Below are 55,324 nucleotides of genomic sequence, written 5' to 3' on the forward strand. Positions count from 1 at the left end.
GGGTCGGGTGAGGGCGTCGGACATGGCGGGGGCCTCCAGGGGACGGAAAGACAGATGAGTTGAGGCGCGCGCGGCGCGCCACATGGCGACGAGCGGCGGCAGAAGCCGGACGTCCGCCGTGCTCACGGCTCGAAGGTGACGACGACCTTCTCCGCGGCCCCCGGCGTCATGGCGAGTTCGAAGGCCCGCTCGACCTCGGAGAACGGCACGCGGTGGCTGATGAGCCTCGCGAAGCGCTCCTGGTGTTCGACGAGTTCTGGCGTCACCTCGAAGATCTCGGTGGGGTAGCCCTGGGAGGCGATCAAGGTCAACTCGCTGCGCAGCATGCCGCCGAGATCGACGGCGTCGGACTTCTTCTGCACGGCCACCATGACCAGCTTGGCGCCCCACTTGGCCGATTCGACGGTGGTGTTGAAGACGGCGGGGGCGCCGGCCGCGTCGATGTAGATGTCGGTGCCCGCCCGCGGCTGGCCGAGCGCGTTGGCCGCCGGGCCGTGCAGTTCGGTCAGACGGGCGGTGACGTCCTCGGCGGCGGAGTCGATGACGGCGTCGGCGCCGACGGCCAGCGCCGTACGGAGGCGCTCGGGAATGACGTCGGCGACCACCACGTGCTCGACGCCGCGCAGCTTCAGCCAGATGGTGGCGCCAAGACCGATGGGTCCGGCGCCGAACACGACGACCTTGTCGGCCGGCTTCGCCTCGGAGCGGTTGACGCAGTGGCGGGCCACCGCCATGGGCTCGTTGAGCGCGGCGACGTCGAAGGGCACGGTGTCGGGGAAGACGGTGACGCTCCTGCCGACGACGGCGTCCTCGATGAGCAGATACTCGCTCATGCCGCCCAGCGCGCCGCCGCAGCCGATGATCCCCGAGGGCGCGCCCTGCGGATTGACGACCACGCGGTCGCCCGCCTTCAGGCCCTTGACCTCGGCGCCGACCTCGACGACCTCACCCGCCGGCTCATGGCCGAGCGGCAGGGGGACCATCGACCCGCCGGGGCCGAAGGGGACTCCGCCCAGGTGGAGAAAGTGGGTGTCGGTGCCGCAGATGCCGCAGGCGCGGATCCGTACCAGGGCGTCCTTGGGGCCGGGGGAGGGCCGTTCGGCGTCGACGACGTCGATCTTGTTCTGCTCGCCGGTCCGGACGGACTTCATCGTGGTCATGGCGGGGCTCTCTCCTTCTGGCTGACTTGCTTGACTCAGGCAAGCATGAAGGAGTTACTTGAGTCAAGCAACCTTTTTGATGTTGCTTGACTCAGGCAATCATCTGTTACGGTGGTGCCATGTCCACACCGTCATCCCCAGCGGCACCCGACTCGACGGACCTGATCGAGATCGAGCGCGCCCTGACGCGCATCACCTACCTGGCCGGCCGGGCCCGGCAGCACGAGCGCCTGATGGCCCTGGCCGGACTGTCCCTGGACCGGGCCGCCGTGGCGATCCTGCGGCACATCGCCGAGAGCGAGCCGCTGCGCCCGGGGGTGCTGGCGGTCCGGCTGTCCGTGGAGGCCTCCCATGTCACCCGGCAGCTGGCGCAGTTGGAGAAGGCCGGCTACGTGATCCGCGTCCCGGACCCGGACGACCGCCGCGCCCAGCGCGTCCAGCTCACCGACGCCGGCCTGGCCGCGGTCGAGCGCATCCGGGAGGCCAGCCGCCGCGGCATGGCGATGGCCCTGGCCGACTGGTCGGCGGAGGACCTGGGCCGGCTCGCCGGGCTCTTCCACCGCCTGGCCGACGACTTCGTCACCCACGCCGAGGCGGATGTCGAGGTCCCGCGGCCGGCCTCATCCTGACAGGCCGCCCCAGCACGGGCGGCGCCGCTTCCTGCACCTGCCTGCGCAGCACCAGGACGTGATCGTCGCGGACGATGACCGCGGCCGCGATCCCCGGTTCCGGTTCGGCGGGCTGCTGTGCCATGCGCTCAGCGCCAACCGTCGAGGGTGACTTGCGGGCCGCCGCTGAGGTAGCGGGCGAGAACGTCGGCAGTTGCCGATGCGAACTCGAACTCGTCCGCGAGGGTGTCGGTCTCTACCCAGCGGACCTGGGCATGCTTTCCGGGCTCCGTGTTGACCGGTTCGCCGGTCCATTCGTGGGTGGCGAAGACGACCGTGAGGAAGCCGGTGGGGGCTTCGACGCCCCAGGCGCCATGGATGATGTGGGCGACGCGGAGCGACTTGGGGTCGACGACCAGGCCGGTTTCCTCGCGTAGCTCCCGGACGGCGGTTTCGGTGATGGGTTCGCCGGGGTCGCTCTTGCCCACGGGGAGGTCCCACAGCCCTTGGGCGAACTTGGCGTTGGGGCCGCGCTGGAGGAGGACGACGCGGCGGTTCTCCTCGTCATGGACGATCGCACCGGCTGCGAGGAGCGTCATCGACTCGGTGGCGGGCTTGAGCGCGCGAGGCTTGTTGCCGGTGTGCTGGTCAGCCACGGCTGTCCCTTCGTCGGCACGGTTGACCGCCACCAGCGCTACGGCCGGCAGGCCAGGATGCCGCCGAGGCAGGTGATCGTGAATGAGCCGTTGGCGGCGATGTCGGCGGTCACCAGATCACGGGCACGGGCCACGGTTTCCTGGAAGGGGACGCCACACTGCTCGGCCCAGGCCTCGTAGGAGGCCAGGTGGGCCACGACCGGAGCGGGGTCGGTGACCTCGATGGTCCCGGGCAGTTCCCGCACGCGGATGTCGCTGAAGGCGTCTCCGAGGAACTCGGGGGCCTTCTCCAGCGAGAAGCGGGAGCTGAGGGAGACCCGGGCCGGCCCCTCCGGGACGCCGAGGACATCACCGGCTGCGCGCTGCCACAGTTCGTCCAGTTCCCCCTTGTCGGTGGCGCTGTTGGTCGAGGCGACGCAGATGCCACCCGGTCGCAGCACCCGGGCCAGTTCCTGGACCGTGGCCGGGATGTCGGTCACGTGGTAGAGCATGTGCAGGGCCAGCACGGCGTCGGCGGTGTCGTCGGCGAAGGGCAGGACCTGGGCATCGGCTACGAGGACGGGTTTGTCGACGTCGGTGAGGATGCCGGCAGAGATGTCCGTGCCCACCGTGAGCAGGTCGGGGCGGTCCTTGTGGAGGCGGCTGACGAATTTGCCGTTGCCGCAGCCGATGTCGAGGACGGTTCCCTTGGTGTCGGTGAGCTCGTGCACGACGATTCCCGGCAGGTCGTACTGGGGCTGCTGCCAGTAGTAGATGGACTGCCGCGCGGTCAGGTGACGTCCATCCGAGTAGGCGCTGTGGGCGAGGATGTTCCGGTCGGCTACCGCCGCGTCCTGCTGTTCGGTGTTGGTCGTCACGTGGCCGACTCCGTGGGGTTGGTGAGTGAGGGACGAGTGCAGGCTTCCCTGACAGTCTCGCGAAGGCCCATAACCATCGGCGAGCGTGCGTAGACAGGTTCGGCCAGGCGGGCGCTCAGCGCGTGGAGCCGCTTGGAGATGCTGGCGGTACGACGGTCGGGTGTGACTCCGAGCACGACGGTCAGTGCGTCGTGGACGCCGTCGATGTCCCCGTTGACCAGGTGGGCGGTGGCGAGGTCCAGGCGGGCGGCTTGGAGGTCGCCAGAGGAGCGGTCCTCTTCTGGGGCCGACTCGTACAGGGTGATGGCGCGCGAGGACGCTTCGATGGCACGGCCCAGGTGGGGGAGGCTGTTGATGGCCAGCAGAGTGGTGCCGGCATAGGCCCACTGCTTGGCGTCGGGGAAGGTGAACACTCCCGGCAGTTCGGATTCCCCGGAGTGAGCGTGACGTGCGTCCGCTGCGGCTTCGACTGCTCGTAGCGCCCGCTCAGTGTCTCCGATCGCCGCCGCGGCGCGGGCTTCGAGGCTCAGTAGACGGGCTGCGATGGTGCCGACGATGGCGTAGGGCAATCCGGACCTGGCCAGATCAGCCGCCTGGCGGTAGTTCTGCTGCCAGTAGGCGATCAGAGACTGGACCGACCGGACCCACGCCCTCAGTCCGTTGTCGCCCGCTGACTCGGCGCATCGCCAGGCCGTGCGGGAATGGGTCGCGGCTGCGGCGTACTGGCCGAGGTCGAGGGCCACGTGGGTCGCCAGACCGCAAAGGCGTCCGGCTGCCAGGTATAGGTGGGCAGTCTGGTGCGGGCGCTGGCGTCCGCGCAGCAAATCGAACACTGCTCGCCGGAGCGTGCTGATGTCTTGGAAAACGTCTGTCAGGGGCTTGCTCACGTAGTCCTTGGCCAGGCGGACGATATCGGCATCGAGCTGTTCCAACAGAGTGCTGTCGACATTCGACGTACTGGCGAAGTGAAGGAACAGAGCTGATTCGCTCGAATCCGCCGCAACCGCTTCGACGATCAGGCCGGTATCGCGTACGCCCTGGGGCCGCCCCGCAGCAGGGGCGTGACCGCTCGATTGCGCGGGAACCGCTGGCTCCCCCTGCGGTGGCGACAGCAGCACGGCGAGCTGATCGAGAGACGTTCGTAGCGCCTTGGCGAGTTTGGGGCGCATCCACGGCTGCGGGGTGGCTCGGCCGCTTTCCCAGCGGCCGATGGTGGTGCGGTCGACCCCGAGGGCTTCGGCCAGTGACTCCTGGGTGTGCCGACTGCCTCCCTCCGCTGAGTGAACTCGTGCCTTCTGGATGCCATCAGCGTCCTTCCCCCGGTATCCAGCACTTTTACGTGGCTAACGAGCCAGGTCACGCCCAGGTTTGCGCCATGGATGCCTCAATGCCACGTCAATTCTTCTCTGGTTTCGGCCGATCGGAAGGGGTTCTGTGGAGATCTGGCCGGGCACGAGGGCTCGGCCTGACCTGGGCTGCTGAAAGGTCAACACACTCATCCTCGCGATCAGCCACGGCCACAACAGCTGGTGTCGCGTCTCCCACGAAGGAGCTGCACGTCGTGTTTGAGCACCGCGCTCTGAGAGGCCTCAGCGATCGCGTCCCGGTCCGGGTCACTATGGATGGCACTCTGAGGGTCAAGGTCATCGATGCCTGCGGCATGACCTGCACCTTCTGCCATAACGAGGGCACCCCCGTGGCCGCCGACAACCACGCGCAGTATGCCGGCGAATTCGGCGCCGCCGGCCGTTCGGGACACATTTCCATCTACCTCGCGACCAACGGAGCACGCTTCGTGGCCGCTCCAGTCTTCCCCGATGACACGTTCCGGGCGGCCTTGCGGGGGCTGCGTGACGCCCTGGGCTTCGAGGAGGTTCACCTCACGGGAGGTGAGCCGACCCTGCACCCCGAACTCGCCGCGATTGTGGGCCTGGCCAGGGAGGAGGGATATAACGTGGGAGTCACCTCCAACGGTGAGAACGGCGTCAGGATCCTTCCTGGCTGCGCGAAGGCAGGGCTGAACCGCGTCAACTTCTCGATCTTCGGCACGACGCCGGAGGAGCTGGCACAGGTGCAGAACGTCCGGTACCGGTCCGCCTCGCTGGCGACGCGCAAGATCCAAGCCTTGGAGCGATCGATCCAGGTGGCGACCGAGGAGGGGATCGACGCGAGCGCCAACGTGGTCGTGCCCGACCGCACCCATGTCGCGCGTGTGCACCGGCTGCTGGCTCGGTACTCCCCGCTGGTCTCGTTAAGGGTTCTGTCCTCGCTGGCGGACGGTGACAACTCTCTGGACGCCATCGACCAGCTTCTCAGCGATCTTGATGCGGAACCTCAGGAGGTTCACTTCATCGCCGGCACCTCTGGGTTCCGTATCTCGTACCGGCTGCCCAGCGGGCGCGTGATCAAGGTCAAGCACATCCGGCCGCTGCGCCTGCCGGAGACCTGCGCGAGCTGCCGCTTCAACAACCCGACCGACTGCCAGGAGGGCTACTACGGGGTTCGTCTCTACCGCGATCCCAAGGGGACCTTCCAAGTAGGGGTCTGCATCCAGCGCATGGACCTGTGTCTGCCCATGGACCAGTTCCTGGACAGCGCCGTGTGCGGCGAGATCAGCAAGATGCGCGAGCAGGAGTTCCACGACCTGAGCGCTTAGCCCGTCATATCCGAAGGAGAATCGTGGCGCAGAACGAGTACGAGGCCAAGTTCCTGAAGATCGACGTGGAGGCCACTATCGGCGCACTGCGTGCCGCCGGGGCCCAGCAGGTCTTCCCCAAGACCATGTTCACCCGCCTGATCTTCGAGAACGACACTGTGCAAGGTGAACAGTGGCTGCGGCTGAGGGACGAGGGCGGCAAGACGACGCTCACCCTGAAGCAGGTCACCGACGCCACACACATCAACGGGACCACCGAGATCGAGATCGAGGTCGACGACCTCACCATGACTGCGGAGCTGCTCACAGCGCTTGGTTTGAGGCAGGTCCGCTACCAGCAGAACTACCGTGAGGAATGGCAGCTGGACGGCGTCACCTATGACTTCGACACGTGGCCCGAGCTGCCCACCTTCCTGGAGATCGAGGGCGCTTCCGAGCGGGCTGTGAGGGACGCGGTGGCGTCCCTCGGTCTGGACTACGACCAGGCCCGTTTCGGCAGCATCGATCTGATCTACAAGAGCGAACTGGGACGTGACATCCTCTCGGAGCCGACGCTCCTCTTCGGATAATGGAGCCCCGGACACGGTGAAACACGCGTCAGGTCGTTGTCCGGATGGTCGACGGCCAGGGCCTCCCAGCGGGGCTCACCCATCGTGAATGTCCGCGTGCTGGAGGTCCACCACGGCTGATGTCATGCGTCCCAGTCAACCAACTGCGTGGTCGGACGCAGGGCTGTATCACGACCACAGACAGCCCTCACACCGCGCAGATGCCCTATTCCGGATCGGTGTCCTCGTTGAAATCGCCCAAATGTACAGGGGCTCGATCACGGTCGGCGGTTGCCAGCACCTCGGGCAGGAGAGAGGCCATCTTCTTCGGGCGGACGAACTCCGCGGTAGTGGCCAGTTCCGGTATCGACCACCAGCGGTGCCCGTAACGGGCCTCCTCCGTCCGAATGTTCATCCCGCGAGCCTCATCAGGAGTGACGCGAGCTAGACGGTATTCCTCGTACTGGTCGAAGACTTGGCCGTCGACACTGAAGATCGCCTGCCGGGTCCAGACGACGGGACTCAGCCGCCCCATGGGAAGAGGCAGTGCCGTCTCCTCCCAGACTTCACGCACGGCAGCCTGGAGATAGTTCTCGCCTTCCTCGACAGCACCGCCGACGGTGAACCACCATCGTGCCCCTGGCCTGCGCGGATCACGGCCGCACAGGAGGAGTAGGCGGTTGTCTCCGTCCAGCAGGAGAACGCGGGAAGTCCACCGCTTCGTCAGCGTCATGAACGCTCATGCTATCTGCGACGTTTTGCCGGCTCTTGGCATTCAGGTCGGCCAGGTAGCCGTCCAGGAGCTCGACCTGACGCTGAGGCGGGAACGCCGCCGGGTCGAACAGGGCCTGGACCACCAGGCCGAGAACGAAGGACTGGGCGCCGGCCGCGATGTGCGCGGGGTTGCCCGGGGGCAGCTCGCCGAGCTCCTGGGCCGCGGCGACCCGCTCGCTCAGCCTGTCGCGGCTCTGGGCGTACTTGCGGGCGTAGTCGGTGCTCAGGGCGGGGTCGGAGAGCGCGGCGTCCCAGGAGGAGACCCAGATCCGGTTGGAGTCGGTGGCCTCGGGGGTCAGCGGCAGGATGTCGAGCAGCGCGTCCCTGAGGGCGGCCAGACCCTGGCCCGACTGGCGGCGGGGGCGGGAGATGGTGCGCTGTTCGAGGAGGTCGAGGGCGTACTCCACCAAGGCGTGCTTGGTGGGGAAGTAGTGCGTCAGCAGGCCGGTGGTCGCGCTGAGTTCGGCGGCGACGGCGCGCAGGGTCAGGCCGGCGAAGCCGCGTGTGGCCATCACCTTCCAGACGGCTTCGGAGACATCGCGTCGGCGGGCCTCGTGATCTCCCTTGGTGCGTGGCATGCCGCCACGCTACATTGCCGTAACGCCTGTTATGTGATTGAGGAGGCCGCTCATGTTCTCGTTGTCGCTGTCCGACGGTGCTCGCCTCGGACCGCTGGAGGTCTGGCATGCCGAGGAGTTCGCCGACCATCTGGATCGGGCTCGCGAGCACATTCGCCCCTGGGTCGGACCCGCGTTCGTCACCGGCGATGTGGACGGTGCGCGGGCCACGCTCAAGCGGTACGCCGAACGCCAGGCCGGTGACGGTGCCCGCCTGTACGGCATCTGGCGGGGTGGAGTGCTGCTCGGCGGCGTGATGTTCACCGACTTCGACGCCGCATTCGGTTCATGTGAGATCGGCTGCTGGCTGGAGCCGTCCGCTGAGGGCCACGGTCTGATCACGCAGGCGTGCGGCGCGCTGTTGGACTGGGCGCTCACGTCCCGGGGGCTGCACCGGGCCGAGTGGCACTGCCGGGCCGACAACGACCGAAGCGCGGCGGTGGCCAAGCGGCTCGGTATGACGCTGGAGGGCGTGCGACGCGAGGCATGGCCGTACGAGGGCGTGCGCTACGACAAGCAGATCTGGGCGGTCCTCGCTCCCGAATGGCGAGCCCTGAGCCGGTGAAGCCGGCCGGTGGCGGGGCCGCCGCGGTCGCCACCGGCTGAACCCGGCAGCCCGTTTTTGCCGCACGAGGCGGCCGCTGGCTTGGGCAACGGCAAGGACTCCAGGACGAAGCTACGCCGTCGGCGGCTCGGGGATGCGCCAGGTGATGCGGAACCGCTGGTCCGGCGGAAGCCCGAATCTGCCCACTGGGCCGATCTCCTTGATGAGGTAGCCGAAGATCTGATGGTGGGCCTCCTCGGAGAGTTCATGCCAGGTCTCCGGGGTCGCGGTCATGACCTCCCGCATCAAGGACACGTCGGATTCGGCGCGCAGCATCTCGATGCGGTCCTCACGGTTCATCGTCTCGTCGGCATGCATGGCGCTGATCGACCGCTGAAGGAGGTTCGGCTCGACGGCCAGCCGCCGGAGAATCCGGTCGCAGCCGTGGCGGAAGGCCGTATGCATTTCGACAGCTTCCTGGTCCGGATAGCGGTAGCCGAAGGGGCTGCCCTCCTCGGCGCCCAGGTAGTCGCCCTTCAGGGTTCGCAGGAGAACACGCAGAGCAAACTCGGCACCGTTCTCCTCGATGAGGCGGACACCGACCTGCACCCAATCGTCCTCTGAGATCACAGGCTCGTGCGGCACCGCGAGCGAGGGGGCGATCTCAATGGCATTGAACGGGTTGATCATCACGGCGACGACCGCCTCAGCGGTCCACTGCCCGTCATCCGTGCCCCATCCCTGTGACAGCGCCAGTTCCCGGGCCGACTTCATGCCACCCGGTTCTCCCTCCCGCACTGCGCGCCACAAGGGCAGGAACCGCGCCACCTCGGCCGTCGGGTTCCGGGGCGGATCGACGCAGGCGGCGGCGAGTACCGCCACGATCGACTGCACGGTCTCCCAGCGCGGGACGTTCAGGCCCTTGAGGGTCGTACGGACGCCCTCATGGCTGACGACCGCCGGGTGGTCGCCTTCAGCGATCAGGGTGCTCACCTTTCGCATGCCGGGGCGGCCCGCCGCCCGGTGGAGTTCTTCCAGGGCGCGTACCAGCTCCTGGTGGGCTTCGTTCGGAAGAGAGACGGTGCCGGTGGTCACGAAACGACAGAACCCTTCGGCCCTTCAGGTGGCGGCCCGGATGGCCGTCAGATAGTGCCAAGAGCGTAGAAGTCGCAGGCAAAGTGCCACATGCCAGATTTCGCCAACTTCCCCGTCCCGGGCGTCAAACGATGACAAGCAATCGGAGAAGGCCCCGAGCATGGAGACAGCGTCGTGAGCGAACCGGCGCCGTTTCCCGAGGAGTTGCCCCCCGTGCACATCCCTAAATATGCCTATGCCGTGATCCGGTCCGCACTGCCGGCTGTCCCCACCTCCCGCCAGGTGGGGGCGCTGGATTGCTGCCTCTGCGACAAGCCCTTTGAGGATCGGCCGCCCGTACCACTCGGGCCGACTCCCGAGTCGGGACTGTTCGGCTGCCATCCCTGTCTGACCCGGTTGGTCGCCCGGGCGCGGCGGGCCCGTGACGCCGCGCTGACCCAGGACGCCGAGCGGGCCCGAACGGAGTCCGCGGCCTGGCTGCCGGTGCGTGAGCGGCATCTCGCCCGGCTCCACAGTGCGCGGCAGGCCGCGGAGGCCGTGGCCGGGCTGACCCGGGACGGTGACACCGAGCCGCTGCGGGTCGCCTGGCTGCTGGTCTCGCTGGAGTCGGCGTACGCCTGGGTCCAGGAGGCGCCGGAGCCACCAACCTCTGCGGAGCGCGAGGACCCAGAGCTGAGGGACGAGGCGTTCCGGCTCGACCTGGCGATGATCACAGCGCGGGAGGCGGTGGCGGAGCGGCTCGCCTATCACCTCATCAACGAGGCGCAGCCCGAAGAACCGGAGATGTGCGAGGAGCTCGAGTGCCTGGAAGGCTGCTCGGGACGCCATGACTCCTCACACATCGACTGCGGACCGGACGCCGTCTTCGAGGATCTGGCGAAGCACGGAATCACCGTGGAGCGGCCGGAGCCCGAACCCCTGTCGCCTCGGCTCGCGGCTCTCTTGGGAAGGGCCGAGGCCGAGGAGAAGCACTCGCTGCTCACGGGCATCGAGGAGCAGGCGCCCGTTGTCCTGGCGTATTTCGGCATCGACACCGACGACACGGATGCCCTGGTGAGCGCGGCGGCGGTCGGGCTGGTGGCCGACGCCTGGCGCGAGGGGCCGCTGGACGCGATCCACGCGGCCGACGACGGGCCGAGCGACGGGGAGATCTTCGCGCAGAGCGTCGATCTGTACCGCAGGGCCCGCGCCGCGCTGGTGGCCGCGCGGGACGACGGGCCTGAGGTGCTGCTCGCGTTCGTGGCCGTCGCCTCGGACGTGAACCTTCCGTGGGCCGGCGGTTCGCGCTTCGCGCTGCGGACGGTGTCCGAATCCGTGGCGGAGCTTGTCCAGCACGTCGACGACCGGGTCTGGTTCACCGCGGAAGTGATGCGTGAGCAGGGCTGGCGCGCGGGGCTGCTGCACAGAGCCACTTCGGCCGCGTTCAAGGTTCCTGTCCACTTCGGTATGCCGGGCTGGCCCGGCGCTGTCGCCTCGGCAATGGAGCGTCTCGCCGTGCTGGACAGGTCGGGCGCACCCGAGGCGCTGACAGACCTCGCGGCGGTGGAAGCCGCGTTGCTCGAAGCGCCCGACCGGCTGGGAGCAGACGTCCTCGACTGGATCTCCCGCCAGGCCCTACTCGGCTAGCGCGCCACCCGGGCCCGCTCGTTCGCTGCCGGGCCCGGGGTCGGGAACCCCCTTGCACCAGGGCATACCTTCATTGCATCCGGCTCGCGGAGAGTCGGTGGGCGGCATTTTCCTGCGGGCCCCGGCACCCGAGGAAGCCGCACATGGGCGTGGTTCCACCCGACTCCGCACACTCACATCAGCGGCTCACCAGGAATGTGACCTGAAGTGCCGGCCGGGGTGGCGCGAGGTGTCGACATGCCCAGAAGCACTGGCAAAATACTGGCCCGCACCCCTGTGCAGCGGCCCGAGCGCTGCGGGGCGGCCCAGCAGAAGGTAGAGGCCGCCCGGTGAAGTGGGACGAAGTGACCCTCGTCATTCTCGCCGCTTTCGGCTGCGTCACGCTACTGCTGGCGCAGATCAGCGAGGTGCTCTCAAAGCTGCCACACATCATCCGTGCGTGGCGGCAGGTCCGGCACGAACTGCGCGCCGGCACCGATCCCGGCTCCCGGGATCACTCAACAAGGGGCACCGCCCCGGGCACCCCTGCGGTCGACCCGAGCGATGGGGACCGTACATCCAGAGAGCCATGACGAGGGCGGGACCCGAAGGCCCCGCCCAAACCGCGAGAAACTCCAGGTCAGGGCCAGACCAGGCAGTACGGCTGGTGCCCCGCCTCGTGCAGCCGGTGGGAGAAGTCCTGCCACTCGTGCAGCAGCCGGTAGACCGTGAAGGCGTCGCGGGGGCCGCCGCGGTCGGGGACGGTGGACCAGATGAAGGCGGCGGCGCCGACCGCCTCCTCGCCGACGCCGCGGAGCGGGTCGACGGCGGTCATGGGGAGCTTGACGACGGCGTAGTCGGGGTGGAGGACGACGAGTTCGAGTGGCGGCACCTTGTGGAGGGGGACGCCCTCGATGCCGGTGAGGACCATCGCGGCCACGGTCTCCGGCTTGATCTTGGTGAACATGCCATGACCGAGCTCGTCGCCGCCGAGCTCCTCGGGGCGCATGGAAATGGGGACCCGCGCGGCGGTCGCGCCGTCGGGCGCGCCGAAGTACTTGTAGGTCACCCCCATACGACCGCTCCCGCCCCTGTGCGCCCCGCTTGTGTCCCCGCGCCTATGGCGTCCGGGGCGGGCGCGCTCGGGACCTCGGTCGTCGGTCCCTTCACCGAGTTCGCCACCGCGATGCATATCTCCACCCGACCACTCGCGGCTACCTGCCGCGCAACCCGATCATCGTGTCAGAGACCTCCCCCGCGCCAGTCGTGTGAAACGCCCGACGGCAGTTCTTAGTCAGCCTCTGACAACATGGCATGCGTGAGCTATCCGTACGCAGCACCAGTTTCGCAGACGCTTTTCGACCGCGCGGCCGTCGTGACGCCCGGCGGCGTGAATTCTCCGGTGCGGGCGTTCCGCGCCGTGGGAGGTACGCCCCGGTTCATGGTGTCCGGTACCGGTCCGTACCTCACCGATGCCGACGGCCGGGAGTATGTCGACCTCGTGTGCTCGTGGGGACCGATGATCCTCGGCCATGCGCACCCCGAGGTGACGGCGGCGGTGCAGGCCGCCGTGGCGCGGGGGACCTCGTTCGGGACGCCGGGGGAGGGGGAGGTCGCGCTCGCGGAGGAGATCGTGGCGCGGGTCGCCCCCGTCGACCAGGTGCGCCTGGTCTCCTCGGGGACCGAGGCGACGATGTCGGCGATCCGGCTGGCGCGGGGGTTCACCGGGCGGGCGAAGGTGATCAAGTTCGCGGGCTGCTACCACGGGCATGTGGACGCGCTGCTGGCCGCGGCCGGGTCCGGGGTGGCCACCTTCGGGCTGCCGGACACGCCGGGGGTGACGGGCGCGCAGGCCGGGGACACGGTGGTCCTGCCGTACAACGATTTGGACGCGGTGCGGGCGGCCTTCGCGGCGCACCCGGATGAGATCGCGTGTGTGATCACGGAGGCGTCGCCGGGCAACATGGGCGTGGTGCCGCCGCTGCCGGGGTTCAACGCGGGGCTGAAGGAGCTGTGCGCGGGCCACGGCGCGCTGTACATCTCCGACGAGGTCATGACCGGCTTCCGGGTCTCGAAGGCCGGGTGGTTCGGGCTCGACGGCGTCGAGCCCGACCTGCTGACCTTCGGCAAGGTGATGGGCGGCGGCTTCCCGGCCGCCGCGTTCGGCGGGCGCGCCGACGTCATGGCGCGGCTGGCCCCGGCCGGCCCGGTGTACCAGGCGGGCACCCTGTCCGGGAACCCGGTCGCCACGGCGGCGGGCCTGGCCCAGCTGCGGCTGTTGGACGACGCGGCGTACGCGGCGGTGGACGCGGCGTCCGCGCGGCTGCGGGCGCTGGTGACCGAGGCGCTGGCCAAGGAGGGGGTCGAGCACCGGGTGCAGGCCGCCGGAAACATGTTCTCGGTGTTCTTCACCGGTGACGAGGTCACCGACTACGAGAAGGCGAAGGCGCAGCAGGCCTTCCGGTTCACCGCCTTCTTCCACTCGATGCTGTCCCAGGGCGTCTACCTGCCGCCGTCCGCCTTCGAGTCGTGGTTCCTGTCCACGGCGCACGACGAGCGGGCGCTGGAGCGGGTGGCGGAGGCTTTGCCGGGGGCGGCGCGGGCCGCCGCCGAGGCGACTGAATGATGGGCCCCATGACGAAGAGCGACAACGACATCACCGTCGTGCATGTGATGCGGCACGGCGAGGTCGACAACCCCACGGGGGTGCTGTACGGGCGGCTGCCCGGATACCACCTCTCGGAGCTCGGCCGCCGGATGGCCGACCGGGTGGCCGAGCACCTGGCCGACCGCGACATCACGCATGTGGTGGCCTCGCCGCTGGAGCGGGCGCAGGAGACGGCGGCGCCGATCGCCAAGGCGGACGGCCTGGACGTGGCCACCGACGAGCGGCTGATCGAGGCGGCGAACGTCTTCCAGGGGAAGACCTTCGGCGTGGGCGACGGCGCGCTGCGCAGGCCCGCCAACTGGAAGCATCTGACCAACCCCTTCCGCCCCTCCTGGGGCGAGCCCTATATCGACCAGGTCGTGCGGATGATGGCGGCCATCGGCGTGGCGCGGGACGCGGCGCGCGGGCACGAGGCGGTCTGCGTCAGCCATCAGCTGCCGATCTGGATCGTGCGCAGCTTCGTCGAGCGGCGGCGGCTGTGGCACGACCCGCGCAAGCGGCAGTGCACGCTGGCCAGCCTCACCAGCTTCACCTACCGCGGCGACCGGATCGTCTCGGTCGGCTACAGCGAGCCGGCCCGCGATCTGGTCCCGGCGCATCTGCTCGCGGGGGCCAAGCCGGTGAAGGGCGCCGCCAAAGGCTACGGCGCATAACCGGCGTGTAATGGATCGGAGACAGCGCGTCGACAATTCAATTCGGTGGTGCTGACCGGGAACCTCGGTATTCGCATCGCCATCTCACCGGGCGTCCGCGACACCTTGCGGACGTCGGATACGGCGAGAGTGAATTGAGGACGCGTGATGCGGGAGATCAGCCGGAGGGGGATTCTCGGTCTGGGAGCGGGAGCGGTGGCGTCGCTGGCCGTCGCCGGCTGCTCCTCGTCGGATTCCGGTTCCAGGCCGCGGGCGGGCAGGACGACCCAGGCCAGGCCGACGCTCCAGCCGATCGGCGACGGCTCGACCGCGTACTCCGGGAAGCAGCCGAACCAGCCGCCCGCGCCGGAGCGGCTGGAGCCGGGCCAGAAGCCGCCGCAGTTCGTGGTCTTCTCCTGGGACGGGGCGGGGGAGGTCGGCAACGGCCTCTTCCCGCGGTTCCGCAAGCTCGCCAAGGACCATGGCGCGGGCATGACCTTCTTCCTGTCCGGGCTGTACTGCCTGCCGGAGTCGAAGAAGAACCTGTACCGGCCGCCGAACAACCCGGCCGGCGCCTCCGACATCGGCTATCTCACCGATGACCACGTGCGGATGACCTTGCAGAACGTGCGCGAGGCATGGCTGGAGGGCCATGAGATAGGCACCCACTTCAACGGCCACTTCTGCGCGGGGAGCGGCACGGTCGCCAACTGGACGCCCGCCCAGTGGCGGTCGGAGATCGACCAGGCTGTGTCGTTCGTCACGAAGTGGCGGACGAACACGGGGTTCACGGACCTCGACCCGCTGCCCTTCGACTACCGCAAGGAGCTCGTCGGCGCCCGCACCCCGTGTCTGCTCGGCCAGGACAACCTGCTGCCGACCGCCAAGGAGCTCGGCTGGCGCTACGACGCGAGCTCGCCCGGCGGGCGCCAGGTGTGGCCCTCGAAGAAGCAGGGCATCTGGGACTTCCCGCTCCAGCAGATACCGTTTCCCGGGCATTCCTTCGAGGTCCTGTCGATGGACTACAACATCCTGGCCAATCAGTCGCGGAATTCGACGAAAGCCCCGCCGGCCAACTACCCGGGCTGGCGCAAGCAGGCCACCGAGGCGTACATAGCCGGTTTCCAGCGGGCCTATGAGACAAACCGCGCCCCCTTCTTCGTCGGTAACCATTTCGAGCAGTGGAACGGCGGCATCTATATGGATGCCATCGAGGAAGCGATCAAGCACATCGCGGACGAAAAGCACAAGGACGTCCGGCTGGTGTCCTTCCGGCAGCTCACGGACTGGATGGACGCCCAGGACCCCGCGGTGCTGGCGCAGCTGCGCACGCTCGACGTCGGCCAGCAGTGGAGCGCCGCGACCGCCTGAACGGGCGGGCCGGCGGCGTCCCGGCGGCGTCGGGAGTGAGCCCGAAAGCAAGGCCGAAAGCAGGGCTGAGGGGGGTGCCGAAGATCCCCGAAAGGCGCATGCGAAACTTTTCACATGAGTGCCTGCCGCGCCCCTCGGCGCCTCGCGACCCGCCGTCGCGCAACCGTGCTGGCCACCGGAGCCGCCGTGGCCGCCCTGACCCTCTCCGCCTGTGGAGCGGGCGGTGCCTCGGGCGGCTCCAGCAACACCAAGTTCATCCAGGGCACCGGCGGGGTGGACACCGTGGCCAAGGGCGACCGCAAGCACGCCCCCGAGCTGGCGGGCAAGACCCTCGACGGCGGCAAGCTCGATGTCGCCGACTACCAGGGCAAGATCGTCGTCCTGAACATCTGGGGCTCGTGGTGCGCGCCGTGCCGGGCCGAGGCGCCCAACCTGGTCAAGGTCGCCAAGGACACCGAGGCGGACGGGGTGCGGTTCGTGGGGATCAACACCCGTGACCCCGACCCGGCCAACGCGATCCAGTTCGAGAAGGAATTCAAGGTCGACTACCCGAGCCTGTACGACCCGATCGGGAAACAGATGCTGCGCTTCCCCAAGGGCAGCCTCAACCCGCAGGCCATCCCCACGACCATCGTCCTGGACCGGCAGGGCCGGATCGCGGCCCGCGCGCTCACCCCGCTCAGCGAGGAGAGCCTGCGCAAGATGCTCAAGCCGCTGATCGAGGAGAAGTGACGGCGTGAGCCTCCTCGCCGCCGCCGTCCCCGGCGCCAACGAGACCGTCCTGACCGGGGCGCTGCTGGTGGCGCTGCCGATCGCCGTCCTCGGCGGACTGGTCTCCTTCTTCTCCCCCTGCGTCCTGCCGCTGGTGCCCGGCTATATGTCGTATGTCACAGGCGTCACCGGTACGGATCTCGGCCAGGCCAAGCGCGGCCGGATGCTGGCCGGCGCCTCGCTCTTCGTGCTCGGATTCACCGCCGTCTTCGTCTCCGCCGGCGCGCTCTTCGGCAACTTCGGCTGGACGCTCCAGGAGCACAAGGAGACGCTCTCCAAGGTGCTCGGGGTCGTCACGATCGTCATGGGCCTCGCCTTCATGGGGCTGCTCAAGGGCTTCGGGCAGCGGGAGTTCCGCTTTCACATCAAGCCCGGGATGGGGCTGGTGGGCGCCCCGGTGCTCGGCGCCCTGTTCGGCGTGGGCTGGACCCCGTGCCTGGGCCCCACGCTCACCGCGGTCAACGCCCTGGCCCTGAACGAGGCGAGCGCGGGTCGCGGGGCCCTGCTGATGGTCGCCTACTGCCTCGGGCTCGGACTGCCGTTCATCGCCGTGGCCATCGCCTATCGGCGCATGCTCGGCGCGTTCGGCTGGGTCAAGCAGCACTACGTCTGGGTGATGCGGATCGGCGGCGGCATGCTCGTCGCCCTGGGGGTGCTGCTCCTCACAGGTATCTGGGACAGCATCATGGGCGATATGCAGGCCTGGGCCCTGCGCTTCAACGTTGGGATCTGATCGATGTCCACCACCGATACCGACACCGCCACGGAGAACGGCCCCTCGGGCAAGGCCGCCGGCCCCGCCGACGAGCGTGAGCTCGGCGCGGCGGGGGCACAGCTGTCCACGGCCCCGGTCGAGGAGATCAACGTCCCCTCGATGGGGCCGATCGGCTGGGCCCGCTGGTTCTGGCGCCAGCTGACCTCGATGCGGGTGGCGCTGCTGCTGCTCTTCCTGCTGTCGCTCGGCGCGATCCCCGGCTCGCTGGTCCCGCAGACGGGCATCGACCCCGTCAAGGTGGACGACTTCAAGCAGCGGCACGAGACGCTCTCGCCGATCTACGAGAAGCTGGGGCTGTTCCACGTCTACAGCTCGGTGTGGTTCTCGGCGATCTACATCCTCCTGTTCGTCTCGCTGATCGGCTGCATCGTCCCGCGCACCTGGCAGTTCGTCGGCCAGCTGCGCGGCCGCCCGCCGGGCGCCCCGCGCCGGCTGACCCGGCTGCCCGTGTACACCACCTGGCGCACCGAGGCCGAGCCGGAGCGGGTGCTGGAGGCCGCCCAGCGGGTCATGAAGCGGCGCCGCTTCCGGACCCATACGGTCGGTGGCGCGGTGGCCTCCGAGAAGGGCTATCTGCGCGAGGCGGGCAACCTCCTGTTCCACATCGCGCTGATCGTGATGCTGGTGGCCTTCGCCGTCGGGCAGCTGTACAAGGCCGAGGGCGGCAAGCTGGTCGTCGAGGGCGACGGCTTCTCCAACAGCCTGGTGCAGTACGACGACTTCAAGTCCGGATCGCTCTTCGACAAGAACAACCTCGCTCCCTTCGGCTTCAAGCTGGACCGCTTCACGGCGACCTACGAGCGCAGCGGCCCGCAGAAGCGCACCCCCCGCACCTTCCGCGCCGATGTCACCTACTGGGAGGGCGCGGACGGCAAGGAGCACAAGACCTCGATCAAGGTCAATGAGCCCCTGGAGGTCGCGGGCTCCAAGGTCTATCTGCTGGGCCACGGCTACGCCCCGGTCGTCACGGTCCGCGACGGGCAGGGCAAGATCGCCTACCGCGGCGCCGTGGCCTCGCTGCCGTTCGACGGGGTCAACCTCACCGAGAACGTGGTGATCAAGGTGCCTGACTACCGCGACAAGAGCGGTAAGAAGGACCAGATCGGCTTCCAGGGACAGTTCGTGCCGACCCTCGACCTGAGCACGGGCACGATGTTCTCCCAGTTCCCGGCGCTGGACAATCCGGCGCTCATCCTGACCGCCTACCGCGGCAGCCTGGGGATCGACGGCGGGCTCCCGCAGAACGTCTACCAACTCGACACCTCCCGGATGAAGCAGTTCAAGAAGTCGGACGGGGCGCCATTCGCGGACGCGCTCAAGGTCGGCGACACCATGAAGCTCCCGAACGGCGCCGGCACCTTGAAGTTCGAGGGCATCAAGACCTGGGCCACCTTCCAGATCTCCCACCGGCCGGGCAATGACTACGCGCTCGTGGGTGCCGTCGCCGCCCTGATCGGTCTCGCCGGCTCGCTGTTCATCCAGCGCCGCCGGGTGTGGGTCCGCGCGGAGACCGGAGCCGACGGCGTCACCGTCGTCGAGATGGCGGGGCTCGGCCGCAGCGAGTCCGCCAAGCTTCCCGAAGAACTCGCCGACCTCGCCGTGGCACTCCAGTCCGAGGCTCCGCCCGCGCCGGACCAGGACCCCGAACCTGAAGCGGGCCCGGAACCGGAAACCGGCACCGCCGAAGCCGAGACCGACACCGCACAACCCGCTGATCCTGCCGAAGGAGCGCGCGCGTGAACCTCGCTGCCGAAACCAATGAGTCGCTGGCCCAGTTCAGCAATGTGCTGATCTATTCGGCCATGGCGGTCTACACCCTCGCCTTCCTCGCCCATATCGCCGAGTGGGTGTTCGGCAGCCGCAGCGCCGTCGGCCGCACCGCAGCCGCCATCACCGCCGACTCCGCCGCCTCCACGGCCTCCACCAAGGTGACCGTGCGGGCCGCCCAGGGCGGCGGCACCGCCGTGCTGGAACGCCCCAAGGTCGTCACCCGCTCCGCCGCGGGCACCCGCGACGTCCCCGACGGGCCAGGCGCCGCGGGCGGCACCGAGCAGGGCGATCTGTACGGCCGGATCGCCGTCGGCCTCACCGTGCTCGCCTTCCTGATGCACGTCGGCGCCGTGCTCACCCGCGCCCTGTCCGTACAGCGCGCCCCCTGGGGCAACATGTACGAGTTCTCCACGACCTTCGCCGTGGTCGCGGTCGGGGCGTATCTCACGCTCCTCGTGCTCAAGAAGAACGTGCGCTGGATCGGGCTCCCCCTCGTCACCACGGTCCTCCTCGACCTCGGTCTCGCTGTCTCTGTCTTGTACACCGACAGCGCCCAGTTGGTTCCCGCCCTCCACTCGTACTGGCTGTGGATCCACGTCAGCTGCGCGATCATCTCCGGCGCGTGCCTCTACATCGGGGCCGTCTCCACGCTGCTCTACCTCTTCCGCGACCGGCACGAGGAGAAGCTCGCCAAGGGCGAGGAGCCCGGCCGCTTCGCGTCCGTCCTGGAGCGGCTGCCCGCGGCCGCCACCCTCGACAAGTTCGCGTACCGCATCAACGCCACGGTCTTCCCGCTGTGGACCTTCACGATCATCGCGGGCGCGATCTGGGCCGAGGCCGCCTGGGGCCGTTACTGGGGCTGGGACCCCAAGGAGGTCTGGTCCTTCATCACCTGGGTCGCCTACGCCTGCTACCTGCACGCCCGCGCCACCGCCGGCTGGAAGGGCCGCAAGGCCGCCTACCTCGCGCTGATCGCGTTCGGCTGCTACCTCTTCAACTACTACGGCGTCAACATCTTCATCACCGGCAAGCACTCCTACGCCGGAGTCTGACCCGCCGCCGTCCCGAGGGCCGGTTCCCGTGAGCATCGTCACGGGAACCGGCCCTCGTCGCGCGGACAGTCCCCGGTCGTGGAGAAGAATCTTCGTGCCCGTATCAGAGACGGGGACCCCGAAGCCTTCGGGGCGCTCTTCGACGCCTGTGCCCGCTCCGTGTACAACCACGCCTACCGCCTGACGGGGGACTGGTCCACGGCGGAGGACATGGTGTCCCTGACGTTCCTCGAAGCCTGGCGCCTGCGCGCCAGGATCGACCCCGAGGGCGGCAGCCTGCGGCCCTGGCTGCTGGGCATCGCCACCAACACCGTCCGCAACGTCAGGCGTGCCGCCCGCCGCCACACCGCCGCCGTGCACCGGCTGCCCCGCCAGGAGGCCGTCCGCGACTTCGCCGACGACGTCGCCTCCCGCATCGACGACGCCGAGCTGCTCGCCTCCGTGACCACCGCGCTCAAGGCACTGCGCCGACCCGAGCGCGAAGTCCTCGCCCTGTGCGTCTGGTCCGGCCTCGACTACGCGGCCGCCGCAGAAGCCCTCGGCATCCCGGTGGGCACGGTGCGCTCACGGCTGTCCCGGGCCCGCAAGAAGCTCGCCGCGGCGGCGGAGAAGGCGGCGGGCAAGGTCGCAGAGAAGGCCGCGGAGAAGGCCCCCGAGAAGGCCGCGGCGAAGAACAACCGGGAACCCGCCCTCCACCGCGCACAGGTGAGAGACGGCCGCACGCCCGCGGCCAGGCCCATCCAGGAGGGAAACCGATGAACGACATCCCGACTCTCCCCGAGAGAGATCTTCCGCCGGGCCGTCACCGCCTCCTCAAGGAGCACCTGATGCACGAGATCCGGCAGGACGACGCCAGGACGGCCCAGGAACCGCGCAGGCCGTGGCTGCGCCCGGCCGCCCTCGGCCCCGCCCTCGCCGGCGCCCTCGCGCTCGCCGTGGTCGGGGGCATCGCGGTGACGGGAGCGAACGACGGCGAAGGGGTGCGGGTCGGCCCCGACGGCAAGGCCACGTACGCCTTCGCGCCGCGGGTCAACGGGGACACCCGGGACAACGCGCCCGAGGTGCTGGGCCGTATCGCGACCGTCGCCGAGAGGTCCGCGGCGCACTCGTCGGCGAGCTCCGCGGCGAGGCCGACGGGCAAGCCGGGCGAGAAGCCGCCGGCCGACGGGGGCATCCGCGACGACCAGTACGTCTACATCGACAGCAAGGTGGCCTTCACGACCCAGGAGAACGGCGGGCCCGCCAAGCTGGACCCGCTGCACCGCCGGGAGATCTGGCTGTCGGTGGACGGCTTGCACACGGGGCTGCTGCGCGAGCCCGGCCGGAAGGAGAACGCGCACCAGCCCCTGGAGCCCGCCCCCGCCTCTGGCAAGTTCGCTTACGACAGGTCGACCAGCTACCGCTACCTCCAGGCCCTCCCCACCGACCCCGACCGGATGCTGAAGTGGATCTACGGCACGGTGGAGAAGCGCAAGGACCGCGAGCGGTCGCCGGACCAGGACGCGTTCGTCCTCGTCGGCGACCTCATCAGCGAGTCGCTGATGCCGCCGAAGGTGAGCGCCGCGCTCTATCGCGCGGCGGCGAAGATCCCCGGCGTGGTGGTGGTCCCCGACGCCGTGGACGCCGCCGGGCGGCACGGGGTCGCCGTCGCGCGGGTCGATTCCGGCCACTCCGCGATCCGCGAGGAGCTGATCTTCAACGAGAAGACGGGGGAGTACCTCGGTGAGCGCAACGTCGCGCTCGAGGACGGCGACGACTATCGGGCCGGGCAGGTCATCGGCACCGCCGCGGTCCTGAAGCGGGCGGTCGTGGACAGGCCGGACCAGCGCCCGTAGCGACGGCGGTACTGCCGGGCACATGTGAAGAGGCGTACGGGCCGACCGGACCGGCCCGTACGCCTCTTCACGTCGCCCTTAAGGGCTCACTCCTTGGCGTCCCCCGAGCCCTCTTCCTTCTCGCGGCGCAGCTCCTCCTCGCGGCGGCGGAGGTCCGCCTCCCAGTCCTTGAGCAGCGACTCGTCCTTCTTGTTCTCATCCTTGAGGGACTTGAGGAACTCGGGGTTGTCGTCCGGGGCCACCCACTGCTGCTGTCGCCGTCCGGCCGGGGAACCCCCGCCGGCGCCCCCGCCGGCCCCCGCGTGCGCGGGCCGGTTCTTGCCCGCCACCAGCCAGGCGATCGGACCGATCAGCACCTCGCCGAAGAGCAGCACGATGAGCACCCAGACCACCTTGGGCAGGTGGCGCACTTCCTCTTCGGGGGTGTTCAGGCAGTCGATGAAGGCGTAGATCCACAGCGCCAGGATGAGCAGGAAGGGCAGATACCTGAGCATGATGGCCGGTCCCCGGGGAACGATGGGGGGCCGTGCGTGGCCCCATGACGGATCCAGAGTAGTGCGTACCGGATACTGGGACGCATGGCTTATGACGATCTTCGCTCCTTTCTGCGGGCGCTCGACCGCGAGGGAGACCTCAGGCGCATCAAGGCCGAAGTCGACCCGTATCTGGAGATCGGGGAGATCGTCGACCGGGTGAACAAGTCGGGTGGCCCGGCGCTGCTCTTCGAGAACGTCAAGGGCTCGTCGATGCCGTTGGCGATGAACGTCTACGGCACCGACCGCCGCTTCCTCAAGGCCCTCGGGCTCGGCTCGTACGAGGAGATCGGCGAGAAGATCGGCGGGCTGGTCAAGCCGGAGCTGCCGCACGGCTTCGGCGGGCTGCGCGAGGCGTTCGGGAAGCTCGGCGCCATGGCGCATGTGCCGCCGAAGAAGGTGAAGGACGCGCCCGTCCAGGAGGTGGTGCTCACCGGCGACGACGTCGACCTGGAGGCGCTGCCCGCGCTGTTCACCTGGCCCGAGGACGGCGGGTCCTTCTTCAACCTCGGCCTGACGCACACCAAGCACCCCGAGACCGGGGCCCGGAACCTGGGCCTGTACCGGCTCCAGCGCCATGACCGCCGCACCATCGGCATGCACTGGCAGATCCACAAGGACAGCCGCAACCACTACCAAGTGGCCGCCAGGCGTGGCGAGAAACTGCCGGTGGCGATCGCCTTCGGGGCGCCGCCCGCCGTGACGTACGCCTCGACCGCGCCGCTGCCCGGGGACATCGACGAGTACCTCTTCGCGGGCTTCGTCCAGGGCCGGCGGGTCGAGATGGTCGACTGCAAGACGGTGCCGCTCCAGGTCCCGGCGCAGGCGGAGGTGGTCATCGAGGGGTGGCTGGAGCCCGGAAAGACGCTGCCCGAGGGGCCGTTCGGCGACCACACGGGCTTCTACACCCCGCAGGAGCCCTTCCCGGCGCTCACCATCGACTGTGTGACGATGCGGCAGCGCCCGCTGCTCCAGTCGATCGTGGTGGGCCGCCCGCCGACCGAGGACGGGCCGCTGGGGCGGGCGACGGAGCGGTTCTTCCTCCCCCTGCTGAAGATCATCATCCCGGACATCGTGGACTACCACCTCCCGGAGTCGGGCGGCTTCCACAACTGTGCGATCGTCTCCATCGAGAAGAAATACCCCAAGCACGCACAGAAGGTGATGCACGCCATCTGGGGCGCGCACATGATGTCGCTGACCAAGCTGATCGTCGTGGTCGACGCCGACTGCGACGTCCACGATCTGCACGAGGTGTCCTGGCGGGCGCTCGGCAACACCGACTACGCCCGCGACCTGACCGTCGTCGAGGGCCCCGTCGACCATCTCGACCACGCCTCGTACCAGCAGTTCTGGGGCGGCAAGGCGGGCATCGACGCCACGGCGAAGTGGCCCGAGGAGGGCTATACGCGCGACGGCGGCTGGCCGCACATGGTCGAGTCGGACCCCGACACGGCCGAACGGGTGACAAGGCGATGGAAGGAGTACGGGCTGTGACAGGCGCGTCGAGAACGGAGGCGGGCGGCGCGGGCCTGCTCCCCGCCCCCGCCGGGGAGGCCCGATGAGTGCGAATTCGGCCACCCCCGACCTCCTCGGCCCCGAGCCCGCGCCGCCCGGCCGCGTCCGCGCCTTTCTGCGGCTGGTGATGATCGAGCACTCGGTCTTCGCGCTGCCCTTCGCCTACATCGCCTCGCTGACCGCGATGGAGCTGTGGGACGGCACGGTCCACTGGCTGCGGCTGCTGCTGGTCACGGTCGCGATGGTGGGGCTGCGCACCTTCGCGATGGCCTGCAACCGGATCATCGACCGGGAGATCGACGCCCGTAATCCGCGCACCGCGGGGCGCGAGCTGGTGACCGGCGTGGTGCCGGTGCGTTCGGCCTGGATCGGCGCGCTGGTCGCGCTCGCCGTCTTCCTCGGCGCGGCCGCGCTGCTGAACCCGCTGTGCCTGGCCCTGGCGCCGGTCGCGATCGCCCCGATGGTGGTCTATCCGTACGGGAAGCGCTTCACGAACTTCCCGCACGCGATCCTCGGCCTCGCCCAGGCCATGGGCCCGGTCGGGGCGTGGATCGGGATCACGGGGGAGTGGTCCTGGGACGCGGTGATCCTCGGCCTCGCGGTCGGCATCTGGATCGGCGGCTTCGATCTGATCTACGCCTGCCAGGACGTGGCGGCCGACCGGGCCCACGGGGTGAAGTCGGTGCCGGCCCGCTTCGGCATCGCCGGGGCACTGTACGGGGCGCGCGTCTGCCATGTCGTCACCACGCTGCTGCTGGGCTGGTACGGGCTGGCCACGGACGCCGGGTTCTTCTTCTGGCTCGGTCTGGTGATCGTGGCGGCGGCGTTCTGGTACGAGCACTCGGTGGTGCGGCCCGGCGATCTGTCCCGGCTGAACCGCGCGTTCTTCACGGTCAACGGCTTCGTGGGGATCGCGCTGTTCTGCTGCGCGCTGCTCGACCTGCTGGTGCGGGGACTGAGCCTGTGAGACGCGCCGGTTAGGCTCGTCATGTGGAGCCGCCGCATGAGCCGTACAGGCCGCACGAAGAAGTGAGACGGCGCCGGCCCTGGGTGGTCGGTGTCTCGGGCGCGTCCGGGACGCCGTACGCCGCCTCCGTGCTACGCGCGCTGATGGCCGCGGGGGAGGCCGTCGACCTGGTGGTCAGCCGGGCCTCGCGGCTGACGCTGCTGGACGAGACGGGGATTTCCTTCCGGGACGCGCACTGGCGCCAGGACCTCGGCCGCTGGCTGGCGCGGGGCGCGGACGGCACGCCCGACGCCTTCGAGGCGCGGGTGGACGTGGCGGACGTACGCCACTGGGCGGCCGGGGACCTGGCCGCGGGCCCGTCCTCCGGCAGCTATGACGTCAAGGGGATGCTGATCGTCCCGGCGAGCACCGCGTGTGTGGCGGGGGTGGCGCTCGGCCTGTCGAAGGACCTGCTCCAGCGGTCGGCGAGCGTGACGCTCAAGGAGCGGCGCCCGCTCGTGGTGGCGGTGCGCGAGGCGCCGCTGAGCGGCCAGACCCTCCGTCACCTGGTCGCGCTGGACGAGGCGGGCGCGGTCGTGGTGCCCGCCTCGCCCGCGTTCTACGCGGGGGCGACCCATATCCAGGACCTGGTGGACTTCGTGGCGGGGCGGGTGCTGGACGCGGCAGGGGTGCCGCACAAGCTGTACCGCCGGTGGGAGGGGGAACTCCGGGGTGGGGCCGGAGACGGCTAGCGGGCCGCACCGCCACGTCGCCCTGACGCGTGGCTCGCCCGCAGGTTCTGCGGGATTCAGAGGGTGCCATGCCCTGATGCCTTAGATTATATGTGTAAACTTGCTGTATCTCTGAATAATGGAAGGCGCGCGGCATATGGACGCGGTTGATAGGCAGCTCATCCAGGCCCTGCGGGAGAACGGGAGGGCCTCCTACGCGGAGCTCGGCCGCCTCGTCGGCCTGTCCGGACCCAGCGTCACCGACCGGATCAACCGCCTGGAGGCGGCCGGTGTGATCACCGGCTACCGCGCGACCGTCGACGCCGCGTCCCTCGGCCTCGGGGTCACCGCCCTCATCGGCATCCAGCTCTCCGACGCCGCCGACCACGAGGACGTGGCGGGGCGGCTGCGCGAGCTGGCCGAGATCGAGGACTGCTGGTTCATCGCGGGGGACGACTCGTACATGCTCAAGGTGCGCGCCGGCGACGTGGACGGGCTGGAGCGGACCATCCGCCGGCTGTCCCGCACCAAGGGCGTAGCCCGAACGCGTACCACGATCGTGCTGTCCACCAAGTGGGAGAACCGGGTCGGCGAACTGCCCGACGACGTCGAGGCGTAGGCTCAGAAGGTCACTCAAGCAAAGGCCTACAAAAGCAGACATATGGGAGGCGGCCGCATGACTGCGTCTATCGAAGATGCGGGTCTCAAGCGCGAACTGGAAGACAAGGTCCGCGCCGGAGAGCGGCTGTCGCGCGAGGACGGCATCGCGCTGTACGCGTGCGACGACCTGGCCTGGCTCGGCGGGCTGGCCCACGAGGTGCGCACCCGCAAGAACGGTGACGTGGTGCACTTCAACGTCAACCGCCACCTCAACATGACCAATGTGTGCACCGCCTCGTGCGCGTACTGCTCCTTCCAGCGCAAGCCCGGCGAGAAGGACGCGTACACCATGCGCATCGAGGAGGCCGTCCGCCTCGCCAAGGCGATGGAGAACGAGAACCTCACCGAGCTGCACATCGTCAACGGCCTGCACCCCACCCTCCCTTGGCGCTACTACCCGCGGTCGCTGAAGGCGCTCAAGGAAGCCCTTCCGCAGGTGTCCCTGAAGGCCTTCACCGCCACCGAGATCCACCACTTCGAAAAGATCTCCGGGCTGCCGGCCTCCGAGATCCTCGACGAGCTGATCGACGCCGGCCTGGAGTCGCTCACCGGCGGCGGCGCGGAGATCTTCGACTGGGAGGTCCGGCAGCACATCGTCGACCACGAGACCCACTGGGAGGACTGGTCGCGCATCCACCGGCTGGCGCACGAGAAGGGCCTCAAGACCCCGTGCACCATGCTGTACGGGCATGTCGAGGAACCCCGGCACCGGGTGGACCATGTGCTGCGGCTGCGCGAACTCCAGGACGAGACCGGCGGGTTCCAGGTCTTCATCCCGCTGCGCTACCAGCACGACTTCGTGGACATGAAGGACGGCAAGATCCGCAACCGGCTCCAGGCCAGGACCACCATGGCCACCGGCGCGGAGGCGCTGAAGACCTTCGCGGTCTCACGGCTGCTGTTCGACAACATCCCCCATGTGAAGGTCTTCTGGGTGATGCACGGCGTACGGACCGCCCAGCTCGCGCTCAACCACGGCGCGGATGACATGGACGGCTCGGTCGTCGAGTACAAGATCACTCACGATGCCGACAACTACGGCACGCCGAACAAGCTGACCCGCGACGACCTGCTGGAGCTGATCCGGGACGCGGGATTCCGGCCGGTGGAGCGGAACACCCGCTACGAGATCATCCGCGAGTACGACGGACCGGACCCGGACCGGCGCGAGACGCCGCAGGCCATGCGCGTCTGACGACGGATCTCAGGGTCGTCGCCGGGGCGCTCGGCGGGCCGTGATTCACTGGATGGGCAGGTTTTCCCAGCAGAACAGAAAGAAGACGGGCCGTGTCCTTCAAGCCGAGCGCGACGTTCCGCTACACCGCCATGCGCCTGGGGATCTTCGCGGGCTGCTTTCTGGTGATGTGGGGCCTGGTGTACTTCCGGTTGCTGCCCTCCGGACTCGGCAACGCGAACCTCTTCTGGGTCGTGCTGCTGGCGCTGGTCGTCTCGGCGCCGCTGAGCTTCGTTCTGCTGCGCAAGCAGCGCGACGACATGGCGGCCCAGGTCTCGGAGCGGGTGGACCGCGCCAAGGAGCGGCTCGCGGCGAACCAGGGCCAGGAGGACAGCGCCTGAGCCGCGCTCGGCCGCCCACCCGCCCTGTAACCCTCCTCACACACCTCCGACGCCCCGCCGGCCAGCTCCCGCTGGCCGGCGGGGCGTTGTTCGCTTCCGCCGCCGTGTGTAAAAGCTTGCCTATGGGGAACTCAAAGCCAGGGTGTTAATGTTTTCGTCATGACGACAGCAGCCGCGCCCCGAATCACCACGAGCGTTCCGCTCGTGGCGCGCCTGCACATCGATCTCTGCCGCTGCCGGTCGGCGGCCTGTCGCCGCCGCTGACCGCTTGTCCCCCCGTCCCAGCGGCCGGAGATCCAAGCACGGACTCCTGGTTCACCCCTGTCCGCTTCTTCTCCCCCCGACGTCGTCCCCCTGACTTCCCCTGCCTTTTCCTGCCCTCGGAGTGTGTCCGTTGTCATCCATACGCCTGCCCAGAGTGCCGTTCTGGGCGCAGATCCTGCTGGGCCTGGTGCTCGGCGTGCTGCTCGGCTGGGCCGCCCGCAGCGGTGATGTCGGCTGGCTGGTCACCACCCTCGACAAGATCGGCTCGATCTTCGTCCAGCTGCTGAAGCTCGCCGTCGCCCCGCTGGTCTTCTTCGCGATCCTGGTCTCGATCACCAACCTGCGGAACGTCAACAACGCCGCGCGCCTGGCGACCCGCACCCTGCTGTGGTTCATGGCGACCTCGCTGATCGCGGTCGCCATCGGCCTGGCGATCGGCCTGGTCACCAACCCCGGCGCGGGCACCGGCCTCACCCCGCAGGACGGCGCCAAGCCCGAGCACGCGGGCTCCTGGCTGGACTTCCTCACCGGCATCGTGCCGACCGACGTCATCACGCCGTTCACCGAGCTGAACGTCCTCCAGATCGTCTTCATGGCCGCCGTCGCGGGCGTCGCCGCCCTCAAGCTCGGCGAGAAGGCACAGCCGATCCTCACCCTCAGCCAGGCCGTCCTGGAGCTGCTCCAGAAGGCCCTGTGGTGGGTCATCCGCCTCGCCCCGCTGGGCACCCTCGGCCTCATCGGCTACGCCATCTCCGAGTACGGCTGGGACCTCATCGGCAAGTACGCCACCTTCACGGCCGACATCTACGTCGGCTGCGCCCTGGTGATGTTCGGCGTCTACCCGCTGCTGCTGGCCACCGTCGCCAAGGTCAACCCGCTGCACTTCTTCAAGGGCGCCTGGCCCGCGATCCAGCTCGCCTTCGTCTCCCGCTCCTCGGTCGGCACCATGCCGGTCACCCAGAAGGTCACCGAGCGCCTCGGCGTCCCCAAGGAGTACGCCTCCTTCGCGGTGCCCTTCGGGTCGACGACGAAGATGGACGGCTGCGCCTCGATCTACCCGGCCATCGCCGCGATCTTCATCGCCCAGATCTTCGATGTGCACCTCGGCGTCGGCGACTACCTGCTGATCGCCTTCGTCTCGGTCATCGGCTCGGCCGCCACGGCCGGCCTCACCGGCGCCACCGTCATGCTGACCCTGACCCTGTCCACGCTCGGCCTCCCGCTGGAGGGCGTCGGCCTCCTCATGGCCATCGACCCGATCCTGGACATGATGCGCACCGCCACGAACGTGGCAGGCCAGGCGCTGGTCCCGGTCATCGTCTCGGCCCGCGAGAAGATCCTCGACCGGCAGGCCTACGACCACGCCTCGGCGTCCCCCCTGGATGACGCGACCACCGTCGAGGACCGCCAGGTGGTCCCCGCCGCCGCGTAGCGGCCGCCCGGCCCCGACGTCGCCCCGCTCTCATGGCCCTCGGCCGGGAGCGGGGCGACGTGCATTTCCGGTTCGGTCGCGCTTGCCGGAACGGCAACGAAGTTCGCCGTTCCGGCAGGGGCGGCGCATGGTGGGGGCATGAGTGAGCACAGGCTTTCTGATGAGTTCGATGTCGTGGTGGTCGGCGGGGGTGTCGCCGGGCTGTCGGGGGCGCTGACGCTGGCGCGCGCCCGTCGCTCCGTATTGGTGATCGATTCCGGTGAGCCGCGCAACGCGCCCGCCGCCGCGGCGCATGGACTGCTGTCCCGGGACGGTGTGCCGCCGCTCGAGCTGTTGCGGATCGGCCGGGAGGAGGTGGTCGGCTACGGCGGGCGGATCCTGTCCGACCGGGCGGTCTCCGCGCGGCGGGTGGCGGGCGGCTTCGCCGTCGAGGCCGGGAGCGGCCGGGTCTTCCGGGCGCGGCGGCTGCTGGTGACGACCGGGCTGGTCGACGAGGTGCCGGAGGTGCCGGGGCTGCGGGAGCGGTGGGGGCGGGATGTGCTGCACTGCCCGTACTGCCACGGCTGGGAGGTCCGCGACGCGCCGATCGGGGTGCTGGGCGGCAGCCCGCTCTCCGTGCATCAGGCGCTGCTGTTCCGGCAGTGGTCGCCCCGGGTGACGCTGTTCCTGCACACCGGTGGCGATCTGGCCGAGGAGGAGTGGGAGCGGCTGGCCGCGCGGGGGATCGCCGTGGTCGACGGCGAGGTGACGGGGCTGGACGTGGTGGAGGACCGGCTGGCGGGGGTCCGGCTGGCCTCGGGCCGCCGGGTGGCGGTGGAGGCCTTGGCGGTGGGGCCGCGGATGGTCGCGCGCGGCGAGGTCCTCGCGGGCCTGGGGCTGAGCGCGGTGGAGCACCCCATGGGGGTCGGGACCTGTGTGGCGTCGGACGCGAGCGGGCTCACCGAGGTGGCCGGGGTGTGGGTGGCGGGGAACGTCACCGATCCGACGGCCGGCGTCCCGGTGGCGCAGGCCGCCGGGGTGCAGGCCGCCGCGGCGATCAACGCGGATCTGGTGAACGCGGACACCGAGGCCGCTGTGGCCCGCCGCAGGGCGGCCGCCTCTGGCGGTTCCGGGGGAGTTTTCAGTGCGGTCGCCGAGGCCGAGGTCGCCGCGCGGGTCCTGGGCGAGCGCCGGCATGGCCTGGACCCGCTGCCGCGCTCCGAAGGGCCCGCGCGACCGTAGCGTGGGCGGGGTCAGCCGGGGCGGACGCGCAGGTGGGCGCGTTCGCCCTGCTGGCCGAAGATGATCAGGAGCTCGACCGGACGGTCATCCGCGGGGCCGAGCCAGTGGGGGACGTGGGTGTCGAACTCCGCCGCCTCGCCGGGGGCCAGGACGAGGCTGCGCTCGCCGAGGCGGAGGCGCAGCCGGCCGTTGAGGACGTAGAGCCACTCATAGCCCTCGTGGGTCTTCAGGTCGGGTTCGCCGACGCTGGGCGCGATGACGAGCTTGTGGGCGTGCAGACCTCCGGCGCGGCGGGTGAGCGGCACGAACGTCAGGTGGCCGCGGGTGACCGGGTGCAGATGGACCCGGGGGTCGCCGGTGTGCGGGGCGCCGACGAGTTCGTCCAGGGGGACTCCGTAGGCGCGGGCGAGCGGGAGCAGCAGCTCCAGGTTGGGCCTGCGCCCGCCGCTCTCCAGGCGGGAGAGCGTGCTCTCCGAGATGCCGGTGGTGTGGGCCACGGAGGCCAGGGTGAGGCCGCGCTCCCGGCGCAGCTCCCGGAGCCGGGGACCGACCGCGGCCAGCACGTTGTTGAACTCGTCCACACCCCTCATCGTCCCTCATGGCGGCCGGTAGGCGGCGCCGGTCAGCCCACGCCGTCCTCGGCCAGGACGCGGGCCATGTTGCGCTCGGCCAGGGCCGTGATGGTCACGAAGGGGTTGACGCCGATCGAGCCCGGGATGAGGGAGCCGTCGGTGACGTACAGCCGGTCGTAGCCGAGGGCCCGGCCGTACGCGTCCGTGGCGCGGCCCAGGACGCAGCCGCCGAGCGGGTGGTAGCAGAAGTCGGCGGCGAAGGAGCGGGTGTCGCCGAAGAGGTCGAAGCGGTAGATGGTGCCGTTGGCGGAGTTGACGCGGTCGAAGAGGGTCTTGGCGGCGGTGATGGAGGGGGCGCTCTGGGTGCTGGTCCAGTTCAGGACGGCCGCGTCCTTGGCCGGGTCGTAACTGAAGGTGCCGCGCTCGGGGTTCTTGGTGATGGCCAGATAGAGGCTGGCCCAGGTCTCAAGGCCGGCCGGGAGCGGGGCGATCTCGGCGAAGACCGGGTTGGCGGCGTTGGACCAGTCGTCGAGGGCCATCACCGGGATGGTGGACTGGTTGGCGCCGGTCGGGTTCCAGATGTGGTTGGCGCGGCCGAGCATGACGTTGCCGTTGCCGCCCCAGCCCCGGCCGACCTGGGCGCTGAGGGCGGGCAGCGTGCCGGTCTCGCGGGCGCGCAGCAGGAGTTCGGTGGTGCCGAGGCTGCCGGCGCCGAGGAAGAGCGAGCGGCAGGAGACCTCGTCGGTGGCGACGACGGCGCCCGTGTCGTCGAGCCGGTCCACGGTGAGGACGTAGGTGCCGTCGGCGGCTCTCCGGACGGCTCTGGCGCGGCTGAGGGTGCGGATGGTGACGTTGCCCGTGCCGAGGGCCGCCGGGAGATACGTCTTGTCGAGGCTGCGCTTGCCGAAGTTGTTGCCGTAGATGACCTCTTGGGCGAGGGCCGACCTGGCCGCGGTCCCGGCCGCCTCGCGCTGCATGTAGTCGAAGTCGTAGACGTTGGGCACGAAGACGGTCTTCAGGCCCGCCGCCTTCGCCTGGTCGCGGGCGACCCGGGCGTACTTGTACCACTCGGTGGACTCGAACCACGCGGACGGGACAGGGGCGGCGCCCAGCATGCGGTTGGCGCGCGGGAAGTACGTGGCGTACATCGCGTCCGCGTCGACCTGCGGCAGGACCTCCTGGAGGTACGCGCGGGGCGGGGTGACCGCGATGCCGCCGTTGACGAGCGAGCCGCCGCCGACGCCGCGCCCGACGTAGACGGACATGTTGGGGAAGCGGACGCGGTCCAGGACGCCGGGGTAGGGCGTGATGTCCTTGTTGATGACGTCCAGCCACAGGAAGGTGGCCAGCGGGGCCTCGGTTCTGGTGCGGAACCACATGGAGCGCCGGTCGGGCGAGGTCATGGAGCAGTAGACCTTGCCGTCGGCGGCCGGGGCGTCCCACAGCCGCCCCATCTCCAGGACCAGGGTCCGCACGCCCGCCTCGCCGAGCCTCAGGGCGGCGACCGCCGCGCCGTAGCCGGAGCCGACGACCACGGCCGGGGCGTACTCGGCGCTCGCGGTGGCGGTGGGGCGGTCGGCGGCGGCCGCCGGGGAGAGGGCTATCCGGGTGAGCCCGAGGGCCGCGGCGCCGCGCAGGGCGGCCAGACCAAGAATGTGACGACGCGTCAGATTTACTGTCATGCCCGCATCATGTGCGGAGGGTTGGGTTCCGGCCATACGGCTCACTCATGGTCTTTTGTTGACCACTCACGCCACACGCCCACCAAAGGGTCATAGCAGCCTCTTCCGCCCCATTCGCGTTATCAACGTCGGACGCGTACGGCGTCGGGTGGAGGAACGATGGCGGTAGAGGCGAGGCGGGCGGAGCAGCGGGAGCCCGATCCGGAGAGCCGGAACAGAGTGGGCACGGTCATCGTCGACTGGCTGACCACGACCGACCACAAGAAGATCGGCACCTTGTACATGGTGACGTCCTTCGTCTTCTTCCTCTTCGCCGGGCTGCTGGCGATGGTGATGCGGGCGGAGCTGGCGCGGCCGGGCACTCAGATCGTGTCCAATGAGCAGTTCAACCAGGCGTTCACCATGCATGGCACGATCATGATGCTGATGTTCGCGACCCCGCTGTTCGCGGGTTTCGCCAACGCCATCATGCCGCTCCAGATCGGCGCCCCGGATGTGGCGTTCCCGCGGCTGAACATGTTCGCCTACTGGCTCTATCTCTTCGGCTCGCTCATCGCGGTGTCCGGTTTCCTCACCCCGTCCGGGGCCGCCGACTTCGGCTGGTTCGCCTATACGCCGCTGTCCGACAAGGTGCATTCGCCGAATGTGGGCGGCGATATGTGGGTCATGGGGCTCGCCTTTTCCGGGTTCGGCACGATCATGGGCGCGGTCAACTTCATCACCACGATCATCACCATGCGCGCCCCGGGCATGACGATGTTCCGGATGCCGATCTTCACCTGGAACGTCCTGCTGACCAGCGTGCTGGTGATCATGGTATTCCCGGTGCTGGCCGCGACCCTCTTCGCGCTGGAGGCGGACCGCAAGTTCGGGGCGCGGGTCTATGACCCGGCCAACGGCGGGGCGCTGCTGTGGCAGCACCTGTTCTGGTTCTTCGGCCATCCCGAGGTCTACATCATCGCGCTGCCGTTCTTCGGGGTGATCACCGAGATCATTCCGGTCTTCAGCCGCAAGCCGATCTTCGGATACGCGGGTCTGATCGGCGCGACCATCTCCATCACCGGGCTGTCGGCCACGGTGTGGGCGCACCACATGTTCGTCACCGGGGCGGTGCTGCTGCCGTTCTTCGCCTTCATGTCCTTCCTGATCGCGGTGCCCACCGGGGTGAAGTTCTTCAACTGGGTCGGGACGATGTGGAAGGGGTCGCTGTCCTTCGAGACGCCCATGCTGTGGGCCATCGGATTCCTGGTCACCTTCCTCTTCGGCGGGCTCACCGGTGTTCTTCTGGCCTCGCCACCCCTCGATTTCCACGTCAGCGACAGCTATTTCGTGGTGGCCCACTTCCACTACGTCGTCTTCGGCACCGTGGTGTTCGCGATGTTCGGCGGCTTCTACTTCTGGTGGCCGAAGTTCACCGGGAAAATGCTTGACGAGCGGCTCGGGAAAATCCATTACTGGACGCTGTTCACCGGTTTCCACACCACCTTCCTCGTCCAGCACTGGCTCGGCGTCAAGGGAATGCCGCGCCGCTACGCCGACTATCTGGCCGCGGACGGATTCACCGGGCTGAACACCATCTCGACGATCGGCGCGTTTCTGCTCGGCATGTCCACCCTCCCGTTCCTCTACAACGTCTGGAAGACCGCCAAATACGGGGAGAAGGTGACCGTGGACGACCCCTGGGGATACGGCCGGTCGCTGGAGTGGGCGACCTCCTGTCCGCCGCCGCGCCACAATTTCCTGGCCCTCCCCAGGATCCGCAGCGAGTCCCCCGCCTTCGATCTGCGCCACCCCGAGATCGCCGCCGAGCCGGTGCAGCACGAACGGGCGTAGGCGCGGGTGCCAGGGCGCCGCGAGATGTCCCGCGAGACGCCGCGCGAGGTCGAGTCGGGCATCGCCCGGCTGGAGGGCTATCTGCTGTGCCGGAGCGAGCTCGACGACGCCCGGGCGGACGCCGAGGCGTTCGCCGGCCGTCTGGCCTGGCTCACCGCCGCCCAGCGCGAGGAGGTGGTCCGCCTGTACGCCGAGGAGCGCGTCGAACTCTCCCGGCGGATGCTGCGCCGCATCGTCGACCGCTGCGAGGAACTGCGCGCCGAGTACACGGCGCGGTACGAGGAGCTGAGGCGGCGTCTGCTGTGCCGGTGCGTCGCGCTGGCCCTGGTGGTGCTGGCGGTTCTGGTGCTGGTGGCGCTGGTGGCGGCCCCGGCCGCGGTAGCGCTTGACCTTGATCTTCCGGACCCGGTGTGAGGGGTCCTCGGCACCCGTAGGCTTGGCGGCGATCAAGGCGGCCGAGGGGCGCCGGGGCACGGGCGAAGGGGGCGGCCGGCGTGGGCGGGGCGACGAAGAACAGGCGGATGCCGAGGGCGGTGCGCGAGCGGCAGATGCTCGACGCGGCCGTACAGACCTTCGCGCGGCGCGGCTACCGGAACGCCTCCATGGACGACATCGCCGAGCAGGCCGGGGTCTCCAAACCGCTGGTTTATCTGTATCTGCACTCCAAAGACGAGCTGTTCGCGGCGTGCATCCGGCGGGAGGCCGCCTCGCTGGTGGCGGCCATACGGGCCGCCGTCGAGCACGACGCGCCCGCCGACCGCCGGCTGTGGAGCGGGCTGCACGGCTTCTTCGCGCACACCGCCGAGCACCCGGACGGATGGGTGCTGCTGCACGTTCAGGCCCGTACACACGGCGGTCCCTTCGCGCGGGAGGTCGTCGCGATGCGGGCGGAGATCGTCGAGTTCGTGACCCAGGCGCTCACGGCGGCCGCGCGGGAGAACGCGCGGTGCGGGTCGGCGCGGGGGACGGGCCGGATAACCGGCGGCGAGGCGTCCGGGCTCGCGTACGCGCTGGTGGGCGCGGCGGAGTCGCTGGCCGAGTGGGCGGGCGACCCGGCGGGCGGGGGGCCTTCGGCCGAAGAGGCGGCGGCCACCCTGATGAACTTCGCCTGGACGGGGCTCGGCAACCTGATGCGGGGCGAGCGCTGGTCGCCCGGGGAGCACACACCGGCGTAGGCGCGCGCCCGTACGCACAGGGCGTACGCGTACGCAGACGCAGACGCAGACGCAGGCCTCAGCCGATGAGGGCCTTCGCGTACAGCGCCTTGGGGTCCTTGGCCCGGGAGACCCCGGAGGGGTGCGCGTACCGCTGCGTGGCCGGGTGCGCGACGCCCTCCTGCCACACCGCCGACACATCGGCCCCGCTGCCCGAGCCGCCCTCGGCGGGGGACAGGTCCACCGGAGTGAAGTTGGACGGGGCGGTGTGCCAGCCGTCCGGGGCCAGCCGGGTGGCAAGGACGTAGGTTCTGCCCGGCTGGAGCGCCGGGGCGTCGCCCACCACGATCCGCTGCCGCCGCAGCGGGTCGTCGCCGCCCTCCTGGGCGACCCGCACGCTGCCGCTCACCTCGCCCTTGAGCGTCGTGCGCACCTCGACCACGTAGGTCGTCCACAGCAGCCGGTCGCCGTCGGTGCGCCGCGGCCCCTCGCGCGCCGTGACCTTGCCGATGAACACGTCGTCGGCCCAGCCGGCGGCGAGCTCCGGGGTGTCGAGCCGTACCGCGTAGGTGGGGTGGTACCGCGTGGTGCCGTACGGCACGGTGAACCACGCGGCCGCGCTGCCGCCGATGGCCACGAGGGCCGTGCCGAGCGCGATCGCCATGCCGCGCGCCCCCGTGCGCGTCGCGCGCGCTGCTCCGTCGTGGCGAGAGCCGGTGAACACGGCGCCGTTCACCCCCAGATGGCCCGGTAGGCCGTGATGTCGAGGTCCGACGGGGCGATGGCGGTGCGGGTGTCGTCGCAGTACATGACCGCGCCGGAGGCGGTGCGGTGCCCCAGCCGCAGCGCGTGGCCGAGTTCATGGGTGACCACGCCGCGCCGGGTGTCGGCGGAGTAGTCCTTCAGGAAGTGGTCGTTGAGGATGATGTCGTCGGAGCCGAGGTCATGGGACTCCCACATGCCGGACCAGCCGACGTCGTCGCGGTCGATGTCGCTCGCGTCGACGTCCGCGTACGCGGTGCTGTCGTTGCCCTTCGTGCCGGCGTCGGTCCCGGCCTCCGGCCTGATGTCGACCCGGCCCAGGGCGTTCCACTCGGCGCGGGCCCGGTCCCACTCCGCCGTGTACTTGGTGTGCAGCACATAGGTCAGCACCGCGCCGTCCACGGAGCCGACGGTGTCCGGGTCGTCCCCGCAGGCGGCGAGGGCGGGTGTGGCGGGCAGCCCGGCGCACAGCCCCGCGGTCAGCGAGGCGGTCGTCAGAAGGCGTATGGGGAGGCGTAGGGACCGCCTGGTGAGGCGGCCGCCGCCGGTGCGCACCATGTGCACCACCCCTCGTGGGTGTACGGCCCGAGGGCATCAACGTAAACAGGCGCCGCCACACGGCGCATGCGCACAGGTCTTCCCGGGGGAATCCAAGAATGATTACTCTGAAGTAAGGTTACTGACGGGTCAGGAGACGTCATGGCACAGCGGTCAGCACCTCCCACGGCCACCTCCACGGCCCCGCCCGCGGTCGCGGCCCCGCCCGCCCTCGCCCCGCCCGAACTGCGGTCCGTGGACGGCCGGATACGGCAGGCGGCCGTCCCGCCGCTCGCCCCGCACCCCACCCGCGGCAGCCTGGCCGACATCCCCTTCGACAACGCCGCCCAGGCCCCCGACGCCCCCGTCCTCAGCCGCCCGACCCCGGACGGCGGCTGGCGGGACGTCACCGCCGCCACGTTCGCCGCCGAGGTACTGGCCTGCGCCAAGGGCCTGATCGCGCACGGTCTGCGCCCCGGCGACCGGCTCGCCATCATGGCCCGCACCACCTACGAGTGGACGCTGTTCGACTTCGCCGCCTGGGCCGCCGGTCTTGTCACCGTCCCCGTCTACCCCACCTCTTCGCAGGAGCAGACGCTGCACATCCTGCGGGATTCGGGCGCGGTCGCCTGCGTCGTGGAGAGCGTCGAGCAGTCGCGGCTGGTCAGCGCCGTACGGCGGGAGCTGCCCGGCCTCGCCCACCTCTGGCAGTTCGACGCCGGGGCCGTCGCCAAGACCGACGCGGCCGGGCGGGCGGTCACGGACGCGGAGGTGGCGCGCCGCCGCGCCGGCCGCGGCCCCGACGACCTCGCGACCCTCGTCTACACCTCGGGCACCACGGGCCGTCCCAAGGGCTGTGCGCTCACCCATGGCAACTTCTTCGCCGAGGTGGACAACGCCATCGAACTGCTCCACCCGGTCTTCAAGTCGGTCAGCGTGGAGCCCGCCGCCACCCTGCTCTTCCTCCCGCTGTCGCATGTCTTCGGGCGCATGATCGCGGTCGGCTGTCTGCGGGCACGGGTGCGGCTCGGCCACGCGCCCAGCCTCCGCACCGAGGACCTCCTCGCGGGCCTGGCCGGATTCCGGCCGACCTTCCTGCTGGCCATCCCTTATGTACTGGAGAAGGTCTTCAACTCGGGCCGCGCGACGGCCGAACGGATGGGCCGCGCCGCCTCCTTCGACCGCGCCGCCGGGGTGGCCCGGCGGTACGGCGTGGCGCTGGAGGAGGCCCGGCGCGGCGGCCGCGGCCCCGGGCCGGTGCTGCGCGCCGCCCACGCGCTGTACGACCCGCTGGTCTACCGCCGCATCCGGGACGCGCTCGGCGGCAAGGTTCGCTATGTGATCTGCGGCGGCTCCCCGCTCGGCCGCCGGCTCGGCGCCTTCTTCGCGGGCGCGGGCATCGAGATCTTCGAGGGCTACGGCCTGACCGAGACGACCGCGGCCGCCACCGTCACGCCCCCGCTGCGCCCGCGCCTGGGCACGGTGGGCTGGCCGCTGCCCGGCAGCGCCGTGCGGATCGCGGAGGACGGCGAGGTGCTGCTGCGCGGCGGGCAGGTCTTCTCCGGCTACTGGGACGCGGGGCTGGGGCGGGCGGTGCCCGAGGGCGGCGCGGAGGCCTGGTTCGCCACCGGTGACATCGGGGCGCTGGACGACGAGGGCTATCTGACCATCACCGGCCGCAAGAAGGAGCTGATCGTCACCTCGGGCGGCAAGAACGTGGCCCCCGCCCCGCTGGAGGACCGGCTGCGCGCCCATCCGCTGGTCGGCCAGTGCATGGTGATCGGCGACAACCGCCCGTATGTGACGGCGCTGCTCACCCTGGACCCGGACGGGCTGGCGCACTGGCGGCGGATGCGGCAGCGGGAGGGCGTGCCGATCCGCCGGCTGGTCGAGGACGAGCTGCTGCTCGCCGAGGTCCAGCGCGCGGTGGACGACGCCAATGAGCTGGTCTCGCGCGCCGAGTCGATCCGGCGCTTCGCCGTTCTGCCGGTGCCCTTCACCGAGGAGTCCGGGCATCTGACCCCGTCCCTGAAGCTGCGGCGGGCGGCGGTCGCGCGGGACTTCGCGCGGGAGATCGAGGCGCTGTACGCGGGGGCCGCCGCAAAGGTCAGGGGCGAGGGGCGCGACGAGGGCCTATGAGGCCCTATGCGGGCCCATGGGGATAAGCGAGAGAAAACGCCGGAGAAACCCGAAGTGAATACGCGAATACCGGAATGCGGGGGAGCGGCGGGCCGGAAAACAAAGGCAGGAGCCCCGACCCCGCCGAAGCGGGGTCGGGGCTCCTTGGGTACTGCGGATCAGACCGGGCTGACATTCTCCGCCTGCGGACCCTTCGGGCCCTGGGTGACGTCGAAGGTAACGGCCTGGTTCTCCTCGAGCGAGCGGAAACCACTCGCGTTGATCGCGGAGTAGTGAACGAAGACATCGGGGCCGCCGCCGTCTTGGGCGATGAAGCCGAAGCCCTTCTCGGCGTTGAACCACTTGACGGTTCCGGTAGCCATAAGCCCTCCTTGGGCCAAAGGGTTGCCCTGCTCCAGAACCTGCAAGAAGTCTGAAAATTACAAAAGCCCGCGGTTACATGCTCCGCAGGCTTTGTACTGCAAGGAAACCTAACTGCAACTTGCGGTGAGCCTAGCACGCTGCGTGTGCGCGAGGAAAGAGCCGAAGATCACGAATTCGAGGGGTTTCCCGGGCTGATGGATTGGATAGTACCGCAGGTCGGGGCCTTACAGCCGGGCACGGGGCGGAGGCGGGGCGGGCCCCGCCGCCGCCGCATGTGACGCGCGGGTCTAGCCTCCGTATGTGGACAATTCACCGAGTTCCCCCGCCCGGAGTACACCCGACGCCACGACCACCGAGGGCTACCACCCGCGCGGTCGTACCCGGCCGAGGGTCGGCCACATCCAGTACCTCAACTGTGTGCCCCTCTACTGGGGCCTGGCCACCAGCGGGGCCCTCCTGGACCTCGAGCTCACCAAGGACACCCCCGACGCGCTCAACGACAAGCTGGTACAGGGCGATCTCGACATCGGCCCGATCAGCCTGGTGGAGTTTCTGCGCAACGCCGACGACCTGGTGGCGCTGCCCGACATCGCGGTCGGCTGCGACGGGCCCGTCATGTCCTGCGTGATCGTCTCGCAGCTGCCGCTCGAGCAGCTGGACCGGGCCCGGGTCGCCCTCGGCTCGGCCTCGCGCACCTCCGTACGGCTGGCGCGGCTGCTGCTCGCCGAGCGGTACGGGATCTCCCCGGACTACTACACCTGCCCGCCCGACCTCAGCCTGATGATGCAGGAGGCGGAGGCGGCGGTACTCATCGGCGACGCCGCGCTGCGCGCCAATCTGCACTACGCCGAGAAGCTCGGCCTCCAGGTGCACGACCTCGGCCAGATGTGGAAGGAGTGGACCGGGCTGCCGTTCGTCTTCGCGGTGTGGGCGGCCCGCCGCGAGTACCTGGAGCGCGAGCCGGAGATCGTCCACCAGGTGCACCGGGCCTTCCTCGACTCCCGCGACCTGTCCCTGGTGGAGGTCGCCAAGGTCGCCGAGCAGGCGGCGCGCTGGGAGGCGCTGGAGGCGCCGGTCCTGGAGCGCTACTTCACCACCCTGGACTTCAGCCTGGGCGAGCGGCAGTTGGAGGGCATCGCCGAGTTCGTCCGGCGCACCGCCCCGGCGGCCGGCTACCCCGCCGAGGTACGGGTGCGGCCGCTGGACCTGGCCGGCCCGCGCGGGCTGGTGTAACGGCTTCGCGCCCATCAGGTATTGCCCCGGCGGCCTGTCCGGGGCAGCACCTAGGCCCTGTCTCCTCGATCTCTGTGGATCAGGCCGCGGCGTCTGGTGCGTGCGATCGCAAGGCGGAGGGTCGCTCTCGTAGTGGGCCTACTCGGGCGGGCCCGACAACGCAGCGAGCGTGCGTGCCAGGCGTCGTGGGCCCGCAGAGATTGGGGAGACAGGGCCTAAGCTGGAGCGGCGGAGTCGAGGGGAGCGGGGGAGGCAGACGGGATGGAGCCGCTGGGGGCGGACGATCCGCGGGTCATCGGCGACTACCGGCTGCTCGGGCGGCTCGGCTCGGGCGGCATGGGCCGGGTCTTCGTGGGGCGCAGCGCGGGCGGCCGGACCGTGGCGGTGAAGGTCGTCCACGCTCACTTCTCGCTCGACGAGCAGTTCCGCGCCCGGTTCCGGCGCGAGGTGGAGGCCGCGCGGCGGGTCGGCGGGGCGTGGACCGCGCCGGTGCTGGACGCCGACCCGGACGCCCGCGTCCCGTGGGTGGCCACCGGCTATGTGGCGGGCCCGTCGCTGAGCCAGGCCGTCGCCGACGAGGGCCCGCTGCCCGAGCCGTCGGTACGGGCCCTGGGCGCCGGGCTGGCGGAGGCGCTGGCCGCCGTGCACGCGCTGGGCCTGGTCCACCGCGACGTCAAGCCGTCGAACGTACTGCTCGCGCTGGACGGCCCGCGCCTGATCGACTTCGGCATAGCGCGGGCCACGCAGGGCACGGTGTCGCTGACCACCACCGGCGCCTCGATCGGCTCGCCCGGCTATATGTCGCCCGAGCAGATCCTGGGGAAGGGCGTGGAGGGGGCGGCCGACGTCTTCTCGCTGGGCGCCGTGCTGGCGTACGCGGTGACGGGCGAGCCGCCCTTCCCCGGCGACAGCTCGGCCGCGCTGCTCTACAAGGTGGTCCACGAGGAGGCCCGGCTCGGCCCCGGCCTGACCGGTGACCTGCGGGACCTGATCGCCGCCTGCCTGGCCAAGGACCCGTCCGCCCGGCCCGCCCCGGAGCGGATCGTGAGCCGCCTCGCCCCGGACGGGGGCGCCGCGAGCCTGGTGCGGCCGGGGTGGCTGCCGGGGCCGCTGGTCGAGCGGGTGAGCCGGCGGGCGGTGGAGCTCCTCGACCTGGACGCGTCGGATCCGCCCGCGCCCCCGGCGGCGCAGCCGGCCGTGTCGGCCGTGTCGGGCGCGCCCGTGCCGCCCCTGGGCGCGTTCGGCCCGCCCGACCCCTCGTACGGCCGCCCGGCCCAGCAGACGTCCGGCGCGTCCGCCCCGCCCGATGCACCGCCGTCCGGCGGGCAGCCGTCCGAGGGCCGCAGGGTCTCGGTCTCCGCCGCCATCGGGCGCCGGAACCGTCCGAAGGCGCTCAGCTGCACGCTGGTGCTGTCCGTCGCGGGCGCGCTGGCCGCCGCCACGACCGCGGCCTTCGTGTTCCATCTGCTGCCGGGCACCGGCGGGGGCGAGGGGACGGGCGCCAACGACTCCGCCGCGTCCCCGAGCCCAGGGGCCTCGTCCTCGTCCCCGGGCCCGGGGTCGGAACCGACGGCGACGGAGGGCCCCGGCGACTACGGCGACGACCCCGTCAAGACCGTGCCCAAGGCGTTCCTCGGCACCTGGAAGGGCCAGCTCACCACCGAGTCCAACATCCCCGGAGGCGAACTGACCATCACCATCCGCGAGGGGACGCCGGGGGAGAAGGTGGGCAGCGGCCGGGTCGAGATGGCGGTGCTCCGCTGTGACAGCAACTGGAAGCTGGTCTCGGCCACCTCGAAGGAGCTGGTCCTCGACTCGCGGGTCGGGGACGGCGGCCAGGAGCAGACCGGCTGCACCGGCGGCTCGGCCGAGGAGCGGTTCACCCTTACCTCCGACGGCTCGCTGCGCTACAAGGCGGCCGATGAGGAGGGCGGCAACCCGAGCGGCACGCTGCGCAAGGTGACCGCGGGCTCAGGGGACCGCTGAGGGCCGCCGCGGGGGAGCGGGGCCTCGGCGGAGGGCCGTGACCACTGGCGTACGCTGGGGCAGTCCGTCCGCAACCCGCCGAAAGGGACGCCCCGGTGACCGAGAGCGCATCGCTTCAGGCCGTCCTCGACCGCGCCGCCGCCGGGGGCCGTATCACCCCGCAGGAGGCGCTCGACCTGTACCGGTCCGCGCCGCTGCACGCGCTCGGCGCCGCCGCCGACGAGGCCCGCCGCCGCCGTTACGCGGGCATCGAGCACATCGCGACGTACATCATCGAACGGAACATCAACTACACCAACGTCTGCGTGACGGCCTGCAAGTTCTGCGCCTTCTACGCCGCGCCCAAGGACACCGCCAAGGGCTGGACCCGCGACCTCGACGACATCCTGCGCCGCTGCGCCGAGACCGTCGAACTCGGCGGCACGCAGATCATGTTCCAGGGCGGTCACCACCCGGACTTCGGGGTGGAGTACTACGAGAAGCACTTCTCGGCCATCAAGAAGGAATTCCCGCAGCTGGTGATCCACTCGCTGGGGGCCTCCGAGGTCGAGCACATGGCGCGGATCTCCGGTGTGTCTGCCGAGGAGGCGATCCGCCGCATCCACGACGCGGGCCTGGACTCCTTCGCGGGCGCGGGCGCCGAACTGCTGCCCGAGCGGCCGCGCAAGGCCATCGCGCCGCTCAAGGAGTCGGGCGAGCGCTGGCTGGAGATCATGGAGACCGCCCACAACCTGGGGGTCGAGTCCACCTCCACGATGCTCATGGGCACCGGCGAGACGAACGCCGAGCGGATCGAGCACATCCGCATGATCCGCGACGTACAGGACCGCACGGGCGGCTTCCGCGCCTTCATCCCGTACACCTACCAGCCCGAGAACAACCATCTGAAGGGGCAGACGCAGGCGACCGTCTTCGAGTACCTGCGCATGATCGCGATCGCCCGGCTGTTCCTCGACAACGTGGCCCATATCCAGGGCTCCTGGCTGACCGTCGGCAAGGAGGCCGGCCAGCTGTCGCTGCACTACGGGGCGGACGACCTCGGCTCGGTGATGCTGGAGGAGAACGTGGTCTCCTCGGCGGGCGCCCGGCACCGGTCCAACCGGATGGAGCTGCTCCATCTCATCCGTACGGCGGGGCGGGTGCCCGCGCAGCGCGCCACCACCTACGAGCACCTGGTCGTGCACGACGACCCGGCGAACGACCCGGTCGACGACCAGGTCGTCTCCCATCTGTCGTCGACGGCGATCGAGGGCGGGACCGCCCACCCCGAGCTGAAGCTCATCGACGCCTCCTGACCCCTCTCCTGACACCCCTTCCGATGCTCACCCTTCACGCGGCGCCCCTCGTCCGGCTCACCCCCGACGACGCGGCGCCGCTGCACGACGCCGCCGTCGCGGTCGACGGCGACCGGATCGCCGCGGTCGGGCCGCTGGACGCGCTGCTCCGCACGTATCCGCGGGCCAGGGTGCGCCACTGGCCCGGCACGCTGGGCCCGGGCCTGGTCCACGACGCGCCGGTGCCGGACGCGCCCAGCCCGCGCGAGCGGATCCACGCGCTGCTGCGGCGGGGCGCCACGGCGGTCGTCGCGGCGCGGGTCGCCGACCCCGAGCTGCTGGCCGCCGCGCGGCGGGGCGGCCTCGCCGTCCTGGACCGGCCGCGCCCGCCCGCGCTGGCGGAGACCGGCCGCGCCGACCTGGCGGCCTTCGACGCGGACGGCGCGTGCGTGGCCACGGTGCTCGCGGGGCGGCTGGTGCACCGGCGGCGCTGAGCGCGGCTCGCGCACCGGCGCCGATGGGCGGCGCGGGCGGGGTCCGGCGCGGTGCACGGCGCGGGCGGGGTCCGGCGCCGGGCGCGGCGGGGGCCGGGTGAACAATGGGGGCATGACCCGAGCATCCCTGGACAAGCAGCCGCACGAAGTCGCCGCGATGTTCGACGGCGTGGCGGCCAAGTACGACCTCACCAACGATGTGCTCTCGCTCGGGCAGGCCCGGCTGTGGCGCAAGGCCGTGACGCGGGCCGTCGCCGCGCGCCCCGGCGAGCGCGTGCTCGACCTCGCCGCCGGCACCGGCACCTCCTCGCTGCCCTTCGCCGCCGCGGGCGCGTACGTCGTCCCCTGCGACTTCTCGCTCGGGATGCTGCGGGTGGGCAAGCGGCGCCACCCGGGGCTGCCGCTCACGGCGGGCGACGCGACCCGGCTGCCCTTCGCGGACGGGGTCTTCGACGCCGTCACGATCTCCTTCGGGCTGCGCAACGTCCAGGACACGGACGCCGCGCTGCGCGAGCTGCTGCGCGTGACCAGGCCCGGCGGACGCGTCGTGATCTGCGAGTTCAGCCACCCCACCTGGGCCCCGCTGCGCACCGTCTACACCGAGTACCTGATGCGCGCGCTGCCGCCGGTCGCCACCGCGGTCAGCAGCAACCCGGACGCGTATGTCTATCTCGCCGAGTCGATCCGCGCCTGGCCCGACCAGCCCGGGCTGGCGGCGCGGCTGGGCGAGGCGGGCTGGGCGAAGGTCGCCTGGCGCGATCTGTCCGGCGGGATCGTCGCCCTCCACCGGGGCGTCAAGCCGTAGGCCCACCAAGGCGTCAAACCGCGGGCGCCGCCGGGTTCTCCCGGGGGTGGCCCCCCGTATCGGCCGCGGCACGCCACATAGACTGCAACCGTTCCAGTGCCCGGCGTGACCGGCACGCCGTTACCGAGCCTTCGGGAGACCCGCGTGAGCGAGACCGCATCCACGGAGCGGACCGCCGATGTCATCGTCGTCGGCGCCGGGCCCGCCGGCTCCACCACGGCGTACTACCTCGCCAAGGCCGGGCTGGACGTGCTGCTGCTGGAGAAGACGGCGTTCCCGCGCGAGAAGGTGTGCGGCGACGGTCTGACCCCGCGCGCCACCAAGGAGCTCGTGGGCATGGGCATCGACGTCTCCGAGGAGGCGGGCTGGCTGCGCAACCGCGGCCTGCGGATCATCGGCGGCGGGGTGCGGCTTGAGCTCGACTGGCCGGAGCTGGCCTCGTATCCGGACTACGGTCTGGTCCGCAAGCGCGACGACTTCGACGAGCAGCTGGCGCGGCAGGCCCAGAAGGCCGGCGCCCGGCTGTACGAGCGCTGCAATGTGGGCGCCCCGATCCTCGACGACCGTACGGGCAGGATCACCGGCGTCGAGGCCAAGCTCGGCGTGGAGAAGACGCCGGTCACCTTCCACGCCCCGCTGGTGGTCGCCGCGGACGGCAACTCCACCCGGCTCTCGCTGGCCATGGGGCTGCACCGGCGCGAGGACCGGCCGATGGGCGTGGCGGTGCGGACGTACTTCACCTCGCCCCGCCACGACGACGACTACCTGGAGTCCTGGCTGGAGCTGTGGGACCGCCGCGGCCCCCAGGACCGGCTGCTGCCCGGCTACGGCTGGATCTTCGGCATGGGCGACGGCACCAGCAACGTCGGCCTCGGCGTGCTCAACACCTCCGGCTCCTTCAAGGAGCTGGACTGGCGCGAGATCCTCAAGGTGTGGTGCGCCTCGATGCCCGAGGAGTGGGGCTACACCCCGGAGAACATGACCGGCCCGATCCGCGGCGCCGCCCTCCCGATGGCGTTCAACCGTCAGCCGCACTACACCCGGGGGCTGTTGCTGGTCGGCGACGCGGGCGGCATGGTCAACCCGTTCAACGGCGAGGGCATCGCCTATGCGATGGAATCCGGCCGGATCGCGGCGGACGTCATCGTCCAGGCTCAGGCCCGCGCCACCGCCGACCGCCGCGAACTGGCCCTCCAGCGCTACCCGAAGGTCATCAAGGACACCTACGGCGGCTACTACACGCTGGGCCGGGCCTTCGTGAAGCTGATCAGCAACCCGACGGTCATGAAGCTGGCGGCCCAGCGCGGTCTGACCCACCCGATGCTGATGCGGTTCACGCTGAAGCTGATGGCCAACCTCACCGACCCGACGGGCGGCGACGCGATGGACCGCGTCATCAACGGCCTGGCGAAGGTGGCCCCGAAGGCCTGACGCGGTGCAGCCCGCTCAGGCGGCCGTCGTCGCCGGGTTGGCGCTGGTGATGACGGCGAAGTGCGCGCCGGAGGGGTCGGCCAGCCAGGCCATGCGGCCGATGTCCTCGGCGGTCATGGCGGGCATCAGCACCGCCCCGCCGAGCTTCTCGGCCCGGTCGACGACGAGATCGCAGTCGGCCACCTCGACGTACGGCAGCCACTGCGCGACATCGTGCCCCTGCTGGAGCTGCGCCATGCCGCCGAAGGACCCCTCGCTGCCGCGCCCGCCCGTCGAGAGCACGGTGTAGGTCCCGCCGGAGAACGACATCTCCTCGGCGTCCCAGCCGAACACCGTGTGGTAGAAGGCGAGATTGGTGACCGGGTCCGGGGTGTGCAGCTCCACCCAGCACAACGTGCCCTCCTCGGTGACCGCTTCGAGGCCCTGGGTCTTGCCGGGCTGCCAGACGGCGAACCGGGCGCCGCCCGGGTCGGTGAACTGGGCCATCCGCCCCTCGTCGAAGACGTCGAACGGCGCGGAGCGCACCGCGCCGCCCGCCTCCGCGACCACCGCGGCGGTGGCCTCGGCGTCGGTGGTGCGGAAGTACGGCGTCCAGGCGGGGCGCGCGCCCTCCTCGTGGAGCGGGCCGACGGCGGCGACCGTCCTGCGGTTCTTCTTGAAGAAGCCGTAGCCGCCCGCCTCAGGTCCGGCCGACTCCCAAGTCCAGCCGAACAGGCTGGTGTAGAAGGTGCCGGCCGCGTCGGTGTCGGGGGTGCCGAGGTCGAGCCAGTTGGGGGCGCCGGGGACGAAATCGGTGGTGAGCATGGGGGCTCCTTCGGCGGATCCTGATCAGCCGGGGGCGTTGGGGCCGGATCCCGCGCCGCCGTGGGGGCGACGGCGGCCACCCCGGCAGTTCTCAGTCTGGCACCGGGCCCCGGGGGCCGCCGCTGGGGAGCGGGGACGCGGCGCCGGTCGCGAGGGCCCGTCGGCGGTGGTGACATGGAAGGAGGGGGCACCAGTCGGGTACCAGGAGGTACACATCATGACCAAGGCCGCAGACATCATGCACCCGGGCGCGCAGTGGATCCCCAAGACCCAGACGCTGGACCGCGCGGCGCAGCTGATGCGGGACCTGAACGTCGGCGCGCTGCCGATCGCCGACGAGAACGAGCGGCTGTGCGGCATCCTGACCGACCGCGACATCATCGTCGGCTGTGTCGCCGAGGGCAAGGACTGCTCCAGGACGACGGCGGGGGAGCTCGCCAAGGGCACGCCGCGGTGGATCCCGGCCGACGCGGACGTCACCGATGTGCTCCGGGAGATGGAGCAGAACAAGATCCGCAGGCTGCCGGTGATCGACAAGGACAAGCGGCTGGTCGGCATGATCAGCGAGGCCGATCTGGCCCACCACGTCAGCGAGCCCCAGATCGCCGAGTTCGTGGAGAAGGTGTACGCCTAGGCGGCTTGTCGGCTGCCGGCCGGCGCGGACAGGGAAAGCGGGCCGCGGACACGGAATGAGGCCGCCGCCCCGGACGTGGACGTACGGGAAGGCGGCCCCATGCGGCTCGCTCTCGGCTCTCGGCTCGCTCTCGGGTCGTGCTCGGTCGTGAGAGTGCTCAGAGAAGGCGGACGGCGCCGGACGGCGGGTCGTAGCTCAGGTCGCGCTCGACGATGCCGGTGCTCGGGTTCTGGGCGCCGATGAACTTGCCGCCGCCGATGTAGACGCCGACGTGGTACGCGTTGCCGCGGGCGCCCCAGTAGAGGAGGTCGCCGGGCTGGAGGTTGTCCAGCGACACGGCGGTGCCCTGGTTCGACTGGTCCTGCGACACGCGCGGCAGGCTGATGCCGATCTGGTTGAAGGCGGACTGGGTCAGGCCGGAGCAGTCGTACGAGGAGGGGCCGCTGGAGCCCAGCACGTACGCCTTGCCCACCTGGGCCTTCAGGAAGTTGATCAGCGTGGCGGCGTTGCCGGTCGCCTTCGTCGCGGTCGACGGGGCCGACGTGGTGTTGCTCGACGCGGTGCTGAGGCTGGTGCGCTCGGCGGTGCGGGACGCCCGCTCGGCCTTCTCCTGTGCCGCGCGGCGGGCTGCGGCCTTGCGCGCCGCCTCCTTGGCCTCCTGGGCCTTGCGGTCGGCCTCGGCCTTGGCCTTCTTCGCCGTGGCCTTGGCCTTGGCGGCGGCCTGGTCCTGCTGCGCCTGGAGCTGGTAGTCGGCGGCCGCCTGCTGGGTGGCGTCGGCGGACTGCGCGGCGGAGCTCGCCAGGGTGGAGCCGAGGGTCGGCATCTCGAGCGTCGACTCGGCGGCGGACGGCTCGGCGGCCAGGGCGGGCGCGGCGGCGCCGGCGACCGCGAGCGTCAGGAAACCACCGGTGACCCCGGCTCGGAGTGCACGCGTGGAGGAGGCGGCACGGCGGGGCTTCCGGTGGCTGGGTATCTGTGCGGTCTGGGACATGGACCCAACCGCTATCAGGGTTAGGAGGGCCGGATCAAGAAAAGTGGAGTGCGCCACATTTGACGCGTACATGCTTAGAATTGAGGGTGTTGGATCTCGGCTGAGGCCCTCGGTGCCGTGTCCGAATTTTTCGATCATGCCCATACGCACGGCATTTTGTGGCCCCGGCGGGTACCCACGCCGCCTACCATCAACCCGGCCCGCATGCCAAGGATCCTGATCAAATTGAGATCCACAACCTTTTGCGAGGTGGGATACCTCACTCCCCGGCGCGGCCCGGCGCGGCTCGTGAACGAAAGCGCGTAGTAGTGATCAAGGGGGCCGCGGGGTGGGCGGCGGGGGTGGGTGACGGCGCGGTGGTCCGGGCGTGGGGTCGCTCGACGGGATGGTTGTCACATATCAGATATGAGCGCCCATCGCAAATTTGTGTGTAGGTACCATATCTTGTAAGGAGCGCAAGCCGCTCACCAGTGGCGACGGATTCTTATGTCACTTCTCGTGATCGATCGGATGCTTCGAGTGCAAGATCACCGCTCATCCGACTTCATGATCCTTCGTCAGGTGGTGGAGATCACAAAGACGTTGTTGCACCCCGTGTCGCAGATCACATAGCGGCGGGCATAGGATGCAGGCGAAACGGGCTTGTGAACTGCCTCACATGTGCGCGATCTTCGTGGGAGCGGTCCGGGAGTCCGTACGGTCCGCCAGCCAGTCACCGTCGACTGAAGGGAGCGGGGACGGTGAACGCATACGCGCCCATCCTCGTACTGGGAGCCCTCGGGGCAGCCTTTGCGATCTTCTCGGTCATCATGGCCGCGATCATCGGCCCCAAGCGTTACAACCGGGCCAAGCTCGAAGCCTATGAATGTGGCATCGAGCCGACTCCACATCCGGCCGGCGGTGGGCGCTTCCCCATCAAGTACTACCTGACGGCGATGCTCTTCATCGTCTTCGACATCGAGATCGTCTTCCTCTATCCCTGGGCCGTCACCTTCGACGCGATGGGGCTGTTCGGGCTGGTGGAGATGCTCCTCTTCGTGCTCACCGTCTTCGTCGCCTACGCGTATGTCTGGCGGCGCGGAGGCCTGGAGTGGGACTGAGTGGCCGGTGTGGGACCAAGTGAGAGGAGAACCGTCACATGGGTATCGAAGACAAGCTTCCGAGTGGATTTCTGCTGACCACCGTCGAGCAGGCGGCCGGGCTGGCGCGCAAGTCCTCCGTGTTCCCGGCCACCTTCGGGCTCGCCTGCTGTGCCATCGAGATGATGACCACGGGCGCCGGGCGCTATGACCTGGCCCGGTTCGGCATGGAGGTCTTCCGCGGCTCGCCCCGACAGGCCGATCTGATGATCGTCGCCGGGCGCGTCAGCCAGAAGATGGCCCCGGTGCTGCGGCAGGTCTACGATCAGATGCCGAATCCGAAGTGGGTCATCTCGATGGGCGTGTGCGCCTCCTCGGGCGGCATGTTCAACAACTACGCGATCGTGCAGGGCGTCGATCACATCGTCCCGGTCGACATCTATCTGCCCGGCTGCCCGCCGCGGCCCGAGATGCTCCTGGACGCGATTCTCAAGCTGCACGAAAAGATCCGCGAGGAGAAGTTCGGCGTGAACCGCGAGCGCGCGGCCCGCGAGGCGGAGGAAGCGGCGCTGAAGGCACTCCCGACGATCGAGATGAAGGGGCTGCTGCGGTGAGCGACGCGCCCAAGGCCAATGAGGCGCCCAAGGCCAACGGGGTCAACCCGGACCAGGACCTCAACGCCGAGAACCTCCCCGGCCGGCGGGGCGACCAGGGCGAGCCCGTCCGCGTCCAGCGCGGCATGTTCGGCGCCAACAACGGCGGGGACACCTCGGGCTACGGCGGCCTGGTGCGGCCGGTGCGGCTGCCGGGGCCGGCCAGCCGGCCGTACGGGGGCTGGTTCGACGAAGTCGCCGACGAACTCGAAGGCGCGCTCGAGGAGCAGTCCCTGGTCCCGGAGAACGCGATCGAGAAGACCGTCGTGGACCGCGGCGAGCTGACCTTCCACATCGCGCGCGAGCACCTGCCGCGGGTGGCCAGGACCCTGCGCGACGACCCGGCGCTCCGCTTCGAGCTGTGCACGGGCGTCAGCGGCGTCCACTTCCCGGGCGACAAGGGCCGGGAGCTGCACGCCGTCTACCACCTGCGCTCGATCACCCACAACCGGCTGGTCCGGCTGGAGGTCAGCGTCCCCGACGACGACCCGCACCTTCCGTCGATCGTCGACGTCTATCCGACCAACGACTGGCACGAGCGCGAGGCGTACGACTTCTTCGGCCTGATCTTCGACGGTCACCCCGCGCTCACGCGGATCATGATGCCCGACGACTGGCAGGGCTTCCCGCAGCGCAAGGACTACCCCCTCGGCGGCATCCCCGTCGAGTACAAGGGCGCCCAGATCCCGGCTCCGGACCAGCGGAGGTCGTACAGCTGATGTCTGCCACCCACGCAACCCCCTCCGCCTCCGCGCGCGAGACCACCGAAGGCACCGTCTACACCGTCACCGGCGGCGACTGGGACGAGGTCGTGGCCGCGGCGTCGCGGGCCGACGACGAGCGGATCATCGTCAACATGGGTCCGCAGCACCCGTCCACCCACGGCGTGCTCCGGCTCATCCTGGAGATCGACGGCGAGACGGTCACCGAGGCCCGCTGCGGCATCGGATATCTGCACACCGGCATCGAGAAGAACCTCGAATTCCGGAACTGGACGCAGGGCACCACCTTCGTGACCCGCATGGACTATCTGACGCCCTTCTACAACGAGGCCGCTTACTGCCTGGGCGTCGAGAAGCTGCTGGGCATCTTGGACCAGGTCCCGGACCGGGCCTCGGTCATCCGGGTGATGCTGATGGAGCTCAACCGGCTCTCCTCCCACCTGGTGGCCATCGCCACCGGCGGCATGGAGCTGGGCGCCACCACCATCATGATCTACGGCTTCCGGGACCGCGAGATGATCCTGGACATCTTCGAGCTGATCACCGGCCTGCGGATGAACCACGCCTACATCCGGCCCGGCGGGCTCGCCCAGGACCTGCCGCCCGGGGCGGTCGACCAGATTCGCGCCTTCGTGAAGAAGATGCGCAAGAACCTGCCGGAGTACGACAAGCTGGCGACCGGGAACCCGATCTTCAAGGCCCGGCTCCAGGACGTCGGCTATCTCGACCTCGCCGGCTGCATGGCGCTCGGGGTGACCGGCCCGATACTGCGGTCCACCGGTCTGCCGCACGACCTGCGCAAGACCCAGCCGTACTGCGGCTATGAGACCTATGACTTCGAGGTCCCCACCGCCGACACCTGCGATGCCTACGGCCGCTTCCTGATCCGGCTGGAGGAGATGCGCCAGTCGCTGCGGATCGTCGAGCAGTGCCTGGACCGGCTGGCGCCGGGGCCGGTGATGGTCGAGGACAGGAAGATCGCCTGGCCGGCCCAGCTGGCGCTGGGGCCGGACGGGCTCGGCAACTCCCTCGACCACATCAAGAAGATCATGGGCACCTCGATGGAGGCCCTGATCCACCACTTCAAGCTGGTGACCGAGGGGTTCCGGGTCCCGCCGGGACAGGCGTACACGGCCGTCGAGTCGCCCAAGGGCGAGCTGGGCGTGCATGTGGTCAGCGACGGCGGCACCCGCCCGTTCCGCGTGCACTTCCGTGACCCGTCCTTCACCAACCTCCAGGCCGTGGCGGCGATGTGCGAGGGCGGCCAGGTCGCCGACGTGATCGTCGCCGTGGCGTCCATCGACCCCGTGATGGGAGGCGTCGACAGGTGACCGACGTACAGCTGGGGATGCCGAAGCTCCCCGCCCCCGACTACCCGGCAGAGGTCCGGGCGCGGCTCGAGGCGGATGCCGAGGACGTGATCGCCCGCTACCCCGACAGCCGCAGCGCACTGCTGCCGCTGCTGCACCTGGTGCAGTCGGAGGAGGGCCATGTCACCCGCACCGGCGTCCGGTTCTGCGCCGAGGTGCTGGGGCTGACCACCGCCGAGGTCACCGCGGTCGCCACCTTCTACTCCATGTACCGGCGGGGCCCCTCCGGCGACTACCAGGTGGGGGTGTGCACCAACACCCTGTGCGCGGTGATGGGCGGCGACGCGATCTTCGAGGCCCTCCAGCGCCATCTGGGCGTGGGCAACGGCGAGACCACCGAGGACGGCAAGATCACCCTCGAGCACATCGAGTGCAACGCGGCCTGCGACTACGCGCCCGTGGTGATGGTCAACTGGGAGTTCTTCGACAACCAGACCGTGGACTCCGCCAAGCGGATGGTCGACGACCTGCGGGAGGGCCGCACGGTCGAGCCGACCCGCGGCGCTCCGCTGTGCACCTTCAAGGAGACCGCGCGCATCCTCGCCGGCTTCCCCGACGCGCGCCCGGGCGCGGTCGAGGCGACCGGCGGCGCCGGCCCGGCCTCGCTCGTCGGGCTGCGGCTGGCCAAGGGCGAGGCCGCGCCGGGCCGGGTCGTATCGCCCAGGTCCGCGAGCTACCCGGTGGACGAGCAGGCGGGCGAGCAGGCGTCCGGCCCGGTCGCTGAGGAGGGGGAGTGATGACCGTGACCGTCGAGCGGGGCGAGAGCAGCCCCGAGAAGCTGCTGGCACCCGTACTGTCGTCGTTCTGGGACGACCCGAAGTCCTGGACCCTGAGCACCTATCTGCGCCACGACGGGTACGAGGGCATGCGCAAGGCCCTCGCCATGCCGCCCGACGATGTGATCGCGCTGGTGAAGGACGCGGGGCTGCGCGGCCGCGGCGGGGCGGGCTTCCCCACCGGGATGAAGTGGCAGTTCATCCCGCAGGGTGACGGCAAGCCGCACTACCTCGTCGTCAACGCGGACGAGTCCGAGCCCGGCACCTGCAAGGACATCCCCCTTCTCTTCGCCAATCCGCACGCCCTCATCGAGGGCATGATCATCGCCTGTCACGCCATCCGCTCCCAGCACGCCTTCATCTATCTGCGCGGCGAAGTCGTGCCCGTGCTGCGGCGGTTGCACGAGGCCGTGCGCGAGGCGTACGAGGCGGGCTACCTCGGCAAGGCCGACGCGCGCGGACAGAAGCTCGGGAGGGACGATCTCTCCGATCTCGACATCACCGTGCACGCGGGGGCCGGCGCGTACATCTGTGGTGAAGAGACCGCACTGCTGGACTCCTTGGAAGGGCGGCGCGGCCAGCCCCGGCTCCGCCCTCCGTTCCCGGCGGTCGAGGGTCTGTACGCGTGCCCCACTGTCGTCAATAACGTCGAGTCCATCGCCTCGGTTCCCGCCATCCTCACCAAGGGCAAGGAATGGTTCCGGTCGATGGGCAGCGAGAAGTCCCCTGGCTTCACGCTCTACTCGCTGTCCGGGCATGTCGCGGCCCCCGGCCAGTACGAGGGCCCGCTGGGCATCACCCTGCGGCAGCTGCTGGACATGAGCGGCGGCATGCGCCCCGGCCACCGGCTGAAGTTCTGGACGCCGGGCGGCTCCTCGACGCCGCTGCTCACCGAGGAGCACCTGGACGTCCCGCTGGACTACGAGGGCGTGGGCGCCGCCGGGTCGATGCTCGGCACCAAGGCGCTCCAGTGCTTCGACGAGACGACCTGCGTGGTGCGCGCGGTGACCCGCTGGACGGAGTTCTACGCGCATGAATCCTGCGGCAAGTGCACGCCCTGCCGCGAGGGCACGTACTGGCTGGTCCAGCTGTTGCGGGACATCGAGGCGGGCAAGGGCCGCATGGAGGACCTCGCCAAGCTGGCCGACATCGCCGA

General features: G+C 70.2%; 57 protein-coding genes (2 of these 57 only partly in view). 40 read left to right on the forward strand and 17 right to left on the reverse strand.

Features of this window, described 5'->3' with window-relative positions; translation table 11 throughout:
• Positions 1-24 carry the 5' end (the start) of an MFS transporter gene (locus tag ABTY62_RS33325; protein ID WP_352133250.1) on the reverse strand. It extends 1,464 nt beyond the left edge of the window, so 24 of the gene's 1,488 nt are visible here — the first part of the coding sequence; the start codon lies at positions 22-24; its stop codon lies beyond the left edge, outside the window.
• Positions 25-122: 98 nt separating this feature from the next.
• A complete protein-coding gene (locus ABTY62_RS33330; RefSeq protein WP_352133148.1) occupies positions 123-1,160 on the reverse strand; it encodes a zinc-dependent alcohol dehydrogenase in 1,038 nt (345 codons plus the stop codon).
• Between the two features lie 119 nt (positions 1,161-1,279).
• Here ABTY62_RS33330 and ABTY62_RS33335 point away from each other — a divergent pair, with 119 nt between their 5' ends.
• The gene (locus ABTY62_RS33335; RefSeq protein ID WP_352133149.1) at positions 1,280-1,789 is read left to right on the forward strand and encodes a MarR family winged helix-turn-helix transcriptional regulator; all 510 of its coding nucleotides are present in this window, start codon (positions 1,280-1,282) and stop codon (positions 1,787-1,789) included.
• A gap of 128 nt (positions 1,790-1,917) precedes the next feature.
• On the opposite strand, the gene ABTY62_RS33340 is transcribed toward ABTY62_RS33335, so the two are convergent.
• The 3 genes from ABTY62_RS33340 to ABTY62_RS33350 are packed head-to-tail and all read right to left on the reverse strand — an operon-like array spanning position 1,918 to position 4,582.
• Positions 1,918-2,457, reverse strand: coding sequence for an NUDIX domain-containing protein (locus tag ABTY62_RS33340; protein WP_502997566.1), 540 nt, complete (start codon positions 2,455-2,457; stop codon positions 1,918-1,920).
• Positions 2,458-2,462: 5 nt separating this feature from the next.
• Positions 2,463-3,281 (reverse strand): class I SAM-dependent methyltransferase, encoded by an 819-nt coding sequence (locus ABTY62_RS33345; RefSeq protein WP_352133151.1) that lies wholly within the window; start codon positions 3,279-3,281, stop codon positions 2,463-2,465.
• On the reverse strand, positions 3,278-4,582 hold the full coding sequence (locus tag ABTY62_RS33350) for a helix-turn-helix transcriptional regulator (protein ID WP_352133251.1): 1,305 nt from the start codon (positions 4,580-4,582) through the stop codon (positions 3,278-3,280). Before ABTY62_RS33350 ends, ABTY62_RS33345 begins: the two co-directional genes overlap by 4 nt.
• Before the next feature lie 260 nt (positions 4,583-4,842).
• Between ABTY62_RS33350 and ABTY62_RS33355 the strand changes: the two genes are divergently transcribed.
• Together ABTY62_RS33355 and ABTY62_RS33360 are read left to right on the forward strand one after the other, a co-directional pair.
• On the forward strand, positions 4,843-5,937 hold the full coding sequence (locus ABTY62_RS33355) for a radical SAM protein (RefSeq protein ID WP_352133152.1): 1,095 nt from the start codon (positions 4,843-4,845) through the stop codon (positions 5,935-5,937).
• Between the two features lie 23 nt (positions 5,938-5,960).
• Positions 5,961-6,506 carry a class IV adenylate cyclase gene (locus ABTY62_RS33360; RefSeq protein WP_352133153.1) on the forward strand — a complete coding sequence of 182 codons (546 nt, stop codon included), beginning with the start codon at positions 5,961-5,963 and terminating at the stop codon, positions 6,504-6,506.
• Positions 6,507-6,711: 205 nt separating this feature from the next.
• Here ABTY62_RS33360 and ABTY62_RS33365 read toward each other — a convergent pair whose 3' ends face one another.
• Positions 6,712-7,218, reverse strand: a complete 507-nt coding sequence (locus ABTY62_RS33365) for an NUDIX hydrolase (RefSeq protein ID WP_352133154.1) — start codon at positions 7,216-7,218, stop codon at positions 6,712-6,714.
• Complete coding sequence (locus ABTY62_RS33370) at positions 7,139-7,837, reverse strand: TetR/AcrR family transcriptional regulator (protein ID WP_352133155.1); 699 nt, start codon at positions 7,835-7,837, stop codon at positions 7,139-7,141. Before ABTY62_RS33370 ends, ABTY62_RS33365 begins: the two co-directional genes overlap by 80 nt.
• Positions 7,838-7,889: 52 nt before the next feature.
• Here ABTY62_RS33370 and ABTY62_RS33375 point away from each other — a divergent pair, with 52 nt between their 5' ends.
• Positions 7,890-8,441, forward strand: coding sequence for a GNAT family N-acetyltransferase (locus ABTY62_RS33375; protein WP_352133156.1), 552 nt, complete (start codon positions 7,890-7,892; stop codon positions 8,439-8,441).
• A 111-nt stretch (positions 8,442-8,552) separates the two neighbouring features.
• On the opposite strand, the gene ABTY62_RS33380 is transcribed toward ABTY62_RS33375, so the two are convergent.
• A complete protein-coding gene (locus ABTY62_RS33380; protein WP_352133157.1) occupies positions 8,553-9,515 on the reverse strand; it encodes a hypothetical protein in 963 nt (320 codons plus the stop codon).
• 174 nt (positions 9,516-9,689) lie between these two features.
• Here ABTY62_RS33380 and ABTY62_RS33385 point away from each other — a divergent pair, with 174 nt between their 5' ends.
• Both ABTY62_RS33385 and ABTY62_RS33390 read left to right on the forward strand, forming a co-directional pair.
• Complete coding sequence (locus tag ABTY62_RS33385; RefSeq protein WP_352133158.1) at positions 9,690-11,141, forward strand: hypothetical protein; 1,452 nt, start codon at positions 9,690-9,692, stop codon at positions 11,139-11,141.
• A gap of 329 nt (positions 11,142-11,470) precedes the next feature.
• Positions 11,471-11,713: a hypothetical protein gene (locus tag ABTY62_RS33390; RefSeq protein ID WP_352133159.1), complete on the forward strand. Its 243-nt coding sequence runs from the start codon at positions 11,471-11,473 to the stop codon at positions 11,711-11,713.
• Between the two features lie 47 nt (positions 11,714-11,760).
• On the opposite strand, the gene ABTY62_RS33395 is transcribed toward ABTY62_RS33390, so the two are convergent.
• Positions 11,761-12,312, reverse strand: coding sequence for a hypothetical protein (locus ABTY62_RS33395; RefSeq protein ID WP_352133160.1), 552 nt, complete (start codon positions 12,310-12,312; stop codon positions 11,761-11,763).
• 117 nt (positions 12,313-12,429) lie between these two features.
• Here ABTY62_RS33395 and hemL point away from each other — a divergent pair, with 117 nt between their 5' ends.
• From hemL to ABTY62_RS33440, 9 genes are all read left to right on the forward strand, one after another.
• Complete coding sequence (hemL, locus tag ABTY62_RS33400; protein WP_352133161.1) at positions 12,430-13,746, forward strand: glutamate-1-semialdehyde 2,1-aminomutase; 1,317 nt, start codon at positions 12,430-12,432, stop codon at positions 13,744-13,746.
• Positions 13,747-13,754: 8 nt separating this feature from the next.
• Complete coding sequence (locus tag ABTY62_RS33405) at positions 13,755-14,441, forward strand: histidine phosphatase family protein (RefSeq protein WP_352133162.1); 687 nt, start codon at positions 13,755-13,757, stop codon at positions 14,439-14,441.
• A 147-nt stretch (positions 14,442-14,588) separates the two neighbouring features.
• Positions 14,589-15,791, forward strand: a complete 1,203-nt coding sequence (locus ABTY62_RS33410; RefSeq protein ID WP_352133163.1) for a polysaccharide deacetylase family protein — start codon at positions 14,589-14,591, stop codon at positions 15,789-15,791.
• A gap of 114 nt (positions 15,792-15,905) precedes the next feature.
• Complete coding sequence (locus ABTY62_RS33415; RefSeq protein WP_352133164.1) at positions 15,906-16,523, forward strand: TlpA family protein disulfide reductase; 618 nt, start codon at positions 15,906-15,908, stop codon at positions 16,521-16,523.
• Positions 16,524-16,527: 4 nt separating this feature from the next.
• Positions 16,528-17,295: a cytochrome c biogenesis CcdA family protein gene (locus ABTY62_RS33420; protein ID WP_352133165.1), complete on the forward strand. Its 768-nt coding sequence runs from the start codon at positions 16,528-16,530 to the stop codon at positions 17,293-17,295.
• A 3-nt stretch (positions 17,296-17,298) separates the two neighbouring features.
• Complete coding sequence (resB, locus tag ABTY62_RS33425) at positions 17,299-19,077, forward strand: cytochrome c biogenesis protein ResB (protein WP_352133166.1); 1,779 nt, start codon at positions 17,299-17,301, stop codon at positions 19,075-19,077.
• A complete protein-coding gene (gene ccsB, locus ABTY62_RS33430; protein WP_352133167.1) occupies positions 19,074-20,159 on the forward strand; it encodes a c-type cytochrome biogenesis protein CcsB in 1,086 nt (361 codons plus the stop codon). The genes resB and ccsB overlap by 4 nt, the downstream gene beginning before the upstream one ends.
• 78 nt (positions 20,160-20,237) lie before the next feature.
• Entirely contained in the window at positions 20,238-20,918 is a 681-nt protein-coding gene (locus ABTY62_RS33435) for an RNA polymerase sigma factor (protein WP_352133168.1), read from the forward strand.
• Positions 20,915-21,994, forward strand: coding sequence for a CU044_5270 family protein (locus ABTY62_RS33440; protein WP_352133169.1), 1,080 nt, complete (start codon positions 20,915-20,917; stop codon positions 21,992-21,994). Before ABTY62_RS33435 ends, ABTY62_RS33440 begins: the two co-directional genes overlap by 4 nt.
• Positions 21,995-22,080: 86 nt before the next feature.
• Here ABTY62_RS33440 and ABTY62_RS33445 read toward each other — a convergent pair whose 3' ends face one another.
• Positions 22,081-22,488: a PLD nuclease N-terminal domain-containing protein gene (locus tag ABTY62_RS33445; protein ID WP_352133170.1), complete on the reverse strand. Its 408-nt coding sequence runs from the start codon at positions 22,486-22,488 to the stop codon at positions 22,081-22,083.
• Positions 22,489-22,572: 84 nt separating this feature from the next.
• On the opposite strand from ABTY62_RS33445, the gene ABTY62_RS33450 reads away from it, so the two are divergent.
• From ABTY62_RS33450 to ABTY62_RS33485, 8 genes are all read left to right on the forward strand, one after another.
• Complete coding sequence (locus tag ABTY62_RS33450; RefSeq protein ID WP_311726554.1) at positions 22,573-24,024, forward strand: menaquinone biosynthesis decarboxylase; 1,452 nt, start codon at positions 22,573-22,575, stop codon at positions 24,022-24,024.
• Positions 24,025-24,088: 64 nt separating this feature from the next.
• Complete coding sequence (gene mqnP / locus ABTY62_RS33455; RefSeq protein WP_311726555.1) at positions 24,089-25,012, forward strand: menaquinone biosynthesis prenyltransferase MqnP; 924 nt, start codon at positions 24,089-24,091, stop codon at positions 25,010-25,012.
• 62 nt (positions 25,013-25,074) lie between these two features.
• The gene (locus ABTY62_RS33460) at positions 25,075-25,743 is read left to right on the forward strand and encodes a UbiX family flavin prenyltransferase (protein WP_352133252.1); all 669 of its coding nucleotides are present in this window, start codon (positions 25,075-25,077) and stop codon (positions 25,741-25,743) included.
• Between the two features lie 136 nt (positions 25,744-25,879).
• Positions 25,880-26,341, forward strand: a complete 462-nt coding sequence (locus tag ABTY62_RS33465; RefSeq protein ID WP_352133171.1) for an Lrp/AsnC family transcriptional regulator — start codon at positions 25,880-25,882, stop codon at positions 26,339-26,341.
• Between the two features lie 57 nt (positions 26,342-26,398).
• A complete protein-coding gene (mqnE, locus tag ABTY62_RS33470; protein WP_352133172.1) occupies positions 26,399-27,577 on the forward strand; it encodes an aminofutalosine synthase MqnE in 1,179 nt (392 codons plus the stop codon).
• A gap of 92 nt (positions 27,578-27,669) precedes the next feature.
• Entirely contained in the window at positions 27,670-27,957 is a 288-nt protein-coding gene (locus ABTY62_RS33475; RefSeq protein WP_352133173.1) for a DUF4229 domain-containing protein, read from the forward strand.
• Between the two features lie 394 nt (positions 27,958-28,351).
• Positions 28,352-29,653, forward strand: a complete 1,302-nt coding sequence (locus tag ABTY62_RS33480; protein WP_352133174.1) for a dicarboxylate/amino acid:cation symporter — start codon at positions 28,352-28,354, stop codon at positions 29,651-29,653.
• Positions 29,654-29,791: 138 nt separating this feature from the next.
• A complete protein-coding gene (locus ABTY62_RS33485; RefSeq protein ID WP_352133175.1) occupies positions 29,792-30,874 on the forward strand; it encodes an NAD(P)/FAD-dependent oxidoreductase in 1,083 nt (360 codons plus the stop codon).
• Between the two features lie 11 nt (positions 30,875-30,885).
• Here ABTY62_RS33485 and ABTY62_RS33490 read toward each other — a convergent pair whose 3' ends face one another.
• Complete coding sequence (locus ABTY62_RS33490; protein WP_352133176.1) at positions 30,886-31,455, reverse strand: helix-turn-helix domain-containing protein; 570 nt, start codon at positions 31,453-31,455, stop codon at positions 30,886-30,888.
• Positions 31,456-31,496: 41 nt separating this feature from the next.
• Positions 31,497-33,128, reverse strand: a complete 1,632-nt coding sequence (locus ABTY62_RS33495; RefSeq protein ID WP_352133177.1) for a GMC oxidoreductase — start codon at positions 33,126-33,128, stop codon at positions 31,497-31,499.
• Between the two features lie 159 nt (positions 33,129-33,287).
• On the opposite strand from ABTY62_RS33495, the gene ctaD reads away from it, so the two are divergent.
• The 3 genes from ctaD to ABTY62_RS33510 all read left to right on the forward strand — a co-directional run bounded on the left by ctaD (position 33,288) and on the right by ABTY62_RS33510 (position 36,136).
• Positions 33,288-34,961, forward strand: coding sequence for an aa3-type cytochrome oxidase subunit I (gene ctaD / locus ABTY62_RS33500; protein ID WP_352133178.1), 1,674 nt, complete (start codon positions 33,288-33,290; stop codon positions 34,959-34,961).
• 24 nt (positions 34,962-34,985) lie between these two features.
• Positions 34,986-35,375, forward strand: coding sequence for a hypothetical protein (locus ABTY62_RS33505; RefSeq protein ID WP_352133179.1), 390 nt, complete (start codon positions 34,986-34,988; stop codon positions 35,373-35,375).
• Between the two features lie 107 nt (positions 35,376-35,482).
• A complete protein-coding gene (locus ABTY62_RS33510) occupies positions 35,483-36,136 on the forward strand; it encodes a TetR/AcrR family transcriptional regulator (protein ID WP_352133180.1) in 654 nt (217 codons plus the stop codon).
• A gap of 58 nt (positions 36,137-36,194) precedes the next feature.
• On the opposite strand, the gene ABTY62_RS33515 is transcribed toward ABTY62_RS33510, so the two are convergent.
• Both ABTY62_RS33515 and ABTY62_RS33520 read right to left on the reverse strand, forming a co-directional pair.
• Positions 36,195-36,779, reverse strand: coding sequence for a hypothetical protein (locus tag ABTY62_RS33515; RefSeq protein ID WP_352133181.1), 585 nt, complete (start codon positions 36,777-36,779; stop codon positions 36,195-36,197).
• A 68-nt stretch (positions 36,780-36,847) separates the two neighbouring features.
• Complete coding sequence (locus ABTY62_RS33520) at positions 36,848-37,435, reverse strand: zinc metalloprotease (protein ID WP_352133182.1); 588 nt, start codon at positions 37,433-37,435, stop codon at positions 36,848-36,850.
• A gap of 141 nt (positions 37,436-37,576) precedes the next feature.
• Between ABTY62_RS33520 and ABTY62_RS33525 the strand changes: the two genes are divergently transcribed.
• Entirely contained in the window at positions 37,577-39,553 is a 1,977-nt protein-coding gene (locus tag ABTY62_RS33525; protein WP_352133183.1) for an AMP-dependent synthetase/ligase, read from the forward strand.
• 158 nt (positions 39,554-39,711) lie between these two features.
• Here ABTY62_RS33525 and ABTY62_RS33530 read toward each other — a convergent pair whose 3' ends face one another.
• Complete coding sequence (locus ABTY62_RS33530) at positions 39,712-39,915, reverse strand: cold-shock protein (RefSeq protein WP_311726568.1); 204 nt, start codon at positions 39,913-39,915, stop codon at positions 39,712-39,714.
• 301 nt (positions 39,916-40,216) lie between these two features.
• Between ABTY62_RS33530 and ABTY62_RS33535 the strand changes: the two genes are divergently transcribed.
• From ABTY62_RS33535 to ABTY62_RS33560, 6 genes are all read left to right on the forward strand, one after another.
• On the forward strand, positions 40,217-41,149 hold the full coding sequence (locus ABTY62_RS33535) for a menaquinone biosynthetic enzyme MqnA/MqnD family protein (RefSeq protein ID WP_502997567.1): 933 nt from the start codon (positions 40,217-40,219) through the stop codon (positions 41,147-41,149).
• 261 nt (positions 41,150-41,410) lie between these two features.
• Positions 41,411-43,135 (forward strand): serine/threonine-protein kinase, encoded by a 1,725-nt coding sequence (locus tag ABTY62_RS33540; protein WP_352133184.1) that lies wholly within the window; start codon positions 41,411-41,413, stop codon positions 43,133-43,135.
• Between the two features lie 95 nt (positions 43,136-43,230).
• Positions 43,231-44,430 (forward strand): cyclic dehypoxanthinyl futalosine synthase, encoded by a 1,200-nt coding sequence (gene mqnC / locus ABTY62_RS33545; RefSeq protein WP_352133185.1) that lies wholly within the window; start codon positions 43,231-43,233, stop codon positions 44,428-44,430.
• A 23-nt stretch (positions 44,431-44,453) separates the two neighbouring features.
• Positions 44,454-44,903 carry an imidazolonepropionase-like domain-containing protein gene (locus ABTY62_RS33550; RefSeq protein WP_311726571.1) on the forward strand — a complete coding sequence of 150 codons (450 nt, stop codon included), beginning with the start codon at positions 44,454-44,456 and terminating at the stop codon, positions 44,901-44,903.
• A 112-nt stretch (positions 44,904-45,015) separates the two neighbouring features.
• Positions 45,016-45,708, forward strand: a complete 693-nt coding sequence (locus ABTY62_RS33555) for a demethylmenaquinone methyltransferase (RefSeq protein ID WP_311726572.1) — start codon at positions 45,016-45,018, stop codon at positions 45,706-45,708.
• A gap of 144 nt (positions 45,709-45,852) precedes the next feature.
• Positions 45,853-47,139: a geranylgeranyl reductase family protein gene (locus ABTY62_RS33560; protein ID WP_352133186.1), complete on the forward strand. Its 1,287-nt coding sequence runs from the start codon at positions 45,853-45,855 to the stop codon at positions 47,137-47,139.
• Positions 47,140-47,154: 15 nt separating this feature from the next.
• On the opposite strand, the gene ABTY62_RS33565 is transcribed toward ABTY62_RS33560, so the two are convergent.
• The gene (locus ABTY62_RS33565) at positions 47,155-47,943 is read right to left on the reverse strand and encodes a VOC family protein (RefSeq protein WP_352133187.1); all 789 of its coding nucleotides are present in this window, start codon (positions 47,941-47,943) and stop codon (positions 47,155-47,157) included.
• Positions 47,944-48,160: 217 nt separating this feature from the next.
• Between ABTY62_RS33565 and ABTY62_RS33570 the strand changes: the two genes are divergently transcribed.
• Entirely contained in the window at positions 48,161-48,577 is a 417-nt protein-coding gene (locus ABTY62_RS33570) for a CBS domain-containing protein (RefSeq protein ID WP_311726575.1), read from the forward strand.
• Positions 48,578-48,734: 157 nt separating this feature from the next.
• Here ABTY62_RS33570 and ABTY62_RS33575 read toward each other — a convergent pair whose 3' ends face one another.
• Entirely contained in the window at positions 48,735-49,568 is an 834-nt protein-coding gene (locus ABTY62_RS33575; RefSeq protein ID WP_352133188.1) for a C40 family peptidase, read from the reverse strand.
• 740 nt (positions 49,569-50,308) lie between these two features.
• Here ABTY62_RS33575 and ABTY62_RS33580 point away from each other — a divergent pair.
• The 6 genes in view from ABTY62_RS33580 to nuoF are tightly spaced (at most 38 nt apart) and all read left to right on the forward strand, a layout consistent with a single transcriptional unit that may run on beyond the window.
• Complete coding sequence (locus tag ABTY62_RS33580; RefSeq protein WP_311726577.1) at positions 50,309-50,668, forward strand: NADH-quinone oxidoreductase subunit A; 360 nt, start codon at positions 50,309-50,311, stop codon at positions 50,666-50,668.
• Between the two features lie 38 nt (positions 50,669-50,706).
• Positions 50,707-51,261: a NuoB/complex I 20 kDa subunit family protein gene (locus ABTY62_RS33585; RefSeq protein WP_311726578.1), complete on the forward strand. Its 555-nt coding sequence runs from the start codon at positions 50,707-50,709 to the stop codon at positions 51,259-51,261.
• On the forward strand, positions 51,258-52,019 hold the full coding sequence (locus tag ABTY62_RS33590) for an NADH-quinone oxidoreductase subunit C (RefSeq protein WP_352133189.1): 762 nt from the start codon (positions 51,258-51,260) through the stop codon (positions 52,017-52,019). Before ABTY62_RS33585 ends, ABTY62_RS33590 begins: the two co-directional genes overlap by 4 nt.
• Complete coding sequence (locus tag ABTY62_RS33595; protein WP_352133190.1) at positions 52,019-53,353, forward strand: NADH-quinone oxidoreductase subunit D; 1,335 nt, start codon at positions 52,019-52,021, stop codon at positions 53,351-53,353. Before ABTY62_RS33590 ends, ABTY62_RS33595 begins: the two co-directional genes overlap by 1 nt.
• Before the next feature lie 17 nt (positions 53,354-53,370).
• The gene (nuoE, locus tag ABTY62_RS33600) at positions 53,371-54,129 is read left to right on the forward strand and encodes an NADH-quinone oxidoreductase subunit NuoE (protein ID WP_352133254.1); all 759 of its coding nucleotides are present in this window, start codon (positions 53,371-53,373) and stop codon (positions 54,127-54,129) included.
• On the forward strand, positions 54,129-55,324 hold the 5' portion of the coding sequence (gene nuoF / locus ABTY62_RS33605; RefSeq protein ID WP_352133191.1) for an NADH-quinone oxidoreductase subunit NuoF. Its footprint extends 187 nt past the window's final position; 1,196 of the gene's 1,383 nt are visible here — the first part of the coding sequence; the start codon lies at positions 54,129-54,131; its stop codon lies off the right edge, out of view. Before nuoE ends, nuoF begins: the two co-directional genes overlap by 1 nt.

The organism is Streptomyces sp. NPDC097640 (genome assembly GCF_040302705.1).
In the GTDB taxonomy this organism is placed as follows: Bacteria; Actinomycetota; Actinomycetes; order Streptomycetales; family Streptomycetaceae; genus Streptomyces.

Excerpts from the sequence above, each read along its gene's own strand:
- ABTY62_RS33555 (WP_311726572.1), top strand. The coding sequence starts at position 45,016 with ATGACCCGAGCATCCCTGGACAAGCAGCCGCACGAAGTCGCCGCGATG.
- hemL (WP_352133161.1), top strand. The coding sequence starts at position 12,430 with ATGGCATGCGTGAGCTATCCGTACGCAGCACCAGTTTCGCAGACGCTT.
- ABTY62_RS33530 (WP_311726568.1), bottom strand. The coding sequence starts at position 39,915 with ATGGCTACCGGAACCGTCAAGTGGTTCAACGCCGAGAAGGGCTTCGGC.
- ABTY62_RS33365 (WP_352133154.1), bottom strand. The coding sequence starts at position 7,218 with ATGACGCTGACGAAGCGGTGGACTTCCCGCGTTCTCCTGCTGGACGGA.
- ABTY62_RS33375 (WP_352133156.1), top strand. The coding sequence starts at position 7,890 with ATGTTCTCGTTGTCGCTGTCCGACGGTGCTCGCCTCGGACCGCTGGAG.
- ABTY62_RS33550 (WP_311726571.1), top strand. The coding sequence starts at position 44,454 with ATGCTCACCCTTCACGCGGCGCCCCTCGTCCGGCTCACCCCCGACGAC.
- ABTY62_RS33395 (WP_352133160.1), bottom strand. The coding sequence starts at position 12,312 with ATGCATCGCGGTGGCGAACTCGGTGAAGGGACCGACGACCGAGGTCCC.
- ABTY62_RS33415 (WP_352133164.1), top strand. The coding sequence starts at position 15,906 with ATGAGTGCCTGCCGCGCCCCTCGGCGCCTCGCGACCCGCCGTCGCGCA.
- ABTY62_RS33495 (WP_352133177.1), bottom strand. The coding sequence starts at position 33,128 with ATGACAGTAAATCTGACGCGTCGTCACATTCTTGGTCTGGCCGCCCTG.
- ABTY62_RS33575 (WP_352133188.1), bottom strand. The coding sequence starts at position 49,568 with ATGTCCCAGACCGCACAGATACCCAGCCACCGGAAGCCCCGCCGTGCC.
- resB (WP_352133166.1), top strand. The coding sequence starts at position 17,299 with ATGTCCACCACCGATACCGACACCGCCACGGAGAACGGCCCCTCGGGC.
- ctaD (WP_352133178.1), top strand. The coding sequence starts at position 33,288 with ATGGCGGTAGAGGCGAGGCGGGCGGAGCAGCGGGAGCCCGATCCGGAG.
- ABTY62_RS33335 (WP_352133149.1), top strand. The coding sequence starts at position 1,280 with ATGTCCACACCGTCATCCCCAGCGGCACCCGACTCGACGGACCTGATC.
- ABTY62_RS33520 (WP_352133182.1), bottom strand. The coding sequence starts at position 37,435 with ATGGTGCGCACCGGCGGCGGCCGCCTCACCAGGCGGTCCCTACGCCTC.
- ABTY62_RS33565 (WP_352133187.1), bottom strand. The coding sequence starts at position 47,943 with ATGCTCACCACCGATTTCGTCCCCGGCGCCCCCAACTGGCTCGACCTC.
- ABTY62_RS33485 (WP_352133175.1), top strand. The coding sequence starts at position 29,792 with ATGAGTGAGCACAGGCTTTCTGATGAGTTCGATGTCGTGGTGGTCGGC.
- ABTY62_RS33525 (WP_352133183.1), top strand. The coding sequence starts at position 37,577 with ATGGCACAGCGGTCAGCACCTCCCACGGCCACCTCCACGGCCCCGCCC.
- ABTY62_RS33405 (WP_352133162.1), top strand. The coding sequence starts at position 13,755 with ATGACGAAGAGCGACAACGACATCACCGTCGTGCATGTGATGCGGCAC.
- ABTY62_RS33540 (WP_352133184.1), top strand. The coding sequence starts at position 41,411 with ATGGAGCCGCTGGGGGCGGACGATCCGCGGGTCATCGGCGACTACCGG.
- ABTY62_RS33410 (WP_352133163.1), top strand. The coding sequence starts at position 14,589 with ATGCGGGAGATCAGCCGGAGGGGGATTCTCGGTCTGGGAGCGGGAGCG.
- ABTY62_RS33445 (WP_352133170.1), bottom strand. The coding sequence starts at position 22,488 with ATGCTCAGGTATCTGCCCTTCCTGCTCATCCTGGCGCTGTGGATCTAC.
- ABTY62_RS33370 (WP_352133155.1), bottom strand. The coding sequence starts at position 7,837 with ATGCCACGCACCAAGGGAGATCACGAGGCCCGCCGACGCGATGTCTCC.
- ABTY62_RS33330 (WP_352133148.1), bottom strand. The coding sequence starts at position 1,160 with ATGACCACGATGAAGTCCGTCCGGACCGGCGAGCAGAACAAGATCGAC.
- ABTY62_RS33570 (WP_311726575.1), top strand. The coding sequence starts at position 48,161 with ATGACCAAGGCCGCAGACATCATGCACCCGGGCGCGCAGTGGATCCCC.
- ABTY62_RS33595 (WP_352133190.1), top strand. The coding sequence starts at position 52,019 with ATGTCTGCCACCCACGCAACCCCCTCCGCCTCCGCGCGCGAGACCACC.
- ABTY62_RS33440 (WP_352133169.1), top strand. The coding sequence starts at position 20,915 with ATGAACGACATCCCGACTCTCCCCGAGAGAGATCTTCCGCCGGGCCGT.
- ABTY62_RS33450 (WP_311726554.1), top strand. The coding sequence starts at position 22,573 with ATGGCTTATGACGATCTTCGCTCCTTTCTGCGGGCGCTCGACCGCGAG.
- mqnP (WP_311726555.1), top strand. The coding sequence starts at position 24,089 with ATGAGTGCGAATTCGGCCACCCCCGACCTCCTCGGCCCCGAGCCCGCG.
- ABTY62_RS33465 (WP_352133171.1), top strand. The coding sequence starts at position 25,880 with ATGGACGCGGTTGATAGGCAGCTCATCCAGGCCCTGCGGGAGAACGGG.
- ABTY62_RS33585 (WP_311726578.1), top strand. The coding sequence starts at position 50,707 with ATGGGTATCGAAGACAAGCTTCCGAGTGGATTTCTGCTGACCACCGTC.
- ABTY62_RS33505 (WP_352133179.1), top strand. The coding sequence starts at position 34,986 with ATGTCCCGCGAGACGCCGCGCGAGGTCGAGTCGGGCATCGCCCGGCTG.
- nuoE (WP_352133254.1), top strand. The coding sequence starts at position 53,371 with ATGCCGAAGCTCCCCGCCCCCGACTACCCGGCAGAGGTCCGGGCGCGG.
- ABTY62_RS33515 (WP_352133181.1), bottom strand. The coding sequence starts at position 36,779 with ATGGCGATCGCGCTCGGCACGGCCCTCGTGGCCATCGGCGGCAGCGCG.
- ABTY62_RS33510 (WP_352133180.1), top strand. The coding sequence starts at position 35,483 with ATGCCGAGGGCGGTGCGCGAGCGGCAGATGCTCGACGCGGCCGTACAG.
- mqnE (WP_352133172.1), top strand. The coding sequence starts at position 26,399 with ATGACTGCGTCTATCGAAGATGCGGGTCTCAAGCGCGAACTGGAAGAC.